Source organism: Flavobacterium sp. 123 (assembly GCF_003634825.1).
In the GTDB taxonomy this organism is placed as follows: Bacteria; Bacteroidota; Bacteroidia; order Flavobacteriales; family Flavobacteriaceae; genus Flavobacterium.
On sequence record NZ_RBXD01000001.1, the window covers coordinates 620,858 to 678,528 of the forward strand.

The 57,671-nt window shown below is 33.5% G+C and carries 51 protein-coding genes, 4 tRNA genes and 1 pseudogene (2 of these 56 running past the window's edge); 19 read left to right on the forward strand and 37 right to left on the reverse strand.

Going from position 1 to position 57,671, the window contains the following annotated elements:
- Positions 1-80, reverse strand: partial view of a GNAT family N-acetyltransferase gene (locus tag C8C88_RS02770; RefSeq protein WP_121338536.1) — the 5' portion only. 406 nt of this gene lie to the left of the window's left edge; only the first 80 of its 486 coding nucleotides appear in the window; it begins with the start codon at positions 78-80; its stop codon lies off the left edge, out of view.
- A 117-nt stretch (positions 81-197) separates the two neighbouring features.
- On the opposite strand from C8C88_RS02770, the gene ribD reads away from it, so the two are divergent.
- The 3 genes from ribD to C8C88_RS02785 all read left to right on the forward strand — a co-directional run bounded on the left by ribD (position 198) and on the right by C8C88_RS02785 (position 2,544).
- Complete coding sequence (ribD, locus tag C8C88_RS02775) at positions 198-1,241, forward strand: bifunctional diaminohydroxyphosphoribosylaminopyrimidine deaminase/5-amino-6-(5-phosphoribosylamino)uracil reductase RibD (protein WP_121338537.1); 1,044 nt, start codon at positions 198-200, stop codon at positions 1,239-1,241.
- Positions 1,234-1,836 carry an HAD family phosphatase gene (locus C8C88_RS02780; protein WP_121336674.1) on the forward strand — a complete coding sequence of 201 codons (603 nt, stop codon included), beginning with the start codon at positions 1,234-1,236 and terminating at the stop codon, positions 1,834-1,836. Before ribD ends, C8C88_RS02780 begins: the two co-directional genes overlap by 8 nt.
- A gap of 84 nt (positions 1,837-1,920) precedes the next feature.
- The gene (locus tag C8C88_RS02785; RefSeq protein WP_121336675.1) at positions 1,921-2,544 is read left to right on the forward strand and encodes a YigZ family protein; all 624 of its coding nucleotides are present in this window, start codon (positions 1,921-1,923) and stop codon (positions 2,542-2,544) included.
- Positions 2,545-2,574: 30 nt separating this feature from the next.
- Here the strand turns inward: C8C88_RS02785 and C8C88_RS02790 are convergent, their stop codons facing one another.
- The gene (locus C8C88_RS02790; RefSeq protein WP_121336676.1) at positions 2,575-2,979 is read right to left on the reverse strand and encodes a thioesterase family protein; all 405 of its coding nucleotides are present in this window, start codon (positions 2,977-2,979) and stop codon (positions 2,575-2,577) included.
- A 187-nt stretch (positions 2,980-3,166) separates the two neighbouring features.
- On the opposite strand from C8C88_RS02790, the gene dnaA reads away from it, so the two are divergent.
- From dnaA to C8C88_RS02820, 6 genes are all read left to right on the forward strand, one after another.
- Positions 3,167-4,594: a chromosomal replication initiator protein DnaA gene (gene dnaA, locus C8C88_RS02795; protein ID WP_121336677.1), complete on the forward strand. Its 1,428-nt coding sequence runs from the start codon at positions 3,167-3,169 to the stop codon at positions 4,592-4,594.
- A gap of 9 nt (positions 4,595-4,603) precedes the next feature.
- Complete coding sequence (locus C8C88_RS02800) at positions 4,604-5,071, forward strand: low molecular weight protein-tyrosine-phosphatase (protein ID WP_121336678.1); 468 nt, start codon at positions 4,604-4,606, stop codon at positions 5,069-5,071.
- Positions 5,072-5,123: 52 nt separating this feature from the next.
- Complete coding sequence (locus tag C8C88_RS02805) at positions 5,124-5,846, forward strand: SAM-dependent methyltransferase (protein WP_121338538.1); 723 nt, start codon at positions 5,124-5,126, stop codon at positions 5,844-5,846.
- Between the two features lie 377 nt (positions 5,847-6,223).
- Positions 6,224-6,757 carry a hypothetical protein gene (locus C8C88_RS02810; RefSeq protein ID WP_121336679.1) on the forward strand — a complete coding sequence of 178 codons (534 nt, stop codon included), beginning with the start codon at positions 6,224-6,226 and terminating at the stop codon, positions 6,755-6,757.
- 150 nt (positions 6,758-6,907) lie between these two features.
- Positions 6,908-8,035, forward strand: coding sequence for a methionine aminotransferase (locus C8C88_RS02815; RefSeq protein WP_121336680.1), 1,128 nt, complete (start codon positions 6,908-6,910; stop codon positions 8,033-8,035).
- A 68-nt stretch (positions 8,036-8,103) separates the two neighbouring features.
- Complete coding sequence (locus C8C88_RS02820) at positions 8,104-8,985, forward strand: SDR family oxidoreductase (RefSeq protein WP_199711386.1); 882 nt, start codon at positions 8,104-8,106, stop codon at positions 8,983-8,985.
- A 38-nt stretch (positions 8,986-9,023) separates the two neighbouring features.
- On the opposite strand, the gene C8C88_RS02825 is transcribed toward C8C88_RS02820, so the two are convergent.
- The 4 genes and pseudogenes from C8C88_RS02825 to C8C88_RS02840 form a co-directional block, all read right to left on the reverse strand.
- Positions 9,024-9,332: a hypothetical protein gene (locus C8C88_RS02825; RefSeq protein ID WP_121336681.1), complete on the reverse strand. Its 309-nt coding sequence runs from the start codon at positions 9,330-9,332 to the stop codon at positions 9,024-9,026.
- Between the two features lie 42 nt (positions 9,333-9,374).
- Positions 9,375-9,899: pseudogene (locus tag C8C88_RS02830) on the reverse strand (YceI family protein).
- Positions 9,900-9,960: 61 nt separating this feature from the next.
- Entirely contained in the window at positions 9,961-10,701 is a 741-nt protein-coding gene (locus tag C8C88_RS02835; protein WP_199711387.1) for a pirin family protein, read from the reverse strand.
- A gap of 90 nt (positions 10,702-10,791) precedes the next feature.
- Positions 10,792-11,373: a Crp/Fnr family transcriptional regulator gene (locus C8C88_RS02840; RefSeq protein WP_121336682.1), complete on the reverse strand. Its 582-nt coding sequence runs from the start codon at positions 11,371-11,373 to the stop codon at positions 10,792-10,794.
- Between the two features lie 154 nt (positions 11,374-11,527).
- Between C8C88_RS02840 and udk the strand changes: the two genes are divergently transcribed.
- From udk to C8C88_RS02865, 5 genes are all read left to right on the forward strand, one after another.
- Positions 11,528-12,136, forward strand: a complete 609-nt coding sequence (udk, locus tag C8C88_RS02845) for a uridine kinase (protein ID WP_121336683.1) — start codon at positions 11,528-11,530, stop codon at positions 12,134-12,136.
- A gap of 162 nt (positions 12,137-12,298) precedes the next feature.
- On the forward strand, positions 12,299-12,625 hold the full coding sequence (locus C8C88_RS02850; protein WP_121336684.1) for a septum formation initiator family protein: 327 nt from the start codon (positions 12,299-12,301) through the stop codon (positions 12,623-12,625).
- Positions 12,626-12,663: 38 nt separating this feature from the next.
- The gene (locus C8C88_RS02855; protein WP_121336685.1) at positions 12,664-14,025 is read left to right on the forward strand and encodes a methylmalonyl-CoA mutase subunit beta; all 1,362 of its coding nucleotides are present in this window, start codon (positions 12,664-12,666) and stop codon (positions 14,023-14,025) included.
- Between the two features lie 55 nt (positions 14,026-14,080).
- Positions 14,081-16,207 carry a methylmalonyl-CoA mutase gene (gene scpA, locus C8C88_RS02860; protein ID WP_121336686.1) on the forward strand — a complete coding sequence of 709 codons (2,127 nt, stop codon included), beginning with the start codon at positions 14,081-14,083 and terminating at the stop codon, positions 16,205-16,207.
- A 357-nt stretch (positions 16,208-16,564) separates the two neighbouring features.
- Entirely contained in the window at positions 16,565-17,089 is a 525-nt protein-coding gene (locus C8C88_RS02865) for a hypothetical protein (RefSeq protein WP_121336687.1), read from the forward strand.
- A 65-nt stretch (positions 17,090-17,154) separates the two neighbouring features.
- Here C8C88_RS02865 and C8C88_RS02870 read toward each other — a convergent pair whose 3' ends face one another.
- The 5 genes from C8C88_RS02870 to dapF all read right to left on the reverse strand — a co-directional run bounded on the left by C8C88_RS02870 (position 17,155) and on the right by dapF (position 21,191).
- On the reverse strand, positions 17,155-17,796 hold the full coding sequence (locus tag C8C88_RS02870) for a peptidoglycan-binding protein LysM (protein ID WP_121336688.1): 642 nt from the start codon (positions 17,794-17,796) through the stop codon (positions 17,155-17,157).
- Between the two features lie 97 nt (positions 17,797-17,893).
- Entirely contained in the window at positions 17,894-18,814 is a 921-nt protein-coding gene (locus C8C88_RS02875; RefSeq protein ID WP_233549306.1) for a DUF2279 domain-containing protein, read from the reverse strand.
- A 2-nt stretch (positions 18,815-18,816) separates the two neighbouring features.
- Positions 18,817-19,857 (reverse strand): endolytic transglycosylase MltG, encoded by a 1,041-nt coding sequence (gene mltG, locus C8C88_RS02880; RefSeq protein ID WP_121336690.1) that lies wholly within the window; start codon positions 19,855-19,857, stop codon positions 18,817-18,819.
- An 11-nt stretch (positions 19,858-19,868) separates the two neighbouring features.
- Positions 19,869-20,402, reverse strand: coding sequence for a GNAT family N-acetyltransferase (locus C8C88_RS02885; RefSeq protein ID WP_121336691.1), 534 nt, complete (start codon positions 20,400-20,402; stop codon positions 19,869-19,871).
- A 6-nt stretch (positions 20,403-20,408) separates the two neighbouring features.
- Complete coding sequence (gene dapF, locus C8C88_RS02890; protein WP_121338541.1) at positions 20,409-21,191, reverse strand: diaminopimelate epimerase; 783 nt, start codon at positions 21,189-21,191, stop codon at positions 20,409-20,411.
- Between the two features lie 136 nt (positions 21,192-21,327).
- Here dapF and C8C88_RS02895 point away from each other — a divergent pair, with 136 nt between their 5' ends.
- Complete coding sequence (locus tag C8C88_RS02895; protein ID WP_121336692.1) at positions 21,328-22,728, forward strand: S1C family serine protease; 1,401 nt, start codon at positions 21,328-21,330, stop codon at positions 22,726-22,728.
- A 155-nt stretch (positions 22,729-22,883) separates the two neighbouring features.
- A complete protein-coding gene (locus C8C88_RS02900) occupies positions 22,884-24,332 on the forward strand; it encodes a glyceraldehyde-3-phosphate dehydrogenase (RefSeq protein ID WP_121336693.1) in 1,449 nt (482 codons plus the stop codon).
- 154 nt (positions 24,333-24,486) lie between these two features.
- Here the strand turns inward: C8C88_RS02900 and C8C88_RS02905 are convergent, their stop codons facing one another.
- Positions 24,487-24,945, reverse strand: coding sequence for an Lrp/AsnC family transcriptional regulator (locus C8C88_RS02905; RefSeq protein WP_121336694.1), 459 nt, complete (start codon positions 24,943-24,945; stop codon positions 24,487-24,489).
- Positions 24,946-25,155: 210 nt separating this feature from the next.
- On the opposite strand from C8C88_RS02905, the gene ald reads away from it, so the two are divergent.
- Positions 25,156-26,286, forward strand: coding sequence for an alanine dehydrogenase (ald, locus tag C8C88_RS02910; protein WP_121336695.1), 1,131 nt, complete (start codon positions 25,156-25,158; stop codon positions 26,284-26,286).
- Positions 26,287-26,382: 96 nt separating this feature from the next.
- Here the strand turns inward: ald and C8C88_RS02915 are convergent, their stop codons facing one another.
- Complete coding sequence (locus C8C88_RS02915; RefSeq protein WP_121336696.1) at positions 26,383-27,792, reverse strand: APC family permease; 1,410 nt, start codon at positions 27,790-27,792, stop codon at positions 26,383-26,385.
- A 167-nt stretch (positions 27,793-27,959) separates the two neighbouring features.
- On the opposite strand from C8C88_RS02915, the gene C8C88_RS02920 reads away from it, so the two are divergent.
- Entirely contained in the window at positions 27,960-28,412 is a 453-nt protein-coding gene (locus C8C88_RS02920) for a VOC family protein (RefSeq protein ID WP_121336697.1), read from the forward strand.
- Positions 28,413-28,493: 81 nt separating this feature from the next.
- Here C8C88_RS02920 and C8C88_RS02925 read toward each other — a convergent pair whose 3' ends face one another.
- The 5 genes from C8C88_RS02925 to C8C88_RS02945 form a co-directional block, all read right to left on the reverse strand.
- Positions 28,494-30,185, reverse strand: a complete 1,692-nt coding sequence (locus C8C88_RS02925; protein WP_121336698.1) for a C40 family peptidase — start codon at positions 30,183-30,185, stop codon at positions 28,494-28,496.
- Positions 30,186-30,713: 528 nt separating this feature from the next.
- Positions 30,714-32,978: an aconitate hydratase gene (locus C8C88_RS02930; protein ID WP_121336699.1), complete on the reverse strand. Its 2,265-nt coding sequence runs from the start codon at positions 32,976-32,978 to the stop codon at positions 30,714-30,716.
- Between the two features lie 122 nt (positions 32,979-33,100).
- Entirely contained in the window at positions 33,101-35,872 is a 2,772-nt protein-coding gene (locus C8C88_RS02935) for a bifunctional aconitate hydratase 2/2-methylisocitrate dehydratase (protein ID WP_121336700.1), read from the reverse strand.
- 342 nt (positions 35,873-36,214) lie between these two features.
- The gene (locus tag C8C88_RS02940; RefSeq protein WP_121336701.1) at positions 36,215-37,168 is read right to left on the reverse strand and encodes a MoxR family ATPase; all 954 of its coding nucleotides are present in this window, start codon (positions 37,166-37,168) and stop codon (positions 36,215-36,217) included.
- A 77-nt stretch (positions 37,169-37,245) separates the two neighbouring features.
- Entirely contained in the window at positions 37,246-38,676 is a 1,431-nt protein-coding gene (locus C8C88_RS02945; protein ID WP_121336702.1) for a peptidylprolyl isomerase, read from the reverse strand.
- A 409-nt stretch (positions 38,677-39,085) separates the two neighbouring features.
- On the opposite strand from C8C88_RS02945, the gene C8C88_RS02950 reads away from it, so the two are divergent.
- The gene (locus tag C8C88_RS02950) at positions 39,086-40,675 is read left to right on the forward strand and encodes a peptide chain release factor 3 (RefSeq protein WP_121336703.1); all 1,590 of its coding nucleotides are present in this window, start codon (positions 39,086-39,088) and stop codon (positions 40,673-40,675) included.
- Positions 40,676-40,751: 76 nt separating this feature from the next.
- Here C8C88_RS02950 and C8C88_RS02955 read toward each other — a convergent pair whose 3' ends face one another.
- From C8C88_RS02955 to C8C88_RS03045, 19 genes are all read right to left on the reverse strand, one after another.
- A complete protein-coding gene (locus C8C88_RS02955; RefSeq protein ID WP_121336704.1) occupies positions 40,752-41,105 on the reverse strand; it encodes a hypothetical protein in 354 nt (117 codons plus the stop codon).
- A 229-nt stretch (positions 41,106-41,334) separates the two neighbouring features.
- Positions 41,335-41,637: a DUF3467 domain-containing protein gene (locus tag C8C88_RS02960; protein WP_121336705.1), complete on the reverse strand. Its 303-nt coding sequence runs from the start codon at positions 41,635-41,637 to the stop codon at positions 41,335-41,337.
- Positions 41,638-41,731: 94 nt separating this feature from the next.
- The gene (gene rpoC, locus C8C88_RS02965; protein ID WP_121336706.1) at positions 41,732-46,045 is read right to left on the reverse strand and encodes a DNA-directed RNA polymerase subunit beta'; all 4,314 of its coding nucleotides are present in this window, start codon (positions 46,043-46,045) and stop codon (positions 41,732-41,734) included.
- Positions 46,046-46,359: 314 nt separating this feature from the next.
- Entirely contained in the window at positions 46,360-50,172 is a 3,813-nt protein-coding gene (gene rpoB / locus C8C88_RS02970) for a DNA-directed RNA polymerase subunit beta (protein ID WP_121336707.1), read from the reverse strand.
- 264 nt (positions 50,173-50,436) lie between these two features.
- Positions 50,437-50,808, reverse strand: coding sequence for a 50S ribosomal protein L7/L12 (rplL, locus tag C8C88_RS02975; protein ID WP_121336708.1), 372 nt, complete (start codon positions 50,806-50,808; stop codon positions 50,437-50,439).
- 89 nt (positions 50,809-50,897) lie between these two features.
- Positions 50,898-51,395 carry a 50S ribosomal protein L10 gene (rplJ, locus tag C8C88_RS02980; protein WP_121336709.1) on the reverse strand — a complete coding sequence of 166 codons (498 nt, stop codon included), beginning with the start codon at positions 51,393-51,395 and terminating at the stop codon, positions 50,898-50,900.
- Positions 51,396-51,417: 22 nt separating this feature from the next.
- Entirely contained in the window at positions 51,418-52,107 is a 690-nt protein-coding gene (gene rplA, locus C8C88_RS02985; RefSeq protein WP_055094620.1) for a 50S ribosomal protein L1, read from the reverse strand.
- A gap of 13 nt (positions 52,108-52,120) precedes the next feature.
- Entirely contained in the window at positions 52,121-52,558 is a 438-nt protein-coding gene (gene rplK, locus C8C88_RS02990) for a 50S ribosomal protein L11 (protein ID WP_066082293.1), read from the reverse strand.
- A gap of 68 nt (positions 52,559-52,626) precedes the next feature.
- Positions 52,627-53,178, reverse strand: a complete 552-nt coding sequence (gene nusG / locus C8C88_RS02995) for a transcription termination/antitermination protein NusG (protein WP_121336710.1) — start codon at positions 53,176-53,178, stop codon at positions 52,627-52,629.
- A gap of 10 nt (positions 53,179-53,188) precedes the next feature.
- The gene (secE, locus tag C8C88_RS03000) at positions 53,189-53,386 is read right to left on the reverse strand and encodes a preprotein translocase subunit SecE (RefSeq protein ID WP_039109059.1); all 198 of its coding nucleotides are present in this window, start codon (positions 53,384-53,386) and stop codon (positions 53,189-53,191) included.
- 17 nt (positions 53,387-53,403) lie between these two features.
- Positions 53,404-53,474: transfer RNA gene (locus tag C8C88_RS03005), tRNA-Trp, on the reverse strand.
- Between the two features lie 65 nt (positions 53,475-53,539).
- Positions 53,540-54,724 (reverse strand): elongation factor Tu, encoded by a 1,185-nt coding sequence (gene tuf, locus C8C88_RS03010; RefSeq protein WP_121336711.1) that lies wholly within the window; start codon positions 54,722-54,724, stop codon positions 53,540-53,542.
- Between the two features lie 57 nt (positions 54,725-54,781).
- Positions 54,782-54,853: transfer RNA gene (locus C8C88_RS03015), tRNA-Thr, on the reverse strand.
- A gap of 79 nt (positions 54,854-54,932) precedes the next feature.
- Positions 54,933-55,013 (reverse strand) — tRNA-Tyr (locus tag C8C88_RS03020).
- A 32-nt stretch (positions 55,014-55,045) separates the two neighbouring features.
- Positions 55,046-55,119 (reverse strand) — tRNA-Thr (locus C8C88_RS03025).
- 92 nt (positions 55,120-55,211) lie between these two features.
- Complete coding sequence (hpf, locus tag C8C88_RS03030; protein ID WP_121336712.1) at positions 55,212-55,514, reverse strand: ribosome hibernation-promoting factor, HPF/YfiA family; 303 nt, start codon at positions 55,512-55,514, stop codon at positions 55,212-55,214.
- A 32-nt stretch (positions 55,515-55,546) separates the two neighbouring features.
- Entirely contained in the window at positions 55,547-56,443 is an 897-nt protein-coding gene (locus C8C88_RS03035) for a tyrosine-type recombinase/integrase (RefSeq protein WP_121336713.1), read from the reverse strand.
- 69 nt (positions 56,444-56,512) lie between these two features.
- Positions 56,513-56,707, reverse strand: a complete 195-nt coding sequence (gene rpsU / locus C8C88_RS03040; RefSeq protein ID WP_035670421.1) for a 30S ribosomal protein S21 — start codon at positions 56,705-56,707, stop codon at positions 56,513-56,515.
- Positions 56,708-56,919: 212 nt separating this feature from the next.
- Positions 56,920-57,671: the 3' portion of an acyl-CoA dehydrogenase family protein gene (locus C8C88_RS03045; protein WP_121336714.1), read on the reverse strand. The gene runs 391 nt beyond the window's last position; 752 of the gene's 1,143 nt are visible here — the last part of the coding sequence; its start codon lies beyond the right edge, outside the window — the gene reads right to left on this strand; it ends in the stop codon at positions 56,920-56,922.

Consider the following 57,671-nt stretch of genomic DNA (forward strand, 5'->3'; position numbering starts at 1 on the left):
TCGTCAAAAACAGAGCGTATTAATTGAGCAACAGACTGATTGTCTTTTTTTTCTATTTTTCTGATAGTAAACTTTTCCATGATTCTTAAGACTACTATTTTTTTGACAAAAATAGCCATTGTTTATTGTTATTTTCAAAAGTTTTAAAACTAATCCCGAAGTTTCGGGGCTAAACCCAAAATTACTACTTTTGTATGGTGAAAATACATGAAAAATACATACAACGTTGCATTGAATTAGCCAAAAATGGATTAGGAACCACCTACCCCAACCCGATGGTAGGTAGTGTAATTGTTCACAACGATGTGATTATTGGCGAAGGCTGGCATAAAAAAGCGGGAGAACCTCATGCCGAGGTAAATGCCATAAATTCCGTAAAAGACAAATCGTTATTACAAAAAGCGACTATTTACGTGAGTTTAGAACCTTGTAGTCATTTTGGAAAAACACCTCCTTGTTGTGATTTAATTATAAAGAACAAAATTCCGAATGTAATTATTGGTTCCGTTGATCCTAATATAAAAGTGGCTGGAAACGGCATCAAAAAATTAATCGAAGCTGGCGCAAATGTAACTGTAGGTATTTTGGAAACAGAATGTTATGATTTAAACAAACGTTTCTTCACTTTTCACCAAAAGAAAAGACCTTATATTATTCTGAAATGGGCGGAAACTAAAGATGGATTTATTGCTCCGATAGAAAAATTAGAGCAAAAACCAGTTTGGATTACCAATCCTTATTCCAGACAATTAGTTCATAAATGGAGAACCGAAGAACAATCAATTCTGGTGGGAACTCAAACTGTTATTGATGATAATCCAAAACTAAACGCTCGTGATTGGTATGGAAACAATCCTATTCGCCTTGTTATAGACCAGAATAATCGCATCACAAAGAACAGTCATATATTTGACAATCAGACAAAAACCATCATTTTTTCAAAAATCAAAACCGAAATTGCAGAAGAAAACACTATCTTTGAGGTAATTGATTTTGAACAAAATATAGCCCAACAAATAATCGTTATACTTTATAAATATCAGATTCAATCTGTGATTATTGAAGGCGGCAAACAGACGTTGCAAACTTTTATCGACGCAAATCTATGGGATGAAGCTCGAATATTTGTTGGCAACTCCCGTTTTAATACAGGAACTAAAGCCCCAAAATTGGTCCTAAAAGATTTTGAAAGACACATTATTGAAACTGATGAATTACTAATAAGCAAAAACCATGATTAATGCTATCATATTTGATTTTGGAGATATTTTTATAAACCTAGACAAACAAGCTACTATTGATGGATTGCAAAAGTTAGGTTTATCTAAATGGAATGCCGATTTAGACCAACTCAACCAACAGTTTGAAATGGGACTGATATCTCAAGAAGAATTTCTTTTAGGTTTTCAAAAAGAAATCCCGAATGCTTCTATTGAAGAAATTTTGACAGCTTGGAATGCTATTCTATTAGATTTCCCCTTGTATAGACTTGAATTTCTTCAAATGTTATCCAAAAAATACCGGTTGTTTCTTTTGAGCAATACGGATTCTATTCATATTGAAACATTTGAACAAAGAACAGGTGCTTCTTTTTATAGTGATTTTTACCAATGTTTCGAAAAGGTATATTTTTCATTTGAAATTGGTATGCGAAAACCAAATCCTGAAATCTATAATTATGTTTTAAACAAACACGATCTTTCGGCCAAAAGAACTTTGTTTATTGACGATAAAAAAGAAAATACTGATGCTGCTCAAAGCATAGGCATTCAGGTTTGGAACCTACAAGTTGGTCAGGAAGATGTAGTTCATTTATTTGACAAAAAAATAATTTAAAAAAATCAATAACAATAGTAATACCCGCTGGCAATCAAATTTTTAAATTAATAATGATTTTGAACTTGATATTGCCATTAAACAATGAAAGACACCTATAATACTATAGCATTTCCTTCCGAAGAAATTTTATACAAAGAAAAAAACAGTAAATTCTTTGGTTATGCTTTCCCTATCGAATCAGAAGCATCTGTAAAACCAATCATTGACGGCTTTAGAAAACAGCATCCACATGCCGTGCATTATTGTTATGCGTATCAAATAGGAACAGACTCCGTTGCTTACAGAGCAAATGATGATGGCGAACCAAGCAATACGGCAGGCATGCCTATATATGGACAAATACAATCCTTTGGTCTTACCAATGTACTTGTTGTTGTGGTTCGGATTTTTGGCGGTGTAAAATTAGGTGTTGGTGGATTAATTTCGGCATATCGAACTACTGCACAAATGGCGCTTGAAGAATGTGAAATTGTTGAAAAAACAATTAACATCCATTATATAATCTCTTTTGATTATAAAAACATGAATAAAGTCATGAGAGGAATCAAGGAAAACAAGCTAGAAATTGTGTCTCAAAAAATGGAAATAAATCCTGATTCAGGACATCCAATAGGAAAAATTGAGATAAAAACCCGAAAAAAAAATGCCAAAACTATATTTGACATTTTTGATTCGATGTTTGAAATTGATATAAAAAAGTGCTAATAAAAATTAAAAAATAATTTTTATTCTCTTTTATTCCATATTCTTTAAAAGCGCTAAAATATAATCTGGAGGCGCTATTGGACGACCCGTTTTTAGGGACACAAAAACCAAAATAAATTGGGCAGTTGTTAATAACTCTTTTGATTCATTATAAATAGCACAGTCAAATTCAATCTTCACAGATGACTGGCTTTTGAAAACCGTATGAACCGTAAGCAACTCATCATAACGAGCTGATTTTTTATAATTAATATTCATTGAAACAATTGGCAAGGCAATACCGCTTTCTTCCATGCTTTTATATGAAATCCCTTTGTTTCTAAGCCATTCAACCCTACCTATTTCAAAATAAGGTATATAATTACCATGATAAACAACCCCCATTTGGTCTGTTTCAGAATAGCGTACCCTAACTTGAATTTGATGATCCTTCATTATTTATTTATTAAAAAATTAAAATTTTAAAAAGCCCCTTACAACAATATTTTATAAAATTATCCACTAAATTATTTTTTTTTATAGAAATTTGTTCACATATTTGTTATCCCAAAAAATTGCAAAAATTGAGCCCCGTTTTTGTGAATAATGAACTAATACAAAACAAAATAATTTAACCGAATATATGAACAAAACTGCTCAATCAGTATGGGAAAACTGTTTATCTTTTATAAAAGACAACATCCAAGATCAAGCCTACAAAACATGGTTTGAACCTATCAAATCTGTTGAGCTTACCGATAATGCATTATATATTCAAGTACCTAGTAAATTTTTCTACGAATGGTTAGAAGAACACTATGTGAAATTATTAAAAGTGGCTCTTACCAAAGAACTAGGAAAAAACGCAAAGTTACTCTATAAAATTAAAATGGAGAACACTTATGGTAACAAACAACCGTTTACGGAACAATTACCTAGTGCGAATAGAGTCCCTATGAAACCACAAGATGTTGATGCTCCTTTTAAAAATCTAAACCCTGAATTAAAAAATCCGTTTGTAATTCCTGGTATTAGAAATTTAAAAATTGAATCACAATTAAATGCAAATTACAGTTTCGATAATTTCCTTGAAGGAGATTCAAATCGACTGGCGCGATCTGCTGGTATGGCTGTAGCCAATAAACCTGGTGGAACTTCATTTAATCCTTTATTAATTTTTGGTGGAGTTGGTCTAGGTAAAACACATTTAGCTCATGCTATAGGTGTCGAAATAAAAGACAAATATCCAGAAAAAACTGTCTTATACATATCAGCAGAAATATTTACACAACAATATATTGATTCTGTAAAGAAAAATAATAGAAATGACTTTATTCATTTTTATCAATTGATTGACGTATTAATTATTGACGATGTTCAATTCTTATCCGGAAAATCAGGAACTCAAGATGTGTTTTTTCACATTTTTAATTATTTGCACCAAAATGGCAAACAAGTTATCCTAACTTCTGATAAAGCTCCTGTTGACATGCAAGATATCGAACAACGATTGTTGTCTCGTTTCAAGTGGGGATTATCTGCTGAGTTGCATCAACCAGATTATGAAACTAGAATTTCTATCCTGAAAAATATTTTATATAGGGATGGAGTCGAGATTCCTGAAGAAATAATTGAATATGTAGCTCGGAATATCAAATCAAATGTAAGAGAACTTGAAGGTGCAATTATCTCTTTAATCGCACAATCTTCTTTCAACAAAAAAGAAGTAACTATAGAACTTGCCAAAAGTGTTGTTGAAAAATTCGTTAAAAATGTAAAAAGAGAAATCTCTATTGATTACATTCAAAAAATTGTTTCCGACTATTTTCAATTGGATATAGAAACCCTACAATCCAAAACTAGAAAAAGACATGTCGTTCAAGCTAGACAATTAGCAATGTTTTTTGCAAAAAAATTCACAAAAGCTTCCTTAGCAAATATTGGTTCACAAATTGGAGACAGAGACCATGCTACGGTATTACACGCCTGTAAAACTGTAGATAATTTAGTGTCAACTGATAAACAATTCAAAAAATTTGTTGAAGACATTAATAAAAAACTAACGCTTTAATGCCTTTTCATGCCTGTAAAAATTTTAATGGTTTGTTTGGGAAATATTTGTAGGTCACCCTTGGCTGAAGGAATATTAGCTTCTAAATTACCAAAGAAAAATTTCATTGTTGACTCAGCAGGCACAGGTTCTTGGCATATCGGTCACGCTCCAGACAAACGTTCTATTGCTGTTGCAAAAAAAAATGGATTAATCATTTCCAACCAAAGAGGAAGACAATTCTCTACCGACGATTTTGATTTTTTTGATTACATATATGTAATGGATAATTCAAATTACGACACTGTTATTGAATTAGCAAAAAACCAGCAACAGAAGGATAAAGTAAAAATGATTCTCGACGAATTGTTTCCAAATGAAAATGTTGATGTTCCAGATCCTTATTTTGGTTTAGCAAACGGTTTCAATATGGTATACGAAATGCTAGATGAAGCTTGCGAAATAATTTCAGCAAAATTGATTGCCAAACATCAATAATCCAAACTATTTTTTATTACTAAAATCAGTTTCAAAACATAAAATCTACTTTATGAATGCAGCATCTACTTTAGGAAAACTTTATTTAATCCCTACAACAATGGGCGATTGCGATCCTATGGATGTATTGCCGCTAACCATAAAAAGAAGCATTGATTTAATTAATTACTATATTGTTGAAAACGAAAAAACAGCTAGAAAATCTATTAAATCAGTCAATCCCGAAAAAAGACAATCTGAATTAGTCCTGTTTGCTCTCAATAAACATACCGAAACAAAAGAACATCTTGACTTTATAAAACCATTGTTAGAAGGAAAAAACATGGGTTTAATGAGTGAAGCTGGCTGCCCTGGAGTTGCTGATCCTGGAGCTGTAATTGTAAAATTAGCGCATGCAAAGGGGATACAAGTTATTCCTCTTGTGGGACCATCTTCCATTCTTTTGGCCATGATGGCTTCTGGGATGAATGGACAAAGCTTCACCTTCAACGGGTATTTACCTATAGAGAAAAGCGAAAAAAAATCAGCATTAAAAAACCTAGAAAAATTATCTCAAGATAAAAATCAATCTCAGATCTTTATTGAAACACCTTATCGAAATAACAAAATGTTAGAAGATATTTTGCAAGCCCTAAATCCTTCAACGTATCTTTGTATTGCAACTGACATCACTTTACCAACAGAATATATCAAGACCTTGAGAGCTGCTGATTGGAAAAAAGTTAAAGTAGATTTACATAATCGCCCTACTATTTTTATTATTCACAAAATGTAACAAAATTTCGAGTTTTAATTAACACGAAATAACTTCTCTAGAATTTTTATTCAAATTTTAAAAAACATTATTTTTTAAGAAAATAGTGCTAGCACGAAGTATTTCTTAAAAAAAAATGATTTTCCTTTAAACAAGAATATTAAATGATTTTCTTGCCAAAAAACTACAATTAAAACCTCTAAAATTAACAGTTTTTATAGAGACAATTAACCTTCGTACATTAATAATATAGTTACTTTTACTAGACCAATTATTACAATTAAAGCCCTGAATTACAATGATTTAATCACAACAAAAAGGGGAAGAAAATGCAAGCCTTATTCTATTTAAATCATTGAAATTAACCTGATTTTATTAATAATTTAAAACTTAATGTCATGAAATCATTTCTAATTGTTTTAATTTTTTTTAGTTTAACTACAGTTTCTTTCGCCCAAGATAAAGAAAGTAGTTCAGAAGAAGGGATAATCAAAATGGAAGAATTACCTGGAGTGGTAATCAAAAGCGTTGGTAAAGATTTTTCAGTGTATTTACCTGATAAAAACCCTGACCAAGATGTAAGAGCACTACAAGATAAATTCATATCCTATGATTTAGGAAAAGATTACGAGGGATACGAAACCTATTTAGTGGTAATGGAAACCCCAAAAGGTTCTTTAACTGCAACTTATAATGAAAACGGTAAATTAACACGTGTTGTTGAAAATTATCAAAATGTTAAACTTCCTGGAAGTATAATCTACTCCGTGTACAAAAAATATCCAGGATGGCAAATTGTAAACGACAAATTTCTTTACACCCAAAAAGAAGGGGATGTACTTAAAAAAGAATACAATCTAAAAATCAAAAAAGAACAAGACATACTCAAATTAGTAGTTAATCCAAATGGAGATATTGTAAGTTCGAGATAATCCAACATAAACTATAAAATTAAAGCTATCGTTCGATAGCTTTTTTTATTTAATACATAAACTGAAAAGTCGCATTACATATTTGCATAAAAAATGGAAACTAATACAAAATCATGTACTTTTATAGTTAGTATTTTATGCAACTCAATTATGAACAAACTTCCGCATATAGGCAGCAGTATTTTTACCGTAATGTCTAAAATGGCAACTGAATACAACGCCATCAATCTTTCGCAAGGATTCCCTAATTTTCCAGTTGATGGAAGATTAACTGATATTGTCGCTAAACTAACCAAAGAAGAGGTACATCAATATGCTCCGATGTCAGGTTATCCAACTCTACTATCAAAAATTGGACAACTTGTAAAAGACGCTTACAAGCGAACACTTCAAGATGATACAGAAATACTTGTAACCGCAGGCGCGACACAAGGAATTTTTACTTCGATTTTAGCTTTGATAGAAAAAGAAGAGGAAGTTATAATTTTAGACCCTAGTTATGATTCTTATGAAGCGCCAGTTTTATTATCCAAAGCAAAGCCAATTAGAGTAGCTTTAAATGATGATTATACTCCAAATTGGGAGCGGATTGAAAATGCATGTACTTCAAAAACTAAAATGATTGTTATTAATAATCCGCATAATCCAACAGGGAAAATCTTAACTAAATCAGATTTTGAAAGCTTAGAAATTTTACTAGAAAAATATCCTGATATCATCTTACTTTCTGATGAAGTATATGAATACATCACTTTTGAAAAAAAACATATTTCAGCACATACAAGAGAAAAATTGCTAAACCGCACTATTGTTGCTTCCTCTTTTGGAAAATCTTTTCATGTTACAGGTTGGAAAGTAGGCTATATTGTTGCCCCCGAACATTTAATGCATCAAATCAAAAAAGTACATCAATTTTTGGTTTATAGTGTAACTAGTATTTCTCAAATGGCAATTAGCCGCTATCTTGACATAGTTTCAGTTGAAGATATTGGAAAAATGTATCAAGAAAAACGGGACTATTTTAGAAGCTTACTTAAAGATAGTCGTTTCAAACTTATGCCTTGCGAAGGAACTTATTTTCAAGTAGTATCCTACGCTTCCATTTCGGAGGAAGACGATGTTGATTTTTGCAAACGATTAATTATAGAACATGGTGTTGCCGCAATTCCTATTTCCACTTTTTATGCGGATAAAACAGACCACAAACTTATTCGCTTTTGCTTCGCTAAAGACAATACAACTTTAGAGGAAGCCGCAAAACGATTATGTGCCATCTAAAATAGCTAAATTTATTATGCATGCATACTATTAATTTCATATATTTACAATTCAAAATATAAAAACCAATGAGTTATACAGATAAAATGCTTCGTGATGATGCGCTAAAAGGGAAAGTAATTGTTGTAACTGGAGGCGGAAGTGGCTTAGGCAAAGCAATGTCAAAATATTTTTTAGAACTTGGAGCGAAAGTAGCTATTACTTCAAGAGATCTTGAAAAACTAAAAAAAACAGCTCTTGAACTTGAAACAGAGACTGGAGGAACATGTTTGCCTTTGCAATGTGATGTGCGCAATTATAAAGAGGTGGAAAATATGCTACAAGAAGTCTTAAAAGCTTTTGGCAAAGCAGATGTATTATTGAATAATGCCGCAGGGAATTTTATTTCCCCAACGGAAAGATTGTCTTCAAATGCATTTGATACTGTAATTGATATTGTTTTGAAAGGAACAAAAAACTGTACACTAGCCTTTGGAAAACATTGGATTGACACCAAACAAAAATCATCTGTAATTTTAAATATAGTAACAACTTATGCATGGACAGGTTCTGCATATGTAGTCCCAAGTGCTACTGCCAAAGCTGGAGTTCTAGCCATGACAAGAAGCTTAGCGGTAGAATGGGCAAAATATGGAATTCGTTCCAATGCAATAGCTCCAGGGCCATTTCCAACAAAAGGAGCATGGGACAGATTATTACCTGGTGACTTAGCTGAGAAATTTGATATGTCAAAGAAAGTACCTCTTAAACGTGTAGGTGATCATCAAGAATTAGCAAATTTAGCCGCTTATTTGGTTTCTGATTTTTCAGCATATATAAATGGTGAAGTTGTAGTTATTGATGGTGGAGAATGGCTTAAAGGAGCTGGACAATTTAATATTCTAGAAGCAATTCCTGAAGAACTTTGGGATCAATTAGAAATGATGATTAAAGCAAAGAAAAACAAATAATACATAAAAAAAGAGAGAGCCAAATTGACTCTCTCTTTTTATTTAAAATTGCTCAATGCAAGTAATATTTCACTTTTAAGCAGTCCACTCCCTCCTCCATAATGCTGAATAATTATTATTTTAGAATTTGTTTTTCTAAAAAAAGCATCTAGCATAGCTTCACTTTCTTCATCAATTCCAGAGCCAAGCAAAACAATTTCAATATTTTCTTTTTGAAAAATTCGCATCGCTTCCTCATCTGTTATCGCGCCTATTCCTTCCCAATTTTCATTGGCATTGATAAGCCTAACAACAATTTCCATAATTTCAGAGTGCCTGCCTATATAAAGAATTTTAGTGCTTTTCATTCGTTACTTACATAAATAAAGTATTTAAAATTTACTATTCGATTATTGTTTTACAAATTGTAATTCAACATTCAATCGAACTTCCTCTCCAACTAAAACACCTCCTGTTTCAAGCGAAGAATTCCAGTTTAACCCCCAATCTTTTCTGTTGATTTTACCTTCTAATCAAAGAGCTAATTTAATATTTCCCCAAGGATCTTGCATGGTACCTCCAAAATCTACTGCTAATTTTACAGTTTTTGAAACTCCACGTAATGATAAATCACCTTCAAGAATATATTCGCCTTCATTTATTTTTGAGAATGATGTTGCATTAAATTTAATTTCAGGAAATTGAGCTACATCAAAAAAATCAGGGCTCAATAAGTGGGCATCTCTATCTGTATTTCCTGTTGATAAGGAATTAATTTCACCTGTAAATTCAATTTTTGCGTTTTCAAAAGTATCATTATCTGATTCAATCGAAGCATCAAATTTTGAAAATCTACCTGAAACATTAGTAAACATCATGTGTTTAACTTTGAATCCTATTTCTGAATGCGTTGGGTCAATTGCCCATTTTGTTATTGCCGTTGTATTTATTATTTACTTGAATTAATGTGTTATTTAATTTTAAAATTTAGTGTTCTTATAATTGCATTGGAACTTCCATCAAAAGAATTTCTGCACCTTCAGAATTTGCTTGTATCGAAAAGGAATTGGTGTCCCAAATCCCTAATCCATCGCGATGATTTAATTCAATTCCACCAATGGTGAAATCCCCATTCAAAACAAACGCATAGACTCCGTTTCCTTTCTTTTTTAATCGATATGAAGTAGAAAAATCTTTATCAAACTTTCCAATATGAAACCAAGCATCTTGATAAATCCAAACGCCTTCGTCCTCTGAATTTGGAGATAAAATTTGCTGCAATTTATTATGACGATCTTCTAAATTTAAAGTAATTTGATCGTATCGAGGGGTAACATTTTTTTGATTTGGATACACCCAAATTTGCAAAAATTTAACCAATTGATCCTTGTTTTTATTGTATTCACTATGAAAAATTCCCGTTCCAGCACTCATTACCTGAATGTCTCCATTTTTAATTACGGTAACATTTCCCATGCTATCTTGGTGCTCCAAATCTCCATCTAGTGGAATTGAAATAATTTCCATATTGTCATGTGGATGTTTTCCAAAACCCATTCCTTCACTTACTCTATCATCATTTAATACTCGCAAGACCCCAAAATTCATACGCTCTGGATTGTGGTAATTTGCAAAACTAAAAGTATGATAGGATTCTAACCAACCATGATTAGCATGACCACGAGTAGCTGCTTTGTGCAATACATATTTATTAATTTGTTCATTATTATTTTCCATTGTTCAGTGCTTTACTATTATGGTACAAAGTTGCGCCAAAAAAAAAGCTATTGCATTGAACTAGGACAAGAAATGAAAAATAAAGAAATTTTAGTGTTTTGCGATTTTGGTTCTTATTTTACTTAAAAACTCAGCAGAAATACCAAGATAAGACGCAATATAATGTTGTGCCACTCGCTGTGAAAGTGTAGGATATTGGGATAAAAATTCAAGATACTTTTCTGTAGCTGTTTTAGAAATAGTATTAAAAAGACGGTTTTGGGTAACGGCAAGATTGCGCTGCATCAAAATTCGGAAGGCTCTTTCAAATTTAGGAGCTTTAGCTAATAAGGTTTCTTTTGTTTCGGGAGAAAACACAAAAATTTCAGAATCCTCAAGTGATTCTATAAAAACACGACTGGGTTCCTCTTCATAAATACTAAATGAAATATCACTTACCCATGAATTCTCAATTGCAAATTGTAAAATAACCTCTAAACCATTGGCATCAATATAATATTTACGGAAACATCCTTTAATCACAAAAGCCTCAAAATTACACATCTCCCCTTCCCGAAGCATTATTGTTTTTTTAAGCACCTGTTTGTATTCCAATAAAGAATTGAAAATGTCTAATTCTTCCTTTTCAAAAGTAACGTAGCGACTGATATTTTTATTGATTTGTGAATACAAGGTTTCTGATTTTTAAAAACTAAAGATAGAAAAAAATTGAAAACAAATAAGGAAGACTAAACCTATATTAAATTAGCAAACATTTCTCCTAAAACGAAATCCGCTCAAAATTAAATTGCTATTTTTGTTTGAACAAATAAATAAAAGATTTTCTATGCTCATTATCGGGATTGCAGGCGGAACAGGAAGCGGAAAGACAACTGTAGTTCATCAGATTATGAATGAATTACCAGAAACAGAAGTGGGTATTATTTCTCAAGATTCCTATTATAAAGAAAATAGCGGGCTTTCTTTTGACGAAAGAGCCTTGATTAATTTTGATCATCCACGAGCTATTGACTTTGAATTATTAGTAGCCCATCTCAAAGAGTTAAAAGCGGGCAATAACATTGATCAACCTGTATATTCGTTTGTGACACATAATAGAACTAATGATACCGTATTTACACATCCTCGAAAAGTAATGATTGTAGAAGGCATTCTGATTTTAGCAAATCCAGAATTACGTGATCTTTTTGATATTAAAGTATATGTTCATGCGGATTCTGACGAGCGCTTGATAAGACGCCTCAAAAGAGATATTGCAGAACGTGGAAGAGACATGGGCGAAGTTTTAAACCGGTATCAAAACACCTTAAAACCCATGCACGAACAATTCATCGAACCTACAAAAGCATTTGCTGATATTATAATTCCTAATGACAAATATAATACCGTTGCAATTGACGTAGTTAGAGCAGTTATAAACCAAAAGATTCTATAAATTATTGTAATTTTATTGCAACATTAACATACAAAATCACGCTTATAATTACTCCTAGATAGGGAATAATTTGAAGCTATTTCCCGCTTTCCGTTTCAATCTTATGCGCTGAAAAACGCCCATAAGGATTTTCACTTTAATCGGGGCTAAAAAATATTTTACATGACAAATCCGTACAAAGACAAAGCTTGGTTTAAATTTTTAAGTAACAAATACATTTGGGTATTACTGTTTTTTTCGACATGGATGATTTTTTTAGATAATTATTCTTATTTCGATCACCGCTTTCTAGACAAACAAATAGATGAATTAGAGGACAATGCAACCTACTATCAAGAAGAAATAAAAAAAGATCAGCAACAAATCAAACAACTTAAAAATTCAGAACAAGTTGAAAAATATGCCCGCGAAAAATATTACATGAAAAAAGATAGTGAGGATATTTACATCATCGAATTTGAAGGAGATAGTACTTCTTTTAAAAAATAGATTTCAAAAAACTGAACCGTGACTGAAAACACCAACAAATGAAAAACCTTTTCAAAGAATTCAATCCAATATCTGCCAAACAATGGAAACAAAAAATCCAATTTGAACTCAAAGGAGCTGACTATAATGAAACCCTTATTTGGAATTCTCCAGAAGATATTAAAGTAAAACCTTTTTATGATAAAGACGATGTCACTAAGACATTTTCAGTACCTACAAAAGCATCTGAATTCAAAATTTGTCAAAATATTTTTGTCTTTGATATTGAAAAGTCAATAGAAAGAGCGCTAGAATCATTGAACCGCGGTGCAGAAAGTGTTCGTTTCACTATTGAAAATGAAGCCATAAACGTAGAGCATTTATTAGAAAAATTACCTTTGGAAAACACAGCCATTTATTTCCATTTGAGTTTTTTTTCAATCGATTTCGTAAAGAAAATAGAAGCCATTGCTAAACAAAAAAACGCTACAATATACTGCAATATTGATCCAATAGGTCAATTAGCAAAAGAAGGAAATTGGTTTACAACCGCTGAAAAAAGTAACTTCGACAGCTTAAATTTACTTTCGAAAGAAACAAAATCCGTTTCATTAATAAGTATTAATAGTGCTTTATATCAAAATGCAGGAGCCACAATAGTACAACAAATTGCCTATAGTTTAGCGCACGCAAATGAATATTTCAATAGAATTGAAGTCATTAATAAACCCATAGTTTTTGAAATCTCTGTAGGCACAAATTACTTTTTTGAAATTGCAAAACTTCGTGCTTTACGATTGCTTTTTAAGCTAATTGCAAAAGAATACAACCCTAATTTAGATTGTTATTTCTTAGTTTCACCAACAAAAAGAAACAAAACTTTATATGATTACAATGTAAATATGTTGCGCACCACAACCGAATGCATGAGCGCTATTCTGGGTGGAGCGGATAGCATTGCAAATTTGCCTTACGATGCTTTATACCATAAAGACAATGAATTTGGTGACAGAATTGCCAGAAATCAATTGTTGATTCTGAAAAACGAAAGCTATTTTGACAAAGTAAATAACCCAGCTGATGGAAGTTATTACATAGAAAACTTAACAAATCAATTAGCCGAAAAAGCTTTAGCTTTATTTAAGAATATAGAAGAAAATGGTGGCTTCCTGAAACAACTCAACGAAGGAATCATCAAAAGAAAAATTCAAGAAAGCGCTGATTATGAGCAAGAATTATTTGATACGGGTAAAGAAATTCTTCTTGGGACTAACAAATACAAAAACAAGGAGGACAGAATGAAAAATGATTTAGAACTATTCCCTTTTGTAAAAGTAAAACCCCGAAAGACATTAATCACCCCAATCATTGAAAAGCGATTGTCAGAAAAACTAGAACAAGAGCGACTTGCTAAAGAATAAATAGCATTCAAATCATCAAAAATTAAAACAAAGATTTAAATTTCTGGATTTACAAATGAAAAGAAAAGACCTTCAACATATAAATTTAGACGGTACTGCCAAAACAGAAAACCGTGAGCTGTCAGGCAACGAATTCTTAACTGCAGAGGGAATTTTATTGAAAAATACCTACACGAAAAAGGATATTGAAAATTTAGAACACTTAGAATTTGGCGCTGGTTTTGCTCCAAATTTACGTGGCCCTTATACCACCATGTATGTTCGCAGGCCATGGACGGTGCGTCAGTATGCTGGATTTTCAACAGCAGAGGAAAGTAATGCTTTCTACAGAAGAAATTTAGCCGCAGGACAAAAAGGACTTTCGATAGCATTTGATTTACCAACCCATCGCGGTTACGACTCAGACCATGAACGCGTAGTAGGTGATGTAGGAAAAGCAGGAGTAGCAATTGATTCTGTTGAGGATATGAAAGTATTGTTTAATGAAATTCCATTAGATGAAATGTCAGTTTCCATGACTATGAACGGTGCTGTTTTACCTATAATGGCTTTTTATATTGTAGCCGCAGAGGAACAAGGTGTAAAACCAGTACAACTTTCAGGGACGATACAAAATGATATTTTGAAAGAGTTTATGGTTCGAAATACCTATATCTATCCACCAACTCCATCTATGAAAATCATTGCAGATATATTCGAATATACCAGTAAAAAAATGCCGAAATTCAACTCTATCTCTATTTCTGGCTATCATATGCAAGAAGCAGGAGCCACAGCTGATATTGAATTAGCATACACCCTGGCAGATGGATTAGAATATATTAGAACTGGATTAGCAACTGGAATGAAAATCGATGAATTTGCTCCTCGTCTATCTTTTTTCTGGGCAATAGGAATGAATCATTTTATGGAAATTGCTAAAATGCGTGCCGGTCGTATGATTTGGGCAAAACTCCTAAAACAGTTTAATCCAGAGGACGAAAAATCATTAGCCTTACGTACCCATTGCCAAACAAGTGGTTGGAGTTTAACAGAACAAGACCCTTTCAATAATGTGGCCAGAACTTGTATTGAAGCAGCAGCAGCAGCATTTGGCGGAACACAATCGCTACATACAAATGCCTTAGATGAAGCAATTGCATTGCCGACGGATTTTTCTGCTAGAATAGCTAGAAACACACAGATTTTTTTACAAGAGGAAACTAAAATTACTAAAACAGTTGATCCTTGGGCTGGAAGTTATTATATCGAAAGCCTTACAAATGAAATTGCAGAAAATGCTTGGAAACTGATCGAAGAAGTTGAAGAATTAGGCGGAATGACTAAAGCAATTGAATCAGGAATCCCTAAACTTCGCATTGAAGAGGCAGCTGCTAGAAAACAAGCCCGAATTGATAGCAATCAAGATGTTATTGTTGGAGTCAATAAATACCGTTTAGATAAAGAAGATCCGTTACAAATTCTTGATGTTGATAACCAAATGGTGCGCAAGCAACAATTGGAACAATTAGATCGAATTAAATCAACTCGTGACAGCGAAAAAGTAAAAGTTTCACTTGAAAAATTAATCCTTTGTGCTAAAACTGGAGAAGGAAATTTATTAGAACTAGCCGTTGAAGCTGCTAGAAACAGAACTACATTAGGCGAAATCAGTGATGCACTTGAAACCGTATTCGGAAGATATAAAGCACAAATTAAATCATTTAGTGGCGTGTATAGTAAGGAAATGAAAGAGGACAAAAGCTTTGAAAAAGCAAAAGAATTGGCTGATGCTTTTGCCGAAAAAGAAGGGCGTCGCCCAAGAATTATGATTGCAAAAATCGGACAAGACGGTCACGATCGTGGAGCTAAAGTTGTAGCTACTGGTTATGCAGACATTGGTTTCGACGTAGATATTGGCCCCCTTTTTCAAACGCCAGCCGAAGCAGCAAAACAAGCGGTAGAAAATGATGTCCATGTTCTTGGCCTTTCATCATTAGCCGCAGGGCACAAAACGTTTGTGCCAGAAATAATTGCCGAACTTAAAAAATACGGAAGAGAAGATATTATGGTAGTTGTAGGCGGTGTAATTCCTGCTCAAGATTATCAGTTTTTATTTGATGCTGGCGCTGTAGCTGTCTTTGGACCAGGAACAAAAATTAGCGATGCCGCGATTAGTATTTTAGAAATTTTAATTAGCTAAAAAATACAAAATCCTATATTCCATCACGAAGAAACACCAAAATTACTTTTGGTGTTTTTTTATACACAAACATTTACATATCAATAAAATAGAACAATAATACTACTAAATAAAAAAGCATAAAAACACGTTTTATTAACACTCCTTATAGGAATCATTAACAAAAACAACCAATTATTTTAACTAAATTTATGCTAGAAATCTTTACAAAAAACAGAATACAGCCTCAAAAAAATCATAATAATTCGCTTACATATTGATGGTATAATAACAAGAAGGGGAAGAAACTAAAAACCTTAAATTTATTTACTAATTATTTTTTTATACTTAATCAATATTAATTTAAATCTGAATATTATGAAATCAATTATTATTATTTTGCTGTTTTTAGGCTTAACAAGCGTTTCCTATGCTCAAGTTGAAAATGAGAAAGGAGAAATGAAAATCGAGGAATTGCCTGGAGTTGTAATTAAAAGAATAGGCTCTGATTTTTCTATTTATTTACCAGACAATAATCCAGACCAAAGAATTAGAGCAATTGAAGAAAAATTTATTGCTTATGATCTTGGTAAAAAAAATGAAGGATTTGAAGAATACTTATTGGTCACAAAATCAAAAGCAGGATCTTTGGTAGCAACTTATGATGAAAAAGGCAAATTGACTCGTGTAGTTGAAAATTACAAAAAAGTAAGACTTCCACACCAAGTTATTTACTCCATTTATAAAACCTATCCACAATGGTCCATTGTTAATGATAAATTTCTATATACACAACGCGATGGCGATGTAACCAAAAAAGAATATAATGTTACCATCAAAAAAGGAAAAGAAACTCGGAAATTAGTAGTTAGACCAAATGGTGAAATTTTAAAAGTTAAATAATCTCCATTTAATTATAAAAAAAGACCGCTAAATTAGCGGTCTTTTATATTTTAAGTAAAAAACTATTATATGTTTTTAACTGTTGCATCGCTATCTGCAGCAATGAATGAAGTATCGTACCCTCCAAATGCTTTCATATAACTTCTTAATGAAGTTCCGTAAGCATCTCTTAAGTACCGTTTTCCGTTATTTCTTAAATACTTTCTAACCGAACCAACACCGCCAAGGTGTGCTGCTGCTAAAATGCCAGATTCTGTTACTCGGATACCATTCATCACAGTTCCTTCGTATTTTTCAATCTCATCTTTTAACTCTCCTTTATTTTTAGTTAAAAGAGCAATAAACGCTTTTTCTTGCAATTCAGGACTATTTAAAAAAGCAGCTCTATTATGAACACCGATTGTTTTTAATGTTTCGGAACCAAATTGATATTTGCCTAAATAACCTAGAGAATTGATTTTTTTGTATTTGCCTTGAGACTCTTTGTAAGCGATTGCTTCTTTGAAACCAATAAAGAAATTTCCAGTAAAAGGGATGTTCAAATTGGGGTAATCTTGTTGTTTTTGAGATGGAAATAAGTAGTCGGATCCATCTGATTCATTTGTTAAAAACCAAGGGGTGGTTTCTAAATTAAAAGGTTTAAAACCAGAGCTTAAAAAAGCTACAATAATTGTCAAACTTGTATAAAAATACCATTTTTTTATCATAAATTGTTTTTCTTCAAAACGCTGTCCCGTTAAGAAATTTCTACGCGCAAAGATACAATAAAAAATAGAATGCTCAAAATCAACACGTTAATCTTTTCTAAAAATACAAGATGTGACCTCTAAGTCCCTCGTTAGCCGAGTATTCAAACGTTGGAGCAGGAATTTTAATAGTGTTAAAAACAGAGAAAAAAGTCTTCAAAAAATGTGATTTAGTTTCAATTTTAGTCAAATCAACATCCAAACTGAGGTAAAATTGTCGGTATCTTTCGGTTTTTTTAGCTCCAAATGGAGTGCTTTTTTCGACATTTCCAGCTATCATTTTGTCGCCTCCATAACCCAAAGCAAGGTTTAACCATTTTGGAATTTTTGACCCTTTAGAAAAAGAAAATAAATTAATAGAAAGCCAATACGTTTGACCATTATAATCCTTCAAAATTTGCTCCATTAATGAACGTCCTAAAACATTGGGTCTGTAATTAGAATATTGGGTCGTATGAAATGAAAATTTAGGGGTAATTCGTTGTTCGCTCCAAAAAATTTCTTGGGAAACATATAAAGCAGTTCCTGATGCATTTGCAAGAATATCGCCCGAGGAAGCACCCCATTCCGAAGAGTAGCCATCCATAACTTCAACAGCTGTCAAAAATGCAAATCCTAATCCAGAACCATAAACTAATTGTTTATGTTTGCTTGCTCCACTCCATTCCAACATTTCAGAACCAAAACGACCTAAATGATAGGAAGAATAAAAATGACCTACTTTATCCATTTGAAGCCATTCTGAATTATCATTTATAAAATGAAAATCAGATTTTGGATAATCAGCATACCAAATTTGGTTTAAACCAACTAAAGCCCCTGTTGCTAGAATTGATTCAGAGATCAGAACCGTATTTAATCTTGATTTGTTTATGGAATCAAATGGTTTTAAAAAACTTACATTCGAATTTTGCGCGAATGTAAAAGGAAATCCTATCAGTGTTAAGAGGAATAAAAGATAGATTTTTTGATGTTTCAAAACTATCTTTTTACACCTTGACTATTAATCCAATTGTAATATTTTTTAGCATTTTGTTCATGTTCTGCTTGTGTTACGGCAAATTCATGATATCCAAAACGATCTACACTAGCACAAAAATAAATATAATTGTGTTTTTCAGGATTTAACACCGCCTCAAGTGCCGTAATATCAGGCATTGCAATAGGCCCTGGAGGAAGCCCTAAAGTATAATATGTATTATAAGGAGAAGCAACTGACAAATCCTTATTCAAAACTCTTTTGATGACTTGCGTAAAATCGTTAGATTTTTTCTTTACGGCATAAATTACCGTTGGATCAGCCTGCAAAAGCATTCCTTTATGCAAGCGATTCAAATAAACCCCTGCTATTCGTGGTCTCTCCTCTTTTTTAACAGATTCTTTATGTACGATTGAGGCTAAAATAGTAGCTTCTATTGGAGTTAATCCTTGTTTTTTTGCTTTTTCAATTCGTTCTTCATTCCAGAAATTTCTATATTCCTTAATCATTTTATCTCGGAATTTATCTGCAGACGTATTCCAAAATATTTCGTAGGTATTAGGAATGAACATTGTCAAAACATTTTCCTCGTTGAAACCGTTTTCTTTTAAAAATGTAGAATCTTTGAACGAAGTCAATAATGACAAACTATCAGCTTCAATTTGAGAACCAATTCTTCCTGCAAAATCTTCTAATCTTTCTTGATTATTGAAAGCTAAATTTACTGCAAGATTCAATCTCAAAGCATTAATCAATTCATTGCTATTCATTCCTTTTTTGAATAAAAAACGACCTGATTTTACATTTGTAGGATAGCTTTTTTTGTTCGCTACCACATCAAATCGGTTCATATCTTCAACATATGGAGCGACTATTTTCTTGACATCTTCATAATTTGCATCTGTTGGAACAAAAACATACACTTCATTCGTTTCGAATTTAGTGTTATCTGCAAATATTTGTCGTATCAAAATAAATCCGTAGATCATTAATACCGATATTAATACAACAGCTACAATGGTTATGATTTTTTTAATGTTCAAAACTAATATTTTTAAAATGAATGATTAATTAATTGAAAAATGACTTCGTCTTTGTACTTCCCGTTTACGAAAGTCCAATCTTTTTTAACTCCTATTTTCTGAAACCCAAATTTAGTAAAAAGTGCTGTACTAGCTTCATTTTCGGTAGCAATATTTGCATACAATTGGTGTAAACCAAGATTATAAAATGAATAACGAATTAATAGCTCTAGTGCTTCGGAACCAATATTTAGTTTTCTGTTTTCAACTGTCTGAATTACAATACCTATACCAGCTCTGTTGTTTTTTGAATCAAAATCAAACAAATCAATTAATCCTATTGCGGGAAAATCTTGGTCTTTACAAATAGCCAATCGCAATTGTTTTGCTTCATAAATATCTTGATGTGCATTTTCTAAATATTGCTTCACCAAAAACCGACTGTAAGGAGTATGCGTATTGCTTACCTCCCAGATATTTTGATCGTTTTCCATAGCATAAACAAACTCCAAGTCATTTGGTTCGAGTGCTCGGAGATAAATGTTTTCGCCTTTTAGTGTTATCATTTTAAATTAAATTTCAATCACTCCTTTAAACACAAATTCTGCTGGACCAATAAGAAAAACATTGGTAAACTGATCCCCAATTTTATCAAAAGAAACAGCTAATTTCCCGCCTTCCACATTCAATTTAATGGAAGAAGCATTCGTTTGTCCAGTCGCATTCATTGCAATAGCAACCGCAGTAGCACCAGTTCCACAAGCCAAAGTTTCATCCTCCACGCCTCTTTCGTATGTGCGAAGTGAAAAAGTATCGTCGTTGATTTTTTTAACGAAATTAATATTACTGCCTTCTTTTCCGTATAGTGGACCGTAACGAAGTGCAGCTCCATTTTCTTTTACATTATAATGTTCCAAATCCTCCACTAATTGTACATGATGTGGCGAACCCGTATTCATAAAAGTGTACTCGCTTTCTTTTTTAATAGTAGCAACATCAATCATTTGCAAAGAAACGATTCCATCATTAGCAACACTTGCATGATGCAAACCATCTGTTGCAATAAAAGTAGTATTGTTTTCTATAACATTTAGTTTTTTGGCGAAAGCCACTAAACAGCGTCCACCATTACCACACATGGAACTTTGATTTCCATCTGAATTGTAATAGACCATTCTAAAATCAGTTTCAGAATCATTTTCTAACAAAATCAGTCCGTCAGCACCAATCCCAAAACGTCGATCACATAAGCGCTCTATCAACTGCGTATTTTCTTTAGGAAAAGTTTCAGATCGATTATCAATCATTACAAAATCATTTCCTGTTCCTTGGTATTTATAAAATTCTAATTGCATTTTTACTAAATTGAGTGCTACAAAAGTACGAACTATTAATGAAATGTTAATCATTGTTAAAGAGCGTTAAACTGTTTTGCTCAAAAAAATTATCTGGTAAATTTGTAATGAAATAACTATAAAACTAAATTGTATTATGAAAAAATTTTCAAGCTTATTTTTAGTATCGCTATTAAGCGGAGCTATTACTTTAGGTACATACAAACTATTATTTGACAGCAATGGGTATTTTTCTAATAACAAAAGCGGTCTAGTTACTGTTGCATCCGAGAACTATGGAAGAACGGTTGGATTATCTGCTGAAACAGTTGATTTCACTGAAGCCGCAGACAAAACAATCCATACAGTTGTTCACGTAAAAAATGTTTCCCGAAAATCAATCAGTAATCCAATATTGGAATATTTCTATGGTTATGGTGGCCAACAACAACAGGAACAAATAGGCACAGGTTCTGGGGTTATCATCTCTGAAGATGGCTATATCGTAACAAACAATCATGTAATTAAAGATGCTACAGAAATTGAAATTACATTGAACAATAAAAAATCATATACGGCAAAACTTATTGGAACAGATTCAAAAATGGATATTGCTTTATTAAAAATCAATGCCGATGAAAAACTTCCTTATACAGTTTTTGCCAATTCAGATTCTGTAAAAGTGGGCGAATGGGTTCTTGCTGTAGGAAATCCATATAACTTAACTTCAACGGTAACCGCTGGAATTGTTTCTGCAAAAGCTAGAAACCTAGACACTAGCGGGATTCAATCTTTTATACAAACTGACGCCGCAGTAAATCCAGGAAATAGTGGTGGCGCATTAGTAAACACCCGCGGCGAATTAATTGGAATCAACACTATGATTTCGTCAACAACAGGTTCATATGTTGGCTATTCATTTGCTATACCGTCTAATAATGCTCGCAAAATAATTGAAGACTTAATGGAATTCGGCAATGTTCAAAGAGGCGTTTTAGGGGTAGAAGGTGGCGAATTAAATGCTATTGCTTCCAAAGAATTAGGCGTTACACAAACTCAAGGATTTTATATTAATAAAGTTTCTAAAAATTCAGGTGCCGAAAAAGCAGGACTTCAAAAAGGAGATATTATTATACAATTAGACGAACAAAAAGTAGCCACTTTTGCTGACCTTTCTGGATATATAAATACCAAAAGACCAAATGACAAAGTGCAGGTAACCTTTATTCGTGATGGCAAAAACAAAACAGCTCCTGTTACTTTAAGTAAAAATGAATTTTTTACAACAGAATTTAAAGGAATTGAGGTAGAAAATATTGACGCTGCTGATAAGAAAGCTTTTAAAATTGATTATGGCGTAAAAATCAAATCAATCAATAATGAAAATCTAGAACAATATGCTGAAGAGCTTAAAGGAAATATCATTTTAAGTATTGATAACGTAAAAGCTTCAAACATCGAAGCGGTTTCCAAAATTTTCAAAAACAGAGATGAGAAACAAAGCATGCGAATTGAAATGATAAACAAAAACGGAGAAATTTTTAGAATCATTATTTAATTTCTCAAAAAAACAAAAATACAGAAGCCATCTTGCAAAAATCAAGATGGCTTTTTATTTGAAAAAAAAATAAAAATAAGCTACGAAATCGATTGAAATAAGGTACTTTTGCGCAAAATTAAAAAAACAGTTCTTTTTTTTCCTAATTTTTAAACATGAAAACCAAACTTAAATACGAAAAAGAAATTTCGTTTCAAGCCGACAGAAGACGTGCCGCAGTAGAATTAATCAAAGTCATCAGCGATTTATGGTATGATAAATCCATAGAAATGGTTTTATTTCGGAATCAATTAATTGACAAAAACGTAAGTGAAATTATCAACTTACATGATTATGCAGGAGAATTTGTAAGCAAACCTATTTCTGTTTTTGATTCAGTTGAAATTGCAAAGGTCATCTTATCATTAGACTTGCCACCTTCCAAATTAGATATTGGAAAACTAACCTACGAATACCGCTTAGATGATGAGAAATATCCTGACGAACGCTATTTTGTATTAGACAAATTAAAAAACGCGAAAAACTCTGAGGAAATCCAACCCAAGGACGTTGTTTTATATGGCTTTGGAAGAATCGGACGATTATTAGCACGTGAGTTGTTATCTAAAACTGGAAAAGGAAATCAATTGCGATTAAGAGCTATTGTAACTCGAGACAAAAACGATGCAACTTCTCTTGAAAAAAGAGCTTCATTACTTCGTTACGATTCAATCCATGGTGATTTTCAAGGCTCTGTTGTTGCCGATAGTCAAAATAGCGCACTGATTATCAATGGAACAACCGTTCATATGATTTCGGCAAATACGCCTGAAGAAATTGATTACACCACTTACGGAATCAAAAAAGCTCTTGTTATTGATAACACGGGTGCATTCACAACTCAAGAAGCTTTGAGCCGTCATTTAACATCAAAAGGCTCTGAAAAAGTATTGCTTACCGCTCCCGGAAAAGGAGTTCCAAACATTGTTCACGGAGTAAACCAAAACCAATACAATCCTGATCAAAACGATATCTTTTCAGCAGCTTCTTGTACCACAAATGCAATTACACCAATTCTAAAAGTAATTGAAGATACACTTGGCGTTGTAAAAGGACATTTAGAAACCATTCACGCATATACAAACGACCAAAATTTGGTTGATAATATGCATAAAAAATACCGCCGAGGAAGAGCCGCTGCATTAAACATGGTCATTACAGAAACGGGAGCTGGTAGAGCTGTAGCAAAAGCGATACCCTCATTGCAAGGCAAATTAACTTCCAATGCCATTCGTGTACCTGTGCCTAATGGCTCGTTAGTGGTGCTCAATCTTGAAGTGACTCGAGAGACTTCGATTGCAGAAATTAACTCTATTATGAAAAAATATGCTTTGGAAGGTGAATTAGTAGAACAAATCAAATATTCATTAAATAATGAATTAGTTTCTTCTGATATTATTGGAACTTCAGCTCCTTCAATTTACGATAGCAATGCAACGATTGTTTCCAATGATGGAAAAAACATTGTGCTTTACATTTGGTACGACAACGAATTTGGTTACAGCCATCAAGTAATTCGATTAGCAAAATACATTGCCAAAGTAAGGCGTTTTACTTATTACTAACCTAACAATTACAGGTTTTAAGTTGCTGTTTTTTTTTTAGATTTTTTTAATAAAGCAACCCAACCTGAATTCATTCGAAAATCCGTTTCATTTATTTGAAACGGATTTTTATTTTGAGATAAATAATTCTTTTGGAAACTTTGAAAATGCAGATCTAAATTGGCAGAACAGTCGTTGTTTTCACTTCCGAAATAATAAAAAAACTATTTATTAGGGAAACTTCTGGTAAAACGGACAATTTTTTTTGGTGAAAATGATGGTAACTTTCCATATCAGGCAAAATAATTTTGAGCATATAATCAAAGCTTCCAGACACAAAATTACATTCCACCACTTCAGGTAAATTCAATATAGCATGATTAAATGCTTCCGAGATATCGTAGGTTTGTTTAACGAGAGTTACTTGGCAATAAACGGTCAAATTTTTACCTAGTTTCTTTTTATTCAAAATAGTAACATACTTCTCTATTATGCCTTCTTTCTCTAATCGTTTCACTCTATCGTGAACAGGCGTGAGCGAAAGATTGATTTGATTTGCAATATCTTTTAAAGTCAAATGGGCATCTTCCTGCAAAAGACGCAATATTTTTTTGTCAGTTTCGTCTAAAATCATAGGTTTAGTATTGATTGTTTTTTAGGTTATTTGGCTAACAATAGTTTTTTTTTCTTTTCAGAAGTGTAAAAATCTATTTATTAGAAATATTTAATGCTAAAGTACTAAATAAAATAAATATTTTCTTAATTAATAGTCCTATAGCAATAATATTTTCTTTATCTATTATTTTTGTAATACAATTATTCTCAACCCATTAAACACACTACTATGATAATCGGAATTCCAAAAGAAATCAAGAACAACGAAAACCGTGTTGCCCTCACACCAGCAGGTGTTGCTGAATTCAAAAAATACGGACATGAAGTTTACGTACAAACAACAGCAGGAGAGAACAGTGGTTTTAGCGACAAAGCTTATACCGAAGCAGGAGCAAAACTATTGCCTACAATTGAAGATGTTTACAGCATTGCTGAAATGATTATCAAAGTAAAGGAACCTATTGCCTCTGAATATTCACTAATCAAAAAAGATCAATTATTATTTACCTATTTTCACTTCGCATCATCTGAACCATTAACGCATGCTATGATTGAGCGTGGCGCAGTATGTCTTGCTTACGAAACAGTCGAAAAAACAGATCGTAGCTTACCACTATTAGTTCCAATGTCTGAGGTAGCAGGTAGAATGTCTATTCAAGAAGGCGCTAAATACTTGGAAAAACCAATGAAAGGAAAAGGAATCCTTTTAGGAGGTGTTCCGGGAGTAACTCCAGCAAAAGTAGTTGTTTTAGGTGGTGGAATTGTGGGAACACAAGCGGCTAAAATGGCTGCAGGATTTGGTGCTCGTGTTACAATTATGGATGTAAGTTTAGCTCGTTTACGTTATCTATCAGATGTAATGCCGGCTAATGTAACGACTTTGATATCTAACCATTATAACATTTGCGAAGCAATAGCTGATGCAGATTTAGTAATTGGTGCTGTTTTAATACCTGGTGCAAAAGCGCCTCATTTGATAACTCGTGAAATGTTGAAATTAATGAGTCCAGGAACAGTAGTAGTGGATGTAGCCGTTGATCAAGGTGGTTGTATTGAAACCTGTACGCCAACCACACACGAAAATCCAACTTTTATCATTGATGAAATTGTTCATTATTGTGTAGCAAACATGCCTGGTGCTGTTCCTTATACTTCAACTTTGGCTTTAACTAATGCAACTTTACCCTACGCATTACAATTAGCGAATAAAGGATGGAGAAAAGCTTGCAAAGAAAATGAAGAATTGAAAAAAGGACTAAACATAGCCGAAAGCAAAATAGTCTATAAAGGTGTCGCTGAAGCTTGGGGATTATCTTTTGATGAAGTTGAATCTGTTTTAGAAGAATTTGCAACTGCTTAATTCATTAAAAATAAATGCCCCCAATAAATATAAAATCCGCCTTTAATAAAGGCGGATTTTTTTTATTTGATTGTTTAAAATCTTTTTAAACTTAAATTATTCTTTTGGTTTTGTCAAATAATAAATCGGAATTCCTGTTAACATAATAAGAACACCCCAACCGCAAGTAGAAAACTTTGTAAACAAAAGTGAAACACATACAGCCGAAGCTATTATAATATACAAGAAAGGCAAGAAAGGATAACCAAAAGCTTTGTATGGTCTTTCTGCATCAGGCATTTTTTTACGTAAAATAAAAATTCCATAGATAGTCAGAATGTAAAAAATCAATACAATAATAATTACAAAATCCAATAAATCCCCATATTTCCCTGTCAAACACAACACCGAAGCCCAAATACATTGTACCCAAAGTGCCCAAGCTGGAACACTCGCATCATTCAAGTTTGCCGCTTTTTTAAGAAACAAGCCATCTTTTGCCATTGTATAATAAACTCTAGCTCCCGCCATTATTAAACCGTTATTACAAGCAAAAGTCGAAATCATAATCATTACTGCAATGATAATTGTTCCCATATCACCAAAAGTATATTGCGAAGCGACTACTGCTACTCTATCTGATTTTGCAGTGGCAATTTCATCCAAAGGGATAACTGCGAGATACATCAAATTTGTCAAAACATAAATAATTGTTACAATAAATGTTCCCAAAAACAAACTCAAACCCACATTGCGTTTTGGATTTTTGATTTCACCTGCAATAAAAGTTACTCCAACCCAAGCATCGCTAGAAAACAAAGAACCCACCATTGCTGCTGAAATCCCCGTAATCAATGCCGTTCCGCCTATTGGCAACCAAGAACCTGTTTCAGTATTAAAAGAGCGTGTACTCCAAGCATCAGCCCAGTTTGCGTTCCAAACATCGGCTTTGGCAGCCAATAAAAACCCAAAAATAATCAAGCCGAACAAAGACAAAATTTTGATTACCGTCAAAACCGTTTGCAGAATTTTACTGTTTTTAACACCACGGCTGTTCACATATGTCAGTAAAACAATCGTAACAATAGATACTATTTGAGCCGCATTGAGTTTAAAAGAACCTAATTCATAAAGAATGTTTTCATCACTCAAAGGGGGGTATAAATAAGCTGCAAATTTTGAAAACCCAACACCTACTGCCGCTATTGTTCCAGTCTGGATTACCGCAAAGAAACTCCATCCATACAAAAATGCAATTAGCTTATTATAGGCTTCTTTGAGATATACATATTGACCGCCCGCTTTAGGAAACATGGCGCTTAATTCTCCATAACTCACCGCTGCAATCATCGTAATTAATCCTGATATAAGCCAAATTAAAGTCAGCCATCCAGCAGATCCAACTTGCCGAGCAATATCCGCACTCACTATAAATATTCCTGAACCTATCATAGAGCCCACCACGAGCATGGTTCCATCGAGCAATCCGAGTTCTCGCTTAAAATCTTCTGGTTTATTGTCTTGCATAATTATTGGTTTTGGTTTTTGGTTGGCTAAAGATAAACTTTTTTTAGAAATCAGTTTACAGGTGTATCGTTACTTCTTTGTTTTATAATAAAGTGAAAAACAAATCCTTTTTTTAATTACTTTTAGCTTCAGAAAAAACTAAACTATTACCAAAAAACATTTAATCAATGAAGAAAATAACTTTTTTACTGTTAAGCTTAGCCTTTACAGGATGCATCTGGGCACAGGATAACAATACTTTTGCTTTGAAAATGGATCATATTGCACTTTCCGTAAAAGATGTAAATAATTCTGTAGCGTTTTACACTACTGTTTTGAAACTCCAAGAAATAACCAATAAAACTAAAAAAGAAGGTATTCGCTGGATTTCGTTAGGTGACGGCAAAGAAATGCACTTAATATCTACCATGAAAGAGCCTGTAATAACTAATAGAGCGGTTCATTTTGCTTTTATGTCCGCTAATTTTGATGCTCTTGTAAAAGCTTTAGAAGCCCAAAACATTATGTATTGGGATTGGGCTGGAACTAAGCATAATATTAGTGTTCGCGCAGATGGAGTCAAACAAATTTACATTCAAGATCCTGATGGTTATTGGATAGAAATAAATAGTGTGAAGTAATACTTCTGACCAAATACCATAAAAAAAACTCCTCATTAACTGAGGAGTTTTTTTTTATTTTACAAACTAAATCATTCGCATTTATTGCAAAACTCTATTGATTTGAGTGAAATTCTTCTCATAATATTTTTCTTTGGTAGACGAAATAATTACACCACTACTTACTGAAGAATGTATAAATTTTATTTCACCATCACACACTTCAACAACCATTCCTACATGGTTAATTTGTCTTCTTCCATTTGTTTTAAAGAAAATCAAATCTCCTTTTTGAGCTTCCTCCGTATTAATTCTGGTACCAATATTAGCTTGTTCAAAAGAAGACCTTGGCAACTTAATATCAAAAGCGCCAAACGTGCTGCACATCAAACCGGAACAATCAAATCCATCCTTAGAAGTTCCTCCTGTTCTATATCGAGTTCCAATGTTATCAGAAGCTGTTTGTATTAACTGATCAACTAATTCAAAATTATTTGAAGGTCTAATAAAACCATTAGATTCAGCAGGTTTCGTTTTTTCATCAGAGGGTTGTTCAACTACACCACTTTCAGGAACTGAATTTGGACTTTGAATGGTTAGTTTATAACCAACAAGTAATTTTTTTACAATTCCAGGATTTTGTTTTTCTAATTCCTGCACCGTGATTCCATATTGTTTAGCAATACCAAATTTCGTTTCCTTAGGCATAACTTCACGTATAATTTTAGTGTTGTTATTTAATTCTTCCAGTTGTTTAGTCGTTTCAACTATTTCAGGTTCATTTTTTACAATTTCTTTTTGAGAAATAGCTGGTTCAGTAGTCGTTTTGACAATCTCTTTATCAATTACTACTACATTAGGTTGAAATCCTTCTTTTACAGGAACATTAATTTTTTGGCCAGCCCTAAGAGACTGTTTTTCCAATACAGGATTCGCTTTATCTATATCTGAAACTGTAATTTGGTATTTTTTAGCAATTGCATATTTAGTTTCATTCTGCAAAACTTCATAAACAATCATTTCGGTTTCCTGCTTAGCTTTGTCCACCAAAACTTCTTTAGTAGGAGCTAAAACTAGCTCATCTTGCTTAACAATTTCCTTTTCAGGAACAACTGTTTTGGAAACTATTTCAACTTCTTGTTTTTCTAAAACCGGATAAGGTTGGTATCCTTCATTTACAAGAACAGTAATTTTATCCCCTGTTTGAAGTGCTTTTTTTTCTAATTTAGGATTGGCTTTTTCTAAGTCTGCTACAGTCATTCCATATTGTTTTGCTATGGAATACTTCGTTTGTTTAGGCAAAACTTCGTGTATAATTGTTTTCTTTTTTACTAAATCTACCTCTTTATTTGGGTTTACAACAACTGTTTCAGAAACTAACAATCCATTTGCAGGAATCGTGATTTTTTGTCCTTTTTTTAATCCCGAAGCTTCTAATTTTGGATTTGCTTTATTCAAGTCTTCAACTGTAATTCCGTATTGTTTCGCAATACCAAAAAGAGTTTCTTTAGGAAGTACTTCGTGAATTTTTTCAGAACTATTTGTTACTTTTTCAGCAACTGAGTTTGTTTTTTTAGAATTAAGGCTAGGAATTAACAAAACTGACTTGAGTTTTAGAACACCTCTACAGTCTGGATTTAATTCATAAATAACACTTGGATTTACTTTATATTTTTCTGCAATGCTCGATATTGTTTCTCCTTTTGTAATGGTATGTTTTGTATACTTTTCCTGCGAAAAGACACTGACACTACTCAGGAACATCAACACTAAAATTAATTTTAAATACCTCATTCTATCTTTAAAATATTATTCCATTTTACCTTACTAACGGTTTTAGTACATAATTATTGAATCAAACTATTATTGTCTCAAATAACGAGACGAATATTTTTTTGCAACATTCTTCTATACAGAAATAAAACGGAAAAAAAATTACAAATTTGGGATTAAAGTTAATCCCTAAACTTTTTCCTAAAATAGGCTAATTGCTACAAAAAGCTAATTTAAGCATAAAAAACAAAAAAACATATTTTCCGATTCCCAATTTTCAAAAATTCACATATAAAACTACTCTTTTCTAGTAAAAACACATAAATTCGTTTTTGAAAATCGCGCCGTTAATTTTATTCGTTTTGCAAAAATCTCATATTTGAAGGACACCCACAATGCTTTTAAGAAAACTTTAAAATTAAATTATGATTTAACTTCTATTGTTAGTAACCATCAGAAAGTAAATACTATAAAAAATTTCCAGAGAAGTTTTATTCCAAAAAAAAGCTCCTCTTAAAAAGAGGAGCTTAAATATAAAAAATCTATTCTTTAAGCTTTCCCAGCAGCAATCAAGTTTAATGCTGAACCAGCTACGAACCAACCAATTTGTCCTTCATTGTACGTATGGTTTGCCAAGATAATATCTTTAGTTCCATCAGCATGAACAAATTCTATCGTTAATGGTTTTCCTGGAGCAAAATCAACTAAATCTGTGAAGTTGATCACATCATCTTCCTGAATTTTATCATAATCTGCTTCATTAGCAAATGTTAATCCTAAAAGCCCTTGTTTTTTAAGGTTTGTTTCGTGGATACGAGCAAATGATTTTACCAATACCGCTTGAACACCTAAGAAACGAGGTTCCATAGCCGCATGCTCACGAGAAGATCCTTCGCCATAGTTATGGTCACCCACAACAATTGATGGTACTCCAGCCGCTTTGTAGGCGCGAGCAACTGCAGGAACCGCATCATATACACCCGTCAATTGGTTTTTAACTGAATTTGTTTTTTCAGTAAAAGCATTTACCGCTCCAATCAACATATTATTCGAAATATTATCTAAGTGACCGCGGAAACGCAACCAAGGACCAGCCATAGAAATATGGTCTGTTGTACATTTTCCAAAAGCCTTAATTAATAATTTAGCTCCTGTAATATTTTTACCATCCCAAGCATCAAATGGTGCTAAAAGTTGTAATCTGTCTGAAGTTTCACTTACCAAAATTTGAACACCTGAACCATCTGCTGCTGGCGCTTGGAATCCTGCATCTTCTACAGCAAATCCTTTTTTAGGTAATTCATCACCAAAAGGCGCAGTCAATTTCACCTCTTCTCCATTATCATTGATTAATGTATCCGTCAAAGGATTGAAATCCAAACGACCCGCAATGGCTAAAGCAGCCACCATTTCTGGAGAAGTTACAAAAGCGTGTGTATTTGGGTTACCATCGGCACGTTTAGAAAAGTTACGATTGAAAGAGTGAACGATTGTATTTTTCTCCCCTTTATCTGCTCCTGCTCTATCCCATTGTCCAATACATGGTCCACAAGCATTGGTAAATACTTTGGTTCCCATTTTTTCGAAAGTAGCAATAATTCCATCTCTTTCGATTGTATATCTAATTTGTTCCGAACCTGGATTGATACCAAACTCCGCTTTTGGACTAATTCCTAATTCAACCGCTTGGTTTACGATTGACGCAGCACGAGCCATATCTTCATAAGAAGAGTTGGTACAAGAACCTATTAAACCCCATTCTACTTTAATTGGCCATCCATTAGCAGCAGCTTCCGCTTTCATTTTAGAAACTGGTGTACCACGGTCTGGTGTAAAAGGGCCATTAATGTGTGGTTCCAATTCAGAAAGATTAATTTCAATAACTTGATCAAAATATGTATCTGGATTAGCGTATACTTCTGGATCGGCAGTTAAGTATGATGCTACTCTATCGGCAGCATCAACCACGTCTTGACGACCGGTTGCAGAAAGATATCTTCTCATGGACTCGTCATAACCAAATGTAGAAGTGGTAGCACCAATTTCGGCTCCCATGTTACAAATAGTTCCTTTTCCAGTACATGACATTGAAGTAGCTCCTTCTCCGAAATATTCAACAATAGCACCTGTTCCTCCTTTCACGGTAAGAATATCGGCTACTTTAAGAATTACGTCTTTTGGTGCCGTCCAACCCGATAATTTTCCAGTTAATTTTACCCCTATTAATTTTGGAAATTTCAATTCCCACGACATTCCCGACATTACATCTACCGCATCGGCACCACCAACACCGATTGCCAACATTCCTAATCCGCCAGCATTTACGGTATGAGAATCCGTACCAATCATCAAACCTCCTGGAAATGCATAGTTTTCCAAAACGATTTGGTGAATAATTCCTGAACCTGGTTTCCAAAAACCAATTCCATATTTATTGGATACCGAAGAAAGGAAGTCAAAAACTTCTTTTGATTGTGTATTGGCTGCAGCTAAATCAAATTCGGCACCATTTTTAGCCAAAATCAAGTGATCACAGTGGACCGTTGTTGGAACAGCAACCGTTTTCTTTCCAGCGTGCATGAATTGCAACAATGCCATTTGAGCAGTTGCATCTTGACAAGCAACTCTGTCTGGAGCAAAATCTACATAATCCACACCTCTTTTAAAAGTTTGGGTAGGTTGCCCTTCCCAAAGGTGATTGTATAAAATTTTCTCTGTCAATGTAAGTGGACGTCCAACCAACTCACGTGCTTTGTCTACACGAGCTGTCATATTTGCGTACACTTTTTCGATCATTTCTATATCAAAAGCCATAATATAAAGTGTTTTTTTGTTATTCCGTTTTGAACATTACAAGGTACAAAAAAATTGAGTACAAAAAAAAGCCTGAGTCATTAGACTCAGGCTTTTAAACTATAATTAACTAATTATGTGAATTATTTAACTAACAACTTATGTGAAGGTGCAAACTTAGTAAGGTTAATACCTTCTACCGCCGTTTTATATTCTTCTATTGTTGGAGTTCTACCAAGGATGGTAGATAATACCACAACCGGTGTAGACGAAAGTAAAGATTCTCCTTTTTTGCCTTCAGTATCTTCAACAACTCTTCCTTGGAAAAGACGTGTAGAAGTTGCCATTACCGTATCACCTTTGGACGCTTTTTCTTGGTTACCCATACAAAGGTTACAACCTGGACGTTCTAGATACAACATGTTTTCATATGAAGTTCGTGCCGCAGCTTTAGGAACATTATCGTCAAATTCGAAACCAGAATATTTTTGTAAAATTTCCCAGTCGCCTTCTGCTTTTAATTCATCAACAATATTATAAGTAGGAGGAGCTACAACTAGTGGCGCTTTGAACTCTACTTTACCTTCTTGCTCATCAATATTTTTAAGCATATGCGCTAGAATTTTCATATCTCCTTTGTGAACCATACAAGATCCGATAAACCCAAGATCTACTTTTTTAACTCCTCCATAGAAAGACAATGGTCTAATCGTATCGTGCGTATATCTTTTAGAAACATCAGCATTATTAACATCTGGATCTGCAATCATTGGCTCAGCAATTTGATCTAAATCAATAACAACTTCAGCATAATACTTAGCGTTTGCATCTGGTCTTAAAGCTGGTTTCTCACCTGATATAATCTCAGCAATTCTCTTATCAGCAATAGCAATCAAACCTTTCAGCACTTGATTTTTATTATCCATTCCTTTGTCAATCATGATCTGGATTCTACCTTTCGCCATCTCTAGAGATTCAATCAAGGTATAATCTTCAGAAATACAGATAGACGCTTTTGCTTTCATTTCTGCAGTCCAATCCGTAAACGTAAACGCTTGATCCGCATTCAGCGTTCCTAAATGAACCTCAATAATTCTTCCTTGGAATACATTCTCTCCACCGAATGTTTTAAGCATTTGAGATTGTGTAGCATGAACCACATCACGGAAATCCATATACCCTTTCATATCTCCTTTGAAAGTCACCTTCACAGATTCTGGAATTGGCATTGAAGCTTCACCAGTAGCCAATGCAAGAGCAACTGTTCCTGAGTCAGCACCAAAAGCAACACCTTTTGACATTCTTGTATGAGAGTCTCCACCGATGATGATAGCCCACTCGTTTACAGTAATATCGTTAAGCACTTTATGAATAACATCAGTCATTGAGTGATAAACGCCTTTCGGGTCACGAGCTGTGATCAAACCGAAGTCGTTCATAAATTTCATTAATCTAGGAATATTTGCCTTAGATTTATTATCCCAAACTGAAGCAGTATGACAACCTGATTGGTAAGCACCGTCAACAATTGGAGAAATCACAGTAGCAGCCATAGACTCTAATTCCTGTGAAGTCATCAAACCAGTTGTATCTTGTGAACCAACAATATTTACGGTAACACGAACATCAGAACCAGCATGTAAAACTTTACCTGGAGTTGTTCCAACCGCATTTGCATTGAATATTTTTTCTACAGCTGTAAGACCTTGTCCTTCGACAGAAACTTCTTTTGACGGAGCATATACAGGTACAATATCAATACCAAGAGTCTTTGAAGCAAATGTTTGCAATTTTTTTCCAAATACAATTGCGTATGAACCACCCGCTTTAATGAATTCCATTTTCTGCGGAGTGAATGCTTTAGAGATGTCAATTAATTCTTTGTCTCCGTTATATAATTTTTTTGATTTCGTATTAATTGTAAGAACCGTTCCTGTTGCCACAGAATATACTTCTTCTAAAACTGGATCACCACTTTCATTACGAACTACTTCACCATTAGCGTCAGTCTTTTTTACCCAGTTTTTAAGATCAAGACCAATACCACCAGTTACATCAACTGTTGTAAGGAAAATTGGCGAAATACCGTTTGTTCCAGCAACAATTGGCGCAAAATTTACAAACGGAACATAAGGACTTGCTTGTTTACCTGTCCAAAGTGCCACGTTATTTACACCTGACATTCTTGAAGAACCAACTCCCATTGTGCCTTTTTCAGCAATTAACATTACCGATTTGTCTGGATGTTGTGCTTGTAATGCTTTAATTTCGGCTTGCGCTTCAGGTGTAATCATACATTTACCATGCAATTCACGATCTGAACGCGAGTGTGCTTGGTTTCCTGGAGAAAGTAAATCTGTAGAAATATCTCCTTCACCTGCAATAAAAGTTACAACTTTGATTTCTTCTTTTACATCTGGAAGTTTCGTAAAGAACTCTGCTTTCGCATAACTCTCTAAAATTTCTTTTGCTATTGCATTATCACTTTTAAATGCGCTAACTAAACGATCTGTATCTGCCTCATAAAGATATACTTGTGTTTTAAGAACTGCTGCTGCTTCTTTTGCAATTGCAACATCATTTCCTAATGCCAAATCAAGAAGTACTTCAATTGAAGATCCCCCTTTCATGTGAGATAATAATTCTAAAGCAAAAGCAGGTGTGATTTCAGCAACTACTGATTGACCTAGAACGATTTCTTTTAAAAATTTAGCTTTTACATTAGCAGCAGGAGTAGTTCCTGGCACAACATTATAAATAAAGAAATTAAGAGAATCTCCTCTATATTCGTTATTCAAATCTTTGATTTGTTCAATGATTTCGCTTAACAATTCTGCACCATCAATTGGCTTCGGGTTAAGACCCTGATTTTTTCTTTCTTCAATCTCTTGGATGTAATCCTTATAAGTATTCATAATAGAAATCTTTTCAATGTTAAAGGCATATCCCCTTGATCAAATCAAAATCAAATGCCATAATAAATAGGTGTTTTTATTTTTGTACGCAAACTTATGAATTAAAGATGAGAATTAAAAAAAATTTAATAGAACTCCGCTTTTTAAAAATTATTATTGCAAAATAATAAATTACACTACATTTAATTACGGAAATAGTAGATTTTTACTGTAATATTAAATAATTAACAACGCCAGAACTCCTTTCTAACAAAGTCGGAATTTATTGTTACACATTAAGAGACGCTATAATGTATAATTGTAAGTAAAAACTTTCTTTTTTACAAGTCTTAATTACTACAATTAAATAAGTTTTTCAATAATCATTTCTTCAGTAATGCCTTCAGCATCGGCTTTGTAGTTTTTGATAATTCTATGACGGAGAATTCCAATTGCTACGGCTTTTACATCTTCAATGTCTGGAGAAAATTTTCCATTAAAAGCAGCATTGGCTTTGGCAGCCAAAATTAAATTTTGAGAAGCTCTTGGACCAGCTCCCCAATCCAAATAATTTTTAACAAATTCATTTGACAATGGATTATCTGGTCGTGTTTTACTTACTAAGGTCACCGCATATTCTATCACATTATCCGCTACTGGAATCCTACGAATTAAATGTTGGAAATCAATAATTTCCTGAGCTGTAAATAAAGGATTTACAGTATTCTTTATGTCCGATGTAGTTTGTTTAACTACTTGAACTTCTTCTAAAAATGATGGATATTCAAGTTTTACCGCAAACATAAAACGATCTAACTGTGCTTCAGGCAAAGGATAAGTTCCTTCTTGCTCAATTGGGTTTTGAGTAGCTAAAACAAAATAAGGAAGATTAAGCTTGTAATTCTCACCCGCAATGGTAACGGAACGTTCTTGCATCGCTTCAAGCAAAGCAGCCTGAGTTTTTGGAGGCGTTCTGTTTATTTCATCCGCTAAAATAATATTTGAAAAAACAGGTCCTTTTATGAATTTAAAATGTCGATTTTCATCTAATATTTCACTCCCTAATATATCCGAAGGCATCAAATCAGGGGTGAATTGTATTCTTTTAAAATCCAATCCCAAAGCCTGCGCTAGCGTATTTACCATTAATGTTTTCGCCAGTCCAGGAACACCAACTAATAAAGCGTGTCCTCCTGAAAAAATACAAAGTAAAATTTGATCCACAACCGCATCTTGACCAACAATGATTTTGGCTATTTCATTTTTTAACTCATTGCGTTTTTGAACTAAACTATGTATTGCTGCTACGTCAGACATTTCGAAAGTATTTTAAAGTAAAAAGAGTTAGCATTATGACTTCATAAAACTAACTCTTTTTATTTATTTAATAAAAATTATTTTTTCAACCAATTGTTTGTGAAAGTACAATCTCTATATTCACCAACAATTTTAATATAGGTTTCTTTAATTTTTTCATCAAACCATTTTCCGATAGTCTTGATTTGTTTTTCTTTCAATGCTAAGTCTTTAATTTTAATATAATCCTTACCATAATCAGCCGTGTGTTCGTCGATTCTATTTGTTACAGTGATAATCTTAAACTTTTTCTTTCCTTGTTGTTCTTCATCCATGAATGGAGCTGAAATTTCATTTTCTTTCAAATTAGAAACTTGCGCATACAAACTCGGATCCATTTTTGTCAACTCAAAACGAGTATCTTGTGTTTTTGGATTAATTAAAGCACCACCGTTAGCTTTTGTTTCTTTCTCATCAGACATCGTTCTAGCTGCTTCTGCAAAAGTAATTTCTTTATCCTCAATTCTTTTTTTGATTAACGCAATTTTTTCTTTTGCCTCTTTCAATGCTTCTTCGGATACTGTTGGCGCTATTAATATATGACGCAATTCTATTTCTTGTCCTTTTATCTTTTCAACATAAATAATATGAAACCCAAATTCAGTTTCAAAAGGAGCTGAAATTTCACCTTCTGCTAAACTAAAAGCCACATCTTTAAACTCTTTAACAAAAGGAGTTTTTCTATTCATTTTATAATATCCTCCATTTGATCTTGAACCTGGATCTTGAGAATACAAAACTGCTTTAGTAGCAAAACTTGACCCTTGTTCGATGTCTTTTTTGAAGCCATTTAGTTTATCAATAACTTTTTGTTTATCCGCATCAGAAACTTTAGGTGTAACAACAATTTGAGCTACTTCCATCTCTGCACCAAAAACTGGTAAGTCTGCAACAGGAATAGTTTTGAAAAAATTACGAACTTCTTCTGGAGTTATTTCTACAGCATCAATAATCTTTTTTTGCATTTCAGAAGTCAACTTTTGCTCTTTAAGAATATCAAAGAAATACGTTTTAAACTCTTCTTCATTATTCTTTTTATAATATTGAATTACTTTTTCCATAGAACCTATTTGTTCTACCATATAATTCAATCTATCTGTCATCATGCTTTTTACCTCGGCATCAGTTACTTTAACACTATCTTGAATAGCTTGATGTGCATACAATTTGTCTTCTAACAATTTTCCTAGCATTTGACATCTTGTAATATCTTTCACAGAACCGCCTTGGCTGGAAATTTCTAAATACGATTTATCAATATCAGAATCTAATATGATGTAATCCCCAACAGTAGCAATAACGCCATCAACTTTTAGTTTTTGCTTTGGAGCCGTTTGATTTACCGCAACAGTTGTATTGTCCTTTATAATTTCTTGCGCACTACTTGTAGTAATTGAAAAAAGTACAAGAAAAAAAGCAAGTACAATTCTGTTTAACATGGATTTCATCGGTATTGATTTTAATAACATTTCTTGAAATTTATTTTATTTAGTATCATAAATAGCCTTGATTTACTACTCAAGTTTTCATTTATGAAGATTCTGAAAATTTTGTCAAATATACATTTAAACATTGAAGAAAAAGAATTGTTTTTACAAACTCAATTCCACTACATTCTTCTCAGCTATAACGAACAAAAATAGCAATTCAATTACATAATACAAGTTTCCCACTTACTATTAACAAAAAATTATAAAGCATTTACTACCCTATTTTAAAATGCAATTCTAATTTTGATTTCAATCCAACAAAATGCCCCACAAAAACCTATCAATACTCTAGATGATGCATTTCAAAACATAGCAAATAAACAGCCTAAGTATTTATTTTTAAATCGCATTTATAAATAGTACTTTTGCAAACTATTTGATAATAAATATGAGCTTTTTAAAAGAAATACAACGCAGAAGAACTTTTGGGATTATTTCACATCCCGATGCCGGTAAAACAACATTAACTGAAAAACTACTTCTTTTTGGTGGTGCAATTCAGGAAGCTGGTGCAGTTAAAAACAATAAAATAAAAAAAGGAGCAACAAGTGATTTCATGGAAATTGAACGTCAGAGAGGTATTTCGGTATCGACTTCTGTTTTGGCCTTTAATTACAAAGAAAAAAAAATAAATATTCTTGATACGCCTGGGCACAAAGATTTTGCTGAAGATACTTTCCGAACTTTAACTGCTGTCGATAGTGTTATTGTTGTAATTGACGTTGCCAAAGGAGTTGAGGAACAAACAGAAAAATTAGTTGCTGTATGTAGAATGCGAAAAATTCCTATCATCGTATTCATCAACAAATTAGACCGTGAAGGAAAAGATGCTTTTGATCTAATGGACGAAGTGGAGCAAAAACTAGGTTTAACAGTTACTCCATTGAGTTTCCCAATAGGAATGGGATATGATTTCCAAGGAATTTACAACTTATGGGAACAAAACATCAACCTATTTAGTGGAGATAGTCGAAAAAACATAGAAGAAACTATAGCTTTTTCAGATGTTAAAAATCCAGAATTAGAAAAAATTATCGGTCAAAAACCGGCTGATAGATTACGTGAAGAATTAGAATTAATTGATGAAGTTTATCCTAAATTTGATCGCCAAGACTATTTAGACGGTAAAATACAACCTGTGTTTTTTGGTTCTGCCTTAAATAATTTCGGAGTACGAGAATTATTGGATTGCTTTGTTGCTATAGCTCCATCGCCAAGACCAAAAGATTCTGAGACTCGTTTAGTTGATCCAACCGAAGAAAAAATGTCTGGTTTTGTGTTTAAAATCCACGCCAATATGGATCCAAAACACAGAGATAGATTAGCTTTTATAAAAATTGTTTCTGGTACTTTTGAAAGAAACAAACCATATTACCACGTTCGTCAAAAAAAGAATTTGAAATTTTCTAGTCCAAATGCTTTCTTTGCAGAGAAAAAAGAAATTGTAGACATCTCCTATCCTGGAGATATTGTAGGATTACACGATACTGGAAATTTCAAAATTGGAGATACGCTAACCGAAGGAGAAATAATGAGTTTTAAAGGAATTCCAAGTTTTTCTCCAGAACATTTCAGATACATTAATAATGCTGATCCGATGAAAGCGAAACAACTTGACAAAGGAGTAGATCAGTTAATGGATGAGGGAGTTGCGCAATTATTTACGCTAGAGATGAATAATCGTAAAGTTATTGGTACTGTTGGAGCACTTCAATATGAAGTAATTCAATATCGTTTAGAACATGAATATGGTGCAAAATGTACGTATGAAAATTTCCCTGTTCATAAAGCGTGTTGGGTTAAACCGGATGATGCTAAAAACGAAGAATTCAAAGAGTTCAAACGTATCAAGCAAAAGTTCTTAGCTAAGGACAAATACAATCAACTTGTTTTCTTAGCTGATTCTGATTTTACGATTCAAATGACGCAAAACAAATATCCAAGTGTAAAATTATTTTTCACTTCAGAATTCGAATAATTCATTTCTGTCCATAAAAACAAAAAACGCTAATTAAAAAATTAGCGTTTTTTTTATGTCTGTACTTTATTTCAGATTATGCTAGAGAGCTTTCAAAATCAACTGCTTTTTTCAAGAAAGCTTTAATCAATAATCTATTAGGGGCCATACCTGAAGTCATGATTTGTTTTTTTGCATTTGTTCTATCAGAAGTAATTGTAGTTGCATTTGGATCTTGTTTAGAACCCATAAACCAAAGAACAAAATTGATGCTTGTAGATGCAGAATTAGTATCCTCTTTACGAACTACATTTGTATCTAAAGCATTAACTACTTTATTATCAGTTGGTGTTTGACCAAAAACTAAGGTATTAGATAATAAAAGAAATGCAAACAAAACTAAAGTCTTTGCTATCTTGTTAGTATCTGTTATTAAAGTAAAATAGTTCATCTTGTTTTTTTTTCAAATGATAAATTCGTTCATCATTTATTCTGGTACGAATCTATATCATAAGAGTAGTAGTAAAAAATATTTTCGATGAATCACCATTAAACACGATTAAGCTACATATTTATAGCTTTTTATTTGGTATAAAAGCACCTGAAAATCATTTGGATAAAAAAACTAACAAACTTAAATCCAATAAAAAAGGCTCCATTTCTGGAGCCTTTTAATATAATTATGCTTGTCCTGCGGGACCAAAATTTAGAGGAATTGGAGCCTGTTCAGTATCTTTAATTTCACCATAAGCGACTTCAAAACGATGAATATTCTCTCCAATAGCTTTCAACAATCTTTTGGCATGTTGCGGTGTCAAGACAATTCTTGATTTAACCTTGGCCTTTGGTATACCTGGCATAATACTCACAAAATCTAAAACAAACTCAGATGAGGAGTGATTAATGATTGCTAAATTAGAATAAATTCCTTCAGCTGTTTTTTCATCAAGCTCTATATTGATTTGTTCTTGTTGGTTGCTCATATTTTAAAAATTTAAAAATTGAAAGATTTAATGATTTAAAAATTCAAAGACTATCTGGACAATCTTCAAATTTTTAAATCTTTCAATCTATAAATTAGTATATATACTCTTCTTTATTAGCCATCATTTCATTGTAATCTTCTTTAGAACCTACAATAGTATGATCATATTCTCTCATACCTGTACCAGCAGGGATTCTATGACCTACAATTACATTTTCTTTCAATCCTTCTAAGTAATCCACTTTACCTGCTACAGCAGCTTCGTTTAATACTTTAGTAGTTTCTTGGAAAGAAGCTGCAGAAATAAATGATTTAGTTTGAAGAGATGCTCTTGTAATACCTTGTAAAACTGGAGTTGCAGTTGCTGTAATAACATCACGTGCAACAACTAAGTTTTTATCAGTACGTTTCAATAAAGAGTTTTCATCACGCAATTGACGAGGAGTAATGATTTGACCTGCTTTTAAATTAGCAGAATCACCTTCATCCTCAACCACTTTCATTCCGTATAATTTATCGTTTTCAAGAATAAAATCTTTTGTATGAATCAATTGATCTTCTAAGAACAATGTATCACCTGGATCTTGAACTCTTACTTTACGCATCATTTGACGAATAACAACTTCAAAGTGTTTGTCATTGATTTTTACCCCTTGTAAACGGTATACCTCTTGAATTTCATTTACCAAGTACTGTTGAACAGCAGCTGGACCTTGAATTCTTAAAATATCATCTGGTGTAATTGCACCATCAGACAAAGGAACACCTGCTCTAACGAAGTCATTCTCTTGAACAAGAATTTGACTTGAAAGTTTTACTAGGTATTTCTTAACCTCACCAAATTTAGATTCGATAACAATTTCACGGTTACCTCTTTTAATTTTTCCAAAAGAAACAACACCATCGATCTCAGAAACCACAGCTGGGTTTGAAGGATTACGAGCCTCTAACAACTCTGTAATTCTTGGAAGACCTCCCGTGATATCTCCTGATTTAGAAGAACGACGAGGGATTTTTACCAATACCTTACCAGCTTTAATTTTCTCACCGTTTTCAACCATCAAGTGGGCTCCAACTGGTAAGTTGTAAGAACGAATCAATTCACCTTCTTTACCGTAAACCAATAAAGTTGGAATTAATTTTTTGTTTCTTGCTTCAGAGATTACTTTTTCTTGGAAACCAGTTTGCTCATCAATTTCAACCATGAAAGATTGACCTTGCTCTAAATCTTCGTAAGCAATTTTACCAGTAAACTCAGAAACGATAACTCCATTATATGGATCCCATTTACAGATTACATCTCCTTTTACAACAGACTGACCGTCTTTTACAAAAATACTTGAACCGTAAGGAATATTATTAGTACTTAATAAAATACCTGTTTTCTCGTCAACTAATTTCAATTCAGTAGAACGTGATACAACAATATCAACCGCATTACCTTCATTGTCTTCGCCTTTAACCGTTTTTAAATCTTCGATTTCAAGTTTACCATTAAATCTTGTAATGATGCTTGATTCTTCAGAAATACCACCCGCAACCCCACCAACGTGGAAGGTACGTAATGTCAACTGTGTACCAGGCTCACCAATAGACTGTGCAGCAATTACACCAACAGCTTCACCTCTTTGTGTCATTTTTCCAGTAGCTAAGTTTCTACCGTAACATTTAGCACAAATACCTTTTAAAGCTTCACAAGTTAATGGAGAACGAACTTCTACTTTTTCAATTGGAGAAGCTTCAATAGTTCTCATAATTGCTTCCGTAATTTGTTGTCCTGATTCAACTAAAACTTCATTATTCAAAGGATTAATAACATCTTGCAATGCAACACGTCCTAAAATTCTTTCTCCTAATGATTCAACGATTTCTTCGTTTTTCTTTAAAGCAGAAACTTCAACACCTCTTAATGTTCCACAATCCTCGATGTTTACAATAACGTCTTGAGAAACGTCATGTAATCTTCTTGTCAAGTATCCTGCATCGGCAGTTTTAAGAGCGGTATCCGCAAGACCTTTACGAGCACCGTGAGTAGAGATAAAGTACTCAAGGATAGAAAGACCTTCTTTAAAGTTAGAAAGGATCGGGTTTTCAATAATTTCACCACCACCAGCATTTGATTTTTTTGGCTTAGCCATCAAACCACGCATACCAGTTAACTGACGAATTTGTTCTTTAGATCCCCTTGCTCCAGAATCAAGCATCATATACACTGAGTTGAAACCTTGTTGGTCTTCTCTAATGTTTTTCATTGCTAATTCTGTCAATTGAGCATTTGTTGAAGTCCATACATCAATAACTTGGTTGTAACGTTCGTTATTGGTAATAAGACCCATATTATAATTTGCAGAAATTCCTTCAACTTGCTCTCTAGCATCTGCAATTAATTCACCTTTTCTTTCTGGAATTTTGATATCCCCTAATGAGAATGACAATCCACCTTTAAATGCGAATTTGTATCCCATATCTTTCATATTGTCCAAGAAAGCAGCTGTAGTAGGTACATCAGTAACGCTTAATACGTGACCGATAATATCTCTAAGGTTTTTCTTAGTCAATACATCATTGATATAACCTGCAGCTTCTGGAACTACTTCATTAAACAATACACGACCAGCAGTTGTTTTTACGATTTGGTAAACCAACTCTCCAGCTTCATTAAAATCTTTTGCTCTAATTTTCACAGAAGCATTCAATTCTAATTTTCCTTCGTTTAATGCAATATTTACTTCTTCAGCAGAATAAAAAGTTAAGCCTTCACCTAAAATTTTCAATTCTGGAGTAGACAAACGTTCTTTGGTCATATAGTAAAGACCAAGTACCATGTCCTGAGAAGGTACCGTAATTGGAGCACCGTTAGCAGGATTCAAGATATTGTGAGAAGCCAACATTAATAATTGTGCTTCCAAAATAGCTTCTGGTCCTAATGGTAAGTGAACCGCCATTTGATCCCCATCAAAATCCGCATTAAATGCCGTACAAACTAAAGGGTGCAATTGGATTGCTTTTCCTTCAATTAATTTTGGTTGGAATGCCTGAATACCAAGTCTGTGCAAAGTAGGAGCACGATTCAGTAATATTGGGTGTCCTTTAATAACATTTTCAAGGATATCCCAAACTACAGGCTCTTTTTTGTCTATTATTTTCTTAGCTGATTTAACTGTTTTAACAATACCTCTTTCAATCAATTTACGGATAACAAAAGGTTTGTATAGTTCAGATGCCATATCTTTTGGGATACCACATTCGAACAATTTCAATTCAGGTCCAACAACAATTACCGAACGAGCAGAATAATCCACACGTTTTCCAAGTAAGTTTTGACGGAAACGTCCTTGCTTACCTTTTAAGGAATCAGATAATGATTTTAATGGTCTGTTTGATTCTGTTTTAACAGCAGATGCTTTACGTGTATTATCGAAAAGTGAATCTACAGATTCTTGCAACATACGTTTTTCGTTTCTCAAGATAACTTCTGGAGCTTTAATCTCCATTAATCTTTTCAAACGGTTGTTACGTATAATTACACGACGGTATAAGTCATTTAAATCTGAAGTTGCAAAACGACCTCCATCAAGTGGAACTAACGGACGTAATTCTGGTGGAATAACTGGTACCACTTTCATAATCATCCATTCTGGACGATTCTCACGGTTCAAGTTAGACTCACGGAAAGATTCAACAACTTGTAATCTTTTTAATGCTTCCGTTTTACGTTGTTTAGACGTTTCATTGTTTGCATTGTGTCTCAATTGGTAAGACAAGGCATCAAGATCAATTCTTGCTAATAAATCCATAATACATTCTGCTCCCATTTTGGCAACAAATTTATTAGGATCAAAATCATCAAGATACTGATTGTCTGCTGGAAGAGTATCTAAAATATTTAAATATTCTTCTTCAGTCAAAAAGTCTAATCTTTGTAATGATTCTCCTTCTGCGTTTTTAGCAATACCTGCTTGAATAACTACGTATCTTTCGTAGTAAATGATCATATCTAATTTCTTAGATGGAAGACCTAAGATATACCCAATTTTATTTGGAAGTGAACGGAAATACCAAATATGAGCAATTGGCACAACAAGATTGATGTGACCTACTCTATCTCTACGTACTTTTTTCTCTGTTACTTCAACACCACAACGGTCACAAATGATTCCTTTGTAGCGTATTCTTTTATATTTTCCACAAGCACATTCAAAATCCTTAACAGGTCCGAAGATTCTTTCGCAAAAAAGTCCGTCACGTTCTGGTTTGTGTGTTCTGTAGTTGATAGTCTCCGGCTTTAATACTTCACCTCTTGATTCTTTCAAGATAGATTCAGGAGAAGCTAGTCCTATCGAAATTTTGTTAAACCTTTTTATTGGGTTTTTATCTTTATTGTTGTTATTTCTATTGTTCATCATAGTTTTTACTATTGATTTATTTGCAATTAAAAAATTGATTCTAGTTTTAGTCTAAAGTCAAATGTCATAAAGTTTTTAAAGTAAAAAATAACTTTAAACTTTGGACTTTCAAACTTTCTACTTAAACACTTCCTCGGGTTACTTCTCTAAACTTCAAACAAATTTTGAAGTGCTAATTATATAGACTATATAAAAAATCGGAACGGTTTACGGGTCTAAATCCTAAAAACTCTTTAAAAAAAGTGTTCAGTATTCAGAAGTTAGTGTTCAGCTTATCACTGATTACTAAATACTGAACACTGAATACTAAAATGCTATTCTTCTAAACGAATATCTAAACCAAGACCTTTCAATTCATGCATTAATACATTGAATGATTCTGGCAATCCTGGTTCTGGCATAGACTCTCCCTTAACGATAGCTTCGTAAGTTTTAGCTCTACCAATAACATCATCAGATTTAACAGTCAAGATTTCTCTAAGTGTACTTGATGCTCCATAAGCTTCAAGTGCCCAAACCTCCATCTCTCCAAAACGTTGACCTCCAAATTGCGCTTTACCTCCTAAAGGTTGTTGCGTAATTAATGAGTATGGTCCGATTGAACGTGCGTGCATCTTATCATCAACCATGTGTCCTAATTTCAACATATAGATAACACCAACAGTTGCTGCTTGATGGAAACGTTCTCCAGTTCCACCATCATAAAGATGTGTATGTCCAAAACGTGGTACTCCAGCTTCGTCAGTCAATTCATTGATTTGATCTAGAGTTGCTCCATCAAAAATTGGTGTAGCAAATTTTCTACCCAAGTTTTGTCCAGCCCAACCAAGAACCGTTTCATAAATTTGACCAATGTTCATACGTGAAGGTACCCCAAGTGGGTTCAACACGATATCAACAGGTGTTCCGTCTTCAAGGAAAGGCATATCTTCATGACGAACAATACGAGCAACAATACCTTTGTTACCGTGACGTCCTGCCATTTTATCCCCAACTTTCAGTTTACGTTTTTTAGCGATATAAACTTTAGCTAATTTCAAAATTCCAGCTGGTAATTCATCTCCAACTGTAATTGTGAATTTCTCTCTACGTAACGCACCTTGTAAATCGTTCAATTTAATTTTATAGTTATGAATTAAATCATTAACCATTTTATTAGTTACATCATCAGCAACCCATTGACCTTTACTTAAGTGAGCGAAATCTTCTACAGCATAAAGCATTTTTTGAGTATATTTTTTACCTTTTGGTAAAACTTCTTCACCCAAATCATTCATTACACCTTGAGAGGTTTTTCCGTTTACGATCAAGAAAAGTTTTTCAACTAATTTGTCTTTTAATTCAACAAATTTAACTTCAAACTCCATTTCAAGTGCTCCTAAAGCATCTTTATCTTGAGTACGTTTACGTTTATCTTTTACTGCTCTTGCAAACAATTTTTTGTCTAAAACAACACCGTGTAAAGATGGAGACGCTTTCAATGAAGCATCTTTAACATCACCTGCTTTATCCCCGAAGATTGCACGAAGCAATTTCTCTTCTGGAGTAGGATCCGATTCTCCTTTTGGTGTAATTTTTCCGATAAGAATGTCGCCAGGTTTAACTTCAGCTCCAATTCTAATCATACCATTTTCATCTAAATCTTTAGTAGCTTCTTCAGAAACGTTTGGTATATCGTTCGTCAATTCTTCGTTACCTAATTTAGTATCTCTAACTTCTAATGAATAATCATCCACGTGAATAGAGGTAAAAATATCGTCACGAACTACTTTCTCAGAAATAACAATCGCATCCTCAAAGTTGTATCCTTTCCATGGCATGAACGCTACTTTTAGGTTACGACCTAAAGCTAATTCTCCATTTTGAGTTGCATACCCTTCTGACAATACTTGACCAAGAACAACTCTATCACCTTTTCTTACAATAGGTTTCAAGTTGATACTTGTTCCTTGATTGGTTTTTCTAAATTTAATTAGATTGTATGTTTTTTCATCTGCTTCAAAACTTACCATTCTTTCTTCTTCAGAACGATCGTATTTTATAGTGATGATATTAGCATCAACGTATTCTACAGTTCCGTCTCCTTCAGCGTTAATTAAAACTCTAGAATCAGAAGCAACTTGACGCTCTAATCCAGTTCCAACAATAGGAGCTTCAGGACGAATTAATGGTACAGCTTGACGCATCATGTTAGATCCCATCAAGGCTCTATTCGCATCATCATGTTCCAAGAACGGAATCAAAGAAGCAGAGATAGAAGCAATTTGATTTGGAGCAACGTCAGTATAATCAACATTAGTTGGTTCGATTACTGGGAAATCACCTTCTTGACGAGCAATTACGTTATCGGCAGTAATTTTTCCTGTAGCATCCATTTCGATATTTGCTTGCGCAATCATCATTCCTTCTTCTTCTTCAGCGCTTAAGTAAATTGGAGTAGCATTTAAATCTACAGTTCCATTAGTTACTTTACGGTAAGGTGTTTCGATGAAACCCATTCCGTTAACTTTAGCATAAACACCTAAAGATGAAATCAAACCAATGTTTGGTCCCTCAGGAGTTTCAATCGGACATAAACGACCGTAATGCGTATAGTGAACGTCACGAACCTCAAATCCAGCTCTTTCTCTCGAAAGTCCACCTGGTCCTAGCGCAGATAATCTTCTTTTGTGCGTAATCTCAGCCAATGGATTCGTTTGATCCATAAATTGAGATAACTGGTTTGTTCCGAAGAAAGAGTTGATAACTGATGATAATGTTTTAGCATTAATCAAATCAATTGGTGTAAACACCTCGTTATCTCTAACGTTCATTCTCTCACGAATAGTTCTCGCCATACGCGCTAAACCAACACCGAATTGTTGAGACAATTGTTCACCAACTGTTCTAACACGACGGTTTGATAAGTGATCAATATCATCAATCTCTGCTTTAGAGTTGATTAATTCAATCAAATATTTTACAATGGTAATGATATCTTCTTTGGTAAGCACTTGCTTTTCCATTGGGATATCTAAACCAAGTTTTTTGTTCATTCTATAACGACCTACTTCACCTAAGTTGTAACGTTGGTCAGAGAAGAACAATTTATCTATAATACCACGAGCAGTTTCTTCATCAGGCGGTTCTGCGTTACGCAATTGTCTGTAGATATGCTCAACAGCTTCTTTTTCAGAGTTTGTTGGATCTTTTTGTAGCGTATTGTGAATGATTGCATAATCACCTTGATTAGCATCTTCTTTATGCAACAAAATAGATTTAACGTTAGAATCAATGATTTCTTCTACATTATCTTTGTCGATAATGGTGTCTCTATCAAGGATAATCTCGTTACGTTCGATAGAAACTACTTCTCCAGTATCTTCATCCACGAAATCTTCATGCCATGTATTTAAAACACGTGCAGCTAATTTTCTACCGATGTATTTTTTAAGTCCTGTTTTAGAAACTTTAATTTCCTCAGCTAAGTCGAAAATCTCAAGGATATCCTTGTCTCTTTCGAAACCAATTGCACGGAATAAAGTTGTAACAGGTAATTTTTTCTTTCTATCGATATAAGCGTACATAACGCTATTGATATCTGTTGAAAATTCTATCCAAGAACCTTTAAAAGGAATTACTCTGGCAGAATATAATTTAGTTCCATTTGCATGGAATGATTGTCCAAAGAAAACACCTGGAGATCGGTGAAGTTGAGAAACAACAACACGTTCAGCACCATTGATAACAAAAGTACCACTAGGCGTCATGTAAGGAATTGTACCGAGGTAAACATCCTGAACAATAGTTTCAAAATCTTCGTGCTCTGGATCTGTACAATATAGTTTTAACCTTGCTTTTAAAGGTACGCTATACGTAAGACCTCTTTCTATACATTCTTGAATTGTATAACGTGGTGGATCTACAAAATAATCTAGGAATTCCAATACAAAATTATTTCTTGTATCTGTAATTGGAAAGTTTTCCATGAAGGTGTTGTATAACCCTTCGTTGCCTCTTTCATCAGATTTAGTTTCTAATTGAAAAAAATCTTTAAAAGATTTAACCTGAACATCTAGAAAATCTGGATAGTCAGGAATATTTTTTGTAGAGGCAAAATTCAATCTTTCAGTCTGATTTGTTATCATCAATGGAGAAAATTTTGATTTTAAAAAAGTAATTTTTTGTGTAAAACACTGTTTAATATATACTTTCCTTAATTTATAACCAGTACATCTTTAAAAATAAACCAGGAAATCAGTTCATTTTTTTCTTCGTATTTGGTTAAAAGCTTTTTCGTATTTTAAACTATTTTATAATAAAACTGGATATAATTTTATTATACGAAAAATGGTTTAGGCCATTGGACGCAGTTGTCCAAGGCCTAAACCTAGTTTAAAACTATGTTTGAATTATTTTAATTCAACTACAGCTCCAGCTTCTTCTAAAGATTTTTTAAGCCCTTCAGCTTCTTCTTTAGAAACACCTTCTTTTACATTGCTTGGTGCGCTATCAACTACATCTTTAGCTTCTTTCAAACCTAAACCTGTAAGTTCTTTAACTAATTTTACAACTGCTAATTTAGAAGCACCAGCTTCTTTCAATACAACTGTAAATTCAGTTTGAGCTTCTTCAGCAGCACCATCACCACCACCAGCAGCAACTACTACAGCTGCAGCAGCAGGCTCAATACCATACTCGTCTTTTAATATTGTTGCTAATTCGTTAACTTCTTTTACAGTTAAATTAACTAATTGTTCTGCGAATTGTTTCAAATCTGCCATTTTTTCTATCGTTTTAAAATGATTTGTAAAATATAATTTATTTATTGTGCGCGTTTTTTAAATAAAAACTTGGGATACCCAGGTTTTTACTATGCTTCAGCTCCTTCGCTAGCGAATTGGTTTTGAAGTGCAGAAATAACTCTTTGTGCTGGTGATTGAAGTAATCCAATGATTTCGCCAATAAGTTCTTCTTTAGATTTAATAGTTGCTAATGCATCTAATTGATCATCTCCAATGTAAACTTCAGCGTTAATATAAGCCCCTTTCAATATAGGTTTTGCTGATTTTTTTCTGAAGTCTTTGATAATTTTCCCAGGAGCGTTTGCAACATCTGAAATAAATATAGCGCTATTACCTGTCAATACAGAAGGTAAGTCACCATAATCATTATCAGAAGCCTCCATTGCTTTTGCAAGCAAAGTGTTTTTAACAACCTCTAATTTTATACCTGCTTTAAAACAAGCTCTTCTCAAATTTGAAGTTGTCTCTGCATTTAATCCAGAAATATCAGATACATAAATAATATTTGTACCAGCTAACTGTGCAGTTAAATCTTCAATCGCGATTGATTTTTCTTCTCTAGTCATACTAAAAATTATTAACTACCAATTATACTGCTTTAGGATCCAACGCAATTGCTGGACTCATTGTGCTTGTAAGGTGTATACCTTTAATATAGGTACCTTTAGCAGCAGTTGGCTTAAGTTTGATTAATGTTTGAATAATTTCGTGTGCATTGTCATAAATTTGCTCAGCTCCAAAAGAAACTTTACCAATTCCTGCATGTACGATACCAGTTTTATCAACTTTGAAATCGATTTTACCAGCTTTAACTTCTTGAACAGCTTTTGCAACATCCATAGTTACAGTACCTGTTTTAGGGTTTGGCATTAAACCTCTAGGTCCTAAAATACGACCTAATGGACCTAATTTACCCATTACAGCAGGCATAGTGATGATTACATCAACATCTGTCCAACCGTCTTTGATTTTTTGTAAATAGTCATCAAGACCTACATAGTCTGCACCAGCTTCTTTAGCTTCCGCTTCTTTATCTGGAGTAACTAATGCTAATACTTTAACATCTTTACCAGTTCCATGAGGTAATGTTACCACACCTCTAACCATTTGATTCGCTTTTCTTGGATCTACACCCAAACGAACTGCGATATCAACAGACTCATCAAATTTTGCAGAAGCTATAACTTTAATTAATGCAGCAGCATCTTTCAAAGAGTATAGTTTGTTCTTTTCAATTTTTGAAGCAGCCTCTTTTTGCTTTTTTGTCAATTTTGCCATGTCTTTCTCTTAATTAAAAAGGAGCGTCTCCTGATACAGTTATACCCATAGATCTAGCTGTTCCAGCAACCATACTCATTGCAGACTCCATAGTGAATGCATTTAAGTCAGGCATTTTGTCTTCAGCAATTGCTCTAATTTGTTCCCAAGTAACACTAGCTACTTTTTTACGATTAGGCTCACCAGAACCAGATTTTAGCTTTGCAGCTTCCATTAACTGAACTGCTGCTGGAGGAGTTTTTACAACAAAATCAAATGATTTGTCTTTATACACAGTAATTTGTACTGGGCATATTTTGCCAGGTTTATCTTGTGTTCTAGCATTAAATTGCTTACAGAACTCCATGATGTTTACCCCAGCAGCTCCTAAAGCAGGTCCAACCGGTGGCGACGGATTCGCTGCACCTCCCTTAACTTGTAGTTTAACTACCTTACTAATTTCTTTAGCCATTTTTTAAAAAATTTAACACTACAATTATTGGAAGCAATTGTAATGGATATTATAGATGTAACAAAAAATTATACTTTTTCAACTTGCATAAAACTCAATTCTAATGGTGTTTTTCTTCCGAAAATTTTCACCATTACTTCAAGTTTACGCTTTTCTTCATTTATTTTTTCAACTGTACCGTTGAAACCATTGAAAGGTCCATCAATAACCTTAACCGTTTCTCCTAAGTTGAAAGGGATAGCGCGAGTATCTGTATTTACAGCTAACTCATCTACTTTACCTAACATTCTATTAACCTCTGAAACTCTCAACGGAACCGGTTCTCCATTTTTAGTCTCTCCTAAAAACCCAATTACGCTTGTTATTGACTTAATAATATGAGGAATTTCACCAACAAGGTTTGCTTCAATCATTACATACCCCGGAAAATATACTTTATCTTTAGATATTTTTTTACCTTCCTTTACAGTAACCACTTTTTCGGTAGGAACTAGAACTTGAGAAACATAATCACTCATTCCTAATCTAGCGATTTCAGTTTCAATATAAGCTTTCACTTTATTTTCTTGTCCACTTACTGCTCGAACGACATACCACTTCTTTACATTATTATCTGTCATCACAAAAAAATTAAGCTTTTATCCAGTTAAAAAATCCAGCTAATGCTTTTGCAAAAATTTCATCTACTCCCCAAGTTGCCAAAGCGAATAATACTGAAAAAACAGCAACAACAATTGTTAGACGTTGCACTTCAGCCCAAGCTGGCCAAGTTACATTTGATTTTAATTCTTCAAATGCTTCCGATATGTAATTAACAACTTTTGTCATTATGATATATTTTTTTGCACGGGCGGAGGGATTCGAACCCCCATCAACGGTTTTGGAGACCGCTATTCTACCCTTGAACTACGCCCGTTCGTTAATAAAAGCCAGCAACACAAAGCGTTACTGGCTTTTTCAATTTATTATAAAAAATAATTACTATAGAATTTCAGTTACCTGACCAGCTCCTACAGTTCTACCACCCTCACGGATAGCGAAACGTAAACCAACATTCAATGCAATTTCGCTCAACAAATTAACTTCAATAGTTAAGTTATCTCCAGGCATAACCATCTCTACACCTGCTGGCAAAGTGATGATACCCGTAACGTCTGTTGTACGTACATAAAATTGTGGACGGTAATTATTGTGGAATGGTGTGTGACGACCACCTTCTTCTTTTTTCAAGATATAAACCTCAGCTTTGAAATGAGCGTGTGGTTTAACTGAACCTGGTTTACAGATTACCATACCTCTTTTGATGTCTTCTTTTTGAATACCTCTCAAAAGGATACCTACGTTATCTCCAGCTTCACCTCTATCAAGGATTTTACGGAACATCTCAACTCCAGTAATAGTAGAAGTTAATTTTTCAGCTCCCATACCAATGATTTCAACAGCATCTCCTGTATTAGCAACTCCAGTTTCGATACGACCTGTAGCAACAGTTCCACGACCTGTAATTGAGAATACATCCTCAACTGGCATCAAGAAAGGTTTTGCAACATCTCTTACCGGCTCTTCGATCCAAGCATCAACAGCTTCCATCAATTCAATGATTTTTGGAACCCAAGCAGGATCGTTATTCAATCCACCTAAAGCAGAACCTTGAACAACAGGACCATTATCACCATCATATTCATAGAAAGACAATAAGTCTCTAATTTCCATTTCAACTAATTCAAGTAATTCCTCATCATCAACCATATCCACTTTATTCATGAATACAACAATTCTAGGAATACCTACCTGACGTCCTAAAAGAATATGCTCACGTGTTTGTGGCATTGGTCCGTCTGTAGCAGCTACAACAAGAATAGCACCATCCATTTGAGCAGCACCAGTAACCATGTTTTTTACGTAATCCGCGTGACCTGGACAGTCAACGTGTGCGTAGTGACGGTTAGCAGTTTCATACTCTACGTGAGATGTATTAATTGTAATACCTCTTTCTTTCTCTTCTGGAGCGTTATCAATTTGATCAAATGATTTTGCTTGACAGTAACCAGCATCAGATAATACTTTCGTGATTGCAGCAGTTAAAGTAGTTTTTCCGTGATCGACGTGTCCAATTGTACCTATATTTAAGTGCGGTTTGGAACGATTAAAATTTTCTTTTGCCATTTTACTTAATTTTTAATCTTAGTTATATATTTATTAGTGTTCAAATATTCAATTTTGAGCCAATGTCGGGAATTGAACCCGAGACCTCTTCCTTACCAAGGAAGCACTCTACCCCTGAGCTACACCGGCAGAGAATTAATTTTAAATAATAAATGTTGAATTTTAAATTAATTTAAAACTTATAATCTAACATTTAAAACATTCATCGTGGGGAGAGCAGGATTCGAACCTGCGAAGTTCACACAGCAGATTTACAGTCTGCCCTCGTTGGCCGCTTGAGTATCTCCCCAACTTTTTTTATTTTAAAACCTTCCGACTTTGAGCCGGCGGAGGGACTCGAACCCACGACCTGCTGATTACAAATCAGCTGCTCTAGCCAACTGAGCTACGCTGGCAATTTCAATAAAAAAAGTCCGCTATTTCTAACGGACTGCAAATGTAGAGATTTTATCTCTCAATCAAAACATTTTTTAAAAAAAATTTTATATTAAACGTGTGTTCTTATTTTTTCTTTCCTTTTTACCAATAATCGTTCTAAAGATTCTGCTGAAAGCTCAATCGCTTCTTCAAAAGTCTTACATTGTTTCTTCACTAAGAAATCATCTCCCGGCACATTAATTTTCACCTCAACAAATTTATTTTCTTTGTCGCTTGTTTTTTCAACTTTTAAAAAAACGTCAGAGGATACTATTTTATCATAATACTTCTCTAATTTATCCATTCTTTCTTGAACGAAATCTACTAGCTTTCTGTCAACAGTAAAGTTAACTGCATGAACATTTACCTTCATAATCTTTTTTTTAATGGTTAAACATTTTTGAATTATTTTTGGTTTCTCGGATGAGCATCTTTATAAACTTGTTTTAGTTCTGATAAACTACTATGTGTATACACTTGTGTTGATGCTAAACTTGAATGCCCTAATAATTCTTTTACCGAATTCAAATCAGCTCCGTTATTTAGTAAATGAGTAGCAAATGTATGTCTTAATACATGAGGGCTTTTCTTTACCTTTTCGGAGACAGTACTAAAGTAAGAATTTATTAGTCGATACACAAACGAATCATTCAATTTTAACCCTTTTTTTGTGAGAAAAAAATAATCTTCGCTGACAATAACTTCTAAAGAATACCTCTCCTTTATATAGACAGACAACTGCTCCGTAATAATTGGCAAGACAGGAATTAGCCTTTCCTTATTCCTTTTTCCAAGAACCTTAATTACTCCATTTGACAAATCAACATTAACTAACTTTAAATGAATTAGTTCTGCTCTTCGCATTCCTGTAGTATAAAATAAATCAATAACAAGTTTGTTTCGTATTTCCTCAAAACCTACTGGATTTTGCATTTGACTCAAAACTTCATCAACTTCTTTTTCAGAAAATGGAATTTGTATTTTTTTAGGGGTTTTTAACGCTTTATGCTTTAACAGAGGACTAACTTCTATCTGTTTTATTTTTAGTAAAAATTTATAAAACGCTTTTAGGGATGCTATCTTTCTGTTTACCGAAACATTCGACATGTTATCATCAACAAGCGAAACTATCCAACTCCTGATTTGACTGTAATTAACTTGCTCTATAGTTTCTTGATCGAAATGATTTTTATTAAAAGCCTCAAAGTAGGCTAAGTCATTCAAATAAGCATTGACGGTATGCAGAGAATATTTTTTCTCAAACTGAAGATAATCCCGAAATGCATTTTTATTTGAAGCCATAAAAAAACCGTTAGCATCAAAGTTATAAAACTTTTAATGACTAACGGTATTTTATTTAATAGATATAGACTAACTCTCTAAGTTATCTCTCATATTTTGGATATAAGCCGCTTTTTGAATTTTGATTCTATTTGTTACTGAAGGCTTAATAAAAGCAGTACGTGCTCTTAGTTGACGAACAGTTCCTGTTTTATCAAATTTTCTTTTGTAACGTTTTAACGCTCTATCGATATTTTCTCCGTCTTTAATTGGTATAATTAACATAATATAGACACCCCCTTTCTTTAAGTGCGCAAAAGTATATATTAATTATGAATTATGAGTTATGAATTACGAATTATTTTAAAGAGGGAAATAGAATAAAGATAAAAGAGATTAGATTAAATCGAAAAAGCCAAGTTCCAATTTAGCTCCGCTCAGTTCGGCTTTGCCTCGAACCTTTCCTTTTGGCTATTCTATCAGTTATACAAAAGTCTCTATTCTTTCAAAATATTTCTCGAAATCACCAATTTTTGAATTTCGGTAGTTCCTTCTCCAATAGTACATAACTTGGAATCTCTGTAGAATTTTTCTACTGGATAATCTTTGGTATACCCATAGCCTCCGTGAATTTGAACGGCATCATTCGCAACTTTCACACAAACTTCGGAAGCATACATTTTAGCCATAGCACCAAGCGTAGTTACTGGTCTATGTTGTTGCTTCAAGAAAGCGGCTTTATGAATCAACAATTCTGAAGCTTCAATTTCAGTTGCCATATCCGCTAACTTAAATGAGATTCCTTGAAATTCAGAAATTGCTTTCCCAAACTGATGTCTTTCTTTCGAATATTTTAATGCAGCTTCATACGCGCCTTTTGCAATTCCTAATGACAAAGCTCCAATAGATATTCTTCCTCCATCTAAAATTTTCATTGCCTGAATAAAACCTTGCCCTACATCACCTAATCTATTGGCATCTGGAATACGGCAATTATCAAATATCAACTCAGCAGTTTCACTAGCACGCATTCCTAATTTATTTTCTTTTTTTCCAGAACCAAATCCTGGCATTCCTTTCTCAAAAACAAAAGCAGTCATTCCTTTTGAATCTCCTTTTTCACCAGTTCGAACAATAACTACCGAAATATCTCCAGAAATAGCATGTGTAATAAAATTCTTTGAGCCATTCACCACCCAAAAATCACCATCTTTAACCGCAGTGGTATTCATTCCTCCTGCATCAGATC

What these genes read in the sequence shown, in the direction of transcription:
- C8C88_RS02780 (WP_121336674.1), top strand. Translation starts at nt 1,234, where the DNA reads ATGATTAATGCTATCATATTTGATTTTGGAGATATTTTTATAAACCTA.
- C8C88_RS02785 (WP_121336675.1), top strand. Translation starts at nt 1,921, where the DNA reads ATGAAAGACACCTATAATACTATAGCATTTCCTTCCGAAGAAATTTTA.
- C8C88_RS02790 (WP_121336676.1), bottom strand. Translation starts at nt 2,979, where the DNA reads ATGAAGGATCATCAAATTCAAGTTAGGGTACGCTATTCTGAAACAGAC.
- dnaA (WP_121336677.1), top strand. Translation starts at nt 3,167, where the DNA reads ATGAACAAAACTGCTCAATCAGTATGGGAAAACTGTTTATCTTTTATA.
- C8C88_RS02800 (WP_121336678.1), top strand. Translation starts at nt 4,604, where the DNA reads ATGCCTGTAAAAATTTTAATGGTTTGTTTGGGAAATATTTGTAGGTCA.
- C8C88_RS02805 (WP_121338538.1), top strand. Translation starts at nt 5,124, where the DNA reads ATGAATGCAGCATCTACTTTAGGAAAACTTTATTTAATCCCTACAACA.
- C8C88_RS02810 (WP_121336679.1), top strand. Translation starts at nt 6,224, where the DNA reads ATGAAATCATTTCTAATTGTTTTAATTTTTTTTAGTTTAACTACAGTT.
- C8C88_RS02815 (WP_121336680.1), top strand. Translation starts at nt 6,908, where the DNA reads ATGAACAAACTTCCGCATATAGGCAGCAGTATTTTTACCGTAATGTCT.
- C8C88_RS02820 (WP_199711386.1), top strand. Translation starts at nt 8,104, where the DNA reads ATGAGTTATACAGATAAAATGCTTCGTGATGATGCGCTAAAAGGGAAA.
- C8C88_RS02825 (WP_121336681.1), bottom strand. Translation starts at nt 9,332, where the DNA reads ATGAAAAGCACTAAAATTCTTTATATAGGCAGGCACTCTGAAATTATG.
- C8C88_RS02835 (WP_199711387.1), bottom strand. Translation starts at nt 10,701, where the DNA reads ATGGAAAATAATAATGAACAAATTAATAAATATGTATTGCACAAAGCA.
- udk (WP_121336683.1), top strand. Translation starts at nt 11,528, where the DNA reads ATGCTCATTATCGGGATTGCAGGCGGAACAGGAAGCGGAAAGACAACT.
- C8C88_RS02850 (WP_121336684.1), top strand. Translation starts at nt 12,299, where the DNA reads ATGACAAATCCGTACAAAGACAAAGCTTGGTTTAAATTTTTAAGTAAC.
- C8C88_RS02855 (WP_121336685.1), top strand. Translation starts at nt 12,664, where the DNA reads ATGAAAAACCTTTTCAAAGAATTCAATCCAATATCTGCCAAACAATGG.
- scpA (WP_121336686.1), top strand. Translation starts at nt 14,081, where the DNA reads ATGAAAAGAAAAGACCTTCAACATATAAATTTAGACGGTACTGCCAAA.
- C8C88_RS02865 (WP_121336687.1), top strand. Translation starts at nt 16,565, where the DNA reads ATGAAATCAATTATTATTATTTTGCTGTTTTTAGGCTTAACAAGCGTT.
- C8C88_RS02870 (WP_121336688.1), bottom strand. Translation starts at nt 17,796, where the DNA reads ATGATAAAAAAATGGTATTTTTATACAAGTTTGACAATTATTGTAGCT.
- C8C88_RS02885 (WP_121336691.1), bottom strand. Translation starts at nt 20,402, where the DNA reads ATGATAACACTAAAAGGCGAAAACATTTATCTCCGAGCACTCGAACCA.
- dapF (WP_121338541.1), bottom strand. Translation starts at nt 21,191, where the DNA reads ATGCAATTAGAATTTTATAAATACCAAGGAACAGGAAATGATTTTGTA.
- C8C88_RS02895 (WP_121336692.1), top strand. Translation starts at nt 21,328, where the DNA reads ATGAAAAAATTTTCAAGCTTATTTTTAGTATCGCTATTAAGCGGAGCT.
- C8C88_RS02900 (WP_121336693.1), top strand. Translation starts at nt 22,884, where the DNA reads ATGAAAACCAAACTTAAATACGAAAAAGAAATTTCGTTTCAAGCCGAC.
- C8C88_RS02905 (WP_121336694.1), bottom strand. Translation starts at nt 24,945, where the DNA reads ATGATTTTAGACGAAACTGACAAAAAAATATTGCGTCTTTTGCAGGAA.
- ald (WP_121336695.1), top strand. Translation starts at nt 25,156, where the DNA reads ATGATAATCGGAATTCCAAAAGAAATCAAGAACAACGAAAACCGTGTT.
- C8C88_RS02915 (WP_121336696.1), bottom strand. Translation starts at nt 27,792, where the DNA reads ATGCAAGACAATAAACCAGAAGATTTTAAGCGAGAACTCGGATTGCTC.
- C8C88_RS02920 (WP_121336697.1), top strand. Translation starts at nt 27,960, where the DNA reads ATGAAGAAAATAACTTTTTTACTGTTAAGCTTAGCCTTTACAGGATGC.
- C8C88_RS02925 (WP_121336698.1), bottom strand. Translation starts at nt 30,185, where the DNA reads ATGAGGTATTTAAAATTAATTTTAGTGTTGATGTTCCTGAGTAGTGTC.
- C8C88_RS02930 (WP_121336699.1), bottom strand. Translation starts at nt 32,978, where the DNA reads ATGGCTTTTGATATAGAAATGATCGAAAAAGTGTACGCAAATATGACA.
- C8C88_RS02935 (WP_121336700.1), bottom strand. Translation starts at nt 35,872, where the DNA reads ATGAATACTTATAAGGATTACATCCAAGAGATTGAAGAAAGAAAAAAT.
- C8C88_RS02940 (WP_121336701.1), bottom strand. Translation starts at nt 37,168, where the DNA reads ATGTCTGACGTAGCAGCAATACATAGTTTAGTTCAAAAACGCAATGAG.
- C8C88_RS02945 (WP_121336702.1), bottom strand. Translation starts at nt 38,676, where the DNA reads ATGTTATTAAAATCAATACCGATGAAATCCATGTTAAACAGAATTGTA.
- C8C88_RS02950 (WP_121336703.1), top strand. Translation starts at nt 39,086, where the DNA reads ATGAGCTTTTTAAAAGAAATACAACGCAGAAGAACTTTTGGGATTATT.
- C8C88_RS02955 (WP_121336704.1), bottom strand. Translation starts at nt 41,105, where the DNA reads ATGAACTATTTTACTTTAATAACAGATACTAACAAGATAGCAAAGACT.
- C8C88_RS02960 (WP_121336705.1), bottom strand. Translation starts at nt 41,637, where the DNA reads ATGAGCAACCAACAAGAACAAATCAATATAGAGCTTGATGAAAAAACA.
- rpoC (WP_121336706.1), bottom strand. Translation starts at nt 46,045, where the DNA reads ATGATGAACAATAGAAATAACAACAATAAAGATAAAAACCCAATAAAA.
- rpoB (WP_121336707.1), bottom strand. Translation starts at nt 50,172, where the DNA reads ATGATAACAAATCAGACTGAAAGATTGAATTTTGCCTCTACAAAAAAT.
- rplL (WP_121336708.1), bottom strand. Translation starts at nt 50,808, where the DNA reads ATGGCAGATTTGAAACAATTCGCAGAACAATTAGTTAATTTAACTGTA.
- rplJ (WP_121336709.1), bottom strand. Translation starts at nt 51,395, where the DNA reads ATGACTAGAGAAGAAAAATCAATCGCGATTGAAGATTTAACTGCACAG.
- rplA (WP_055094620.1), bottom strand. Translation starts at nt 52,107, where the DNA reads ATGGCAAAATTGACAAAAAAGCAAAAAGAGGCTGCTTCAAAAATTGAA.
- rplK (WP_066082293.1), bottom strand. Translation starts at nt 52,558, where the DNA reads ATGGCTAAAGAAATTAGTAAGGTAGTTAAACTACAAGTTAAGGGAGGT.
- nusG (WP_121336710.1), bottom strand. Translation starts at nt 53,178, where the DNA reads ATGACAGATAATAATGTAAAGAAGTGGTATGTCGTTCGAGCAGTAAGT.
- secE (WP_039109059.1), bottom strand. Translation starts at nt 53,386, where the DNA reads ATGACAAAAGTTGTTAATTACATATCGGAAGCATTTGAAGAATTAAAA.
- tuf (WP_121336711.1), bottom strand. Translation starts at nt 54,724, where the DNA reads ATGGCAAAAGAAAATTTTAATCGTTCCAAACCGCACTTAAATATAGGT.
- hpf (WP_121336712.1), bottom strand. Translation starts at nt 55,514, where the DNA reads ATGAAGGTAAATGTTCATGCAGTTAACTTTACTGTTGACAGAAAGCTA.
- C8C88_RS03035 (WP_121336713.1), bottom strand. Translation starts at nt 56,443, where the DNA reads ATGGCTTCAAATAAAAATGCATTTCGGGATTATCTTCAGTTTGAGAAA.
- rpsU (WP_035670421.1), bottom strand. Translation starts at nt 56,707, where the DNA reads ATGTTAATTATACCAATTAAAGACGGAGAAAATATCGATAGAGCGTTA.